63 protein-coding genes (2 of these 63 running past the window's edge) are annotated in these 53,880 nt (G+C 60.4%); 32 read left to right on the top strand and 31 right to left on the bottom strand.

Annotation, left to right across the window (positions count from 1 at the left end):
- The 3 genes from ACMGFM_RS03685 to ACMGFM_RS03675 form a co-directional block, all read left to right on the top strand.
- Positions 1–75, top strand: the 3' portion of a protein-coding gene (locus ACMGFM_RS03685) for a dihydroneopterin aldolase family protein (protein ID WP_436901090.1). It extends 288 nt beyond the left edge of the window; the window shows 75 of its 363 coding nt (coding positions 289–363); its start codon lies off the left edge, out of view; its stop codon occupies positions 73–75.
- Between the two features lie 67 nt (positions 76–142).
- Positions 143–481 (top strand): 2Fe-2S iron-sulfur cluster-binding protein, encoded by a 339-nt coding sequence (locus ACMGFM_RS03680; RefSeq protein ID WP_436901089.1) that lies wholly within the window; start codon positions 143–145, stop codon positions 479–481.
- Positions 482–664: 183 nt separating this feature from the next.
- Positions 665–1,249: a DUF7110 family protein gene (locus ACMGFM_RS03675; protein WP_436901087.1), complete on the top strand. Its 585-nt coding sequence runs from the start codon at positions 665–667 to the stop codon at positions 1,247–1,249.
- Positions 1,250–1,282: 33 nt separating this feature from the next.
- Here ACMGFM_RS03675 and ACMGFM_RS03670 read toward each other — a convergent pair whose 3' ends face one another.
- From ACMGFM_RS03670 to ACMGFM_RS03640, 7 genes are all read right to left on the bottom strand, one after another.
- The gene (locus ACMGFM_RS03670; protein ID WP_436901085.1) at positions 1,283–2,044 is read right to left on the bottom strand and encodes an SDR family NAD(P)-dependent oxidoreductase; all 762 of its coding nucleotides are present in this window, start codon (positions 2,042–2,044) and stop codon (positions 1,283–1,285) included.
- A gap of 108 nt (positions 2,045–2,152) precedes the next feature.
- Complete coding sequence (locus ACMGFM_RS03665; RefSeq protein ID WP_436901084.1) at positions 2,153–3,745, bottom strand: CocE/NonD family hydrolase; 1,593 nt, start codon at positions 3,743–3,745, stop codon at positions 2,153–2,155.
- A gap of 167 nt (positions 3,746–3,912) precedes the next feature.
- On the bottom strand, positions 3,913–4,995 hold the full coding sequence (locus ACMGFM_RS03660; RefSeq protein WP_436901082.1) for an NAD(P)/FAD-dependent oxidoreductase: 1,083 nt from the start codon (positions 4,993–4,995) through the stop codon (positions 3,913–3,915).
- A gap of 2 nt (positions 4,996–4,997) precedes the next feature.
- Entirely contained in the window at positions 4,998–5,780 is a 783-nt protein-coding gene (locus tag ACMGFM_RS03655) for a DUF7388 family protein (protein WP_436901081.1), read from the bottom strand.
- Between the two features lie 44 nt (positions 5,781–5,824).
- Complete coding sequence (locus ACMGFM_RS03650; RefSeq protein WP_436901079.1) at positions 5,825–6,424, bottom strand: NUDIX hydrolase; 600 nt, start codon at positions 6,422–6,424, stop codon at positions 5,825–5,827.
- A 48-nt stretch (positions 6,425–6,472) separates the two neighbouring features.
- Positions 6,473–6,934 (bottom strand): DUF7109 family protein, encoded by a 462-nt coding sequence (locus ACMGFM_RS03645; protein ID WP_436901077.1) that lies wholly within the window; start codon positions 6,932–6,934, stop codon positions 6,473–6,475.
- A gap of 24 nt (positions 6,935–6,958) precedes the next feature.
- Positions 6,959–8,059: a glycosyltransferase family protein gene (locus tag ACMGFM_RS03640; protein WP_436901075.1), complete on the bottom strand. Its 1,101-nt coding sequence runs from the start codon at positions 8,057–8,059 to the stop codon at positions 6,959–6,961.
- A 179-nt stretch (positions 8,060–8,238) separates the two neighbouring features.
- Between ACMGFM_RS03640 and ACMGFM_RS03635 the strand changes: the two genes are divergently transcribed.
- Together ACMGFM_RS03635 and ACMGFM_RS03630 are read left to right on the top strand one after the other, a co-directional pair.
- Positions 8,239–10,557 carry an amino acid permease gene (locus ACMGFM_RS03635; RefSeq protein WP_436901074.1) on the top strand — a complete coding sequence of 773 codons (2,319 nt, stop codon included), beginning with the start codon at positions 8,239–8,241 and terminating at the stop codon, positions 10,555–10,557.
- Positions 10,558–10,636: 79 nt separating this feature from the next.
- Positions 10,637–10,843, top strand: coding sequence for a multidrug transporter (locus ACMGFM_RS03630; protein WP_436901072.1), 207 nt, complete (start codon positions 10,637–10,639; stop codon positions 10,841–10,843).
- Between the two features lie 43 nt (positions 10,844–10,886).
- Here ACMGFM_RS03630 and ACMGFM_RS03625 read toward each other — a convergent pair whose 3' ends face one another.
- A complete protein-coding gene (locus tag ACMGFM_RS03625) occupies positions 10,887–11,258 on the bottom strand; it encodes an ArsR/SmtB family transcription factor (RefSeq protein ID WP_436901070.1) in 372 nt (123 codons plus the stop codon).
- 142 nt (positions 11,259–11,400) lie between these two features.
- On the opposite strand from ACMGFM_RS03625, the gene ACMGFM_RS03620 reads away from it, so the two are divergent.
- From ACMGFM_RS03620 to ACMGFM_RS03610, 3 genes are all read left to right on the top strand, one after another.
- The gene (locus tag ACMGFM_RS03620) at positions 11,401–12,177 is read left to right on the top strand and encodes a nucleotide exchange factor GrpE (protein WP_436901069.1); all 777 of its coding nucleotides are present in this window, start codon (positions 11,401–11,403) and stop codon (positions 12,175–12,177) included.
- A gap of 154 nt (positions 12,178–12,331) precedes the next feature.
- Positions 12,332–14,257 (top strand): molecular chaperone DnaK, encoded by a 1,926-nt coding sequence (gene dnaK / locus ACMGFM_RS03615; protein ID WP_436901067.1) that lies wholly within the window; start codon positions 12,332–12,334, stop codon positions 14,255–14,257.
- Between the two features lie 161 nt (positions 14,258–14,418).
- Complete coding sequence (locus tag ACMGFM_RS03610) at positions 14,419–15,261, top strand: DUF6159 family protein (RefSeq protein WP_436901066.1); 843 nt, start codon at positions 14,419–14,421, stop codon at positions 15,259–15,261.
- Between the two features lie 41 nt (positions 15,262–15,302).
- Here the strand turns inward: ACMGFM_RS03610 and ACMGFM_RS03605 are convergent, their stop codons facing one another.
- Both ACMGFM_RS03605 and ACMGFM_RS03600 read right to left on the bottom strand, forming a co-directional pair.
- A complete protein-coding gene (locus ACMGFM_RS03605) occupies positions 15,303–16,466 on the bottom strand; it encodes an MBL fold metallo-hydrolase (RefSeq protein WP_436901064.1) in 1,164 nt (387 codons plus the stop codon).
- A gap of 40 nt (positions 16,467–16,506) precedes the next feature.
- The gene (locus ACMGFM_RS03600; RefSeq protein WP_436901063.1) at positions 16,507–17,280 is read right to left on the bottom strand and encodes a DUF7260 family protein; all 774 of its coding nucleotides are present in this window, start codon (positions 17,278–17,280) and stop codon (positions 16,507–16,509) included.
- An 85-nt stretch (positions 17,281–17,365) separates the two neighbouring features.
- Here ACMGFM_RS03600 and ACMGFM_RS03595 point away from each other — a divergent pair, with 85 nt between their 5' ends.
- Positions 17,366–18,082 carry an HAD family hydrolase gene (locus ACMGFM_RS03595; RefSeq protein WP_436901061.1) on the top strand — a complete coding sequence of 239 codons (717 nt, stop codon included), beginning with the start codon at positions 17,366–17,368 and terminating at the stop codon, positions 18,080–18,082.
- On the opposite strand, the gene ACMGFM_RS03590 is transcribed toward ACMGFM_RS03595, so the two are convergent.
- On the bottom strand, positions 18,076–18,915 hold the full coding sequence (locus tag ACMGFM_RS03590; RefSeq protein ID WP_436901059.1) for an endonuclease/exonuclease/phosphatase family protein: 840 nt from the start codon (positions 18,913–18,915) through the stop codon (positions 18,076–18,078). The genes ACMGFM_RS03595 and ACMGFM_RS03590 overlap by 7 nt on opposite strands.
- Positions 18,916–19,076: 161 nt before the next feature.
- Positions 19,077–19,739 carry a glycerophosphodiester phosphodiesterase gene (locus ACMGFM_RS03585; RefSeq protein WP_436901057.1) on the bottom strand — a complete coding sequence of 221 codons (663 nt, stop codon included), beginning with the start codon at positions 19,737–19,739 and terminating at the stop codon, positions 19,077–19,079.
- A 200-nt stretch (positions 19,740–19,939) separates the two neighbouring features.
- Between ACMGFM_RS03585 and ACMGFM_RS03580 the strand changes: the two genes are divergently transcribed.
- Genes ACMGFM_RS03580 through ACMGFM_RS03565 form a run of 4 tightly spaced genes read left to right on the top strand, consistent with a single transcriptional unit; the run spans position 19,940 to position 24,296 of the window.
- A complete protein-coding gene (locus ACMGFM_RS03580; protein ID WP_436901056.1) occupies positions 19,940–21,373 on the top strand; it encodes an extracellular solute-binding protein in 1,434 nt (477 codons plus the stop codon).
- A gap of 4 nt (positions 21,374–21,377) precedes the next feature.
- Positions 21,378–22,247, top strand: a complete 870-nt coding sequence (locus ACMGFM_RS03575) for a carbohydrate ABC transporter permease (protein ID WP_436901054.1) — start codon at positions 21,378–21,380, stop codon at positions 22,245–22,247.
- Position 22,248: 1 nt separating this feature from the next.
- Positions 22,249–23,166: a carbohydrate ABC transporter permease gene (locus tag ACMGFM_RS03570; protein ID WP_436901052.1), complete on the top strand. Its 918-nt coding sequence runs from the start codon at positions 22,249–22,251 to the stop codon at positions 23,164–23,166.
- Positions 23,166–24,296, top strand: a complete 1,131-nt coding sequence (locus ACMGFM_RS03565; protein ID WP_436901051.1) for an ABC transporter ATP-binding protein — start codon at positions 23,166–23,168, stop codon at positions 24,294–24,296. The genes ACMGFM_RS03570 and ACMGFM_RS03565 overlap by 1 nt, the downstream gene beginning before the upstream one ends.
- Here the strand turns inward: ACMGFM_RS03565 and ACMGFM_RS03560 are convergent.
- The gene (locus ACMGFM_RS03560; RefSeq protein WP_436901049.1) at positions 24,293–24,709 is read right to left on the bottom strand and encodes a YbfB/YjiJ family MFS transporter; all 417 of its coding nucleotides are present in this window, start codon (positions 24,707–24,709) and stop codon (positions 24,293–24,295) included. The genes ACMGFM_RS03565 and ACMGFM_RS03560 overlap by 4 nt on opposite strands.
- Positions 24,710–24,736: 27 nt before the next feature.
- Positions 24,737–24,931: a hypothetical protein gene (locus ACMGFM_RS03555; RefSeq protein ID WP_436901047.1), complete on the bottom strand. Its 195-nt coding sequence runs from the start codon at positions 24,929–24,931 to the stop codon at positions 24,737–24,739.
- 92 nt (positions 24,932–25,023) lie between these two features.
- Here ACMGFM_RS03555 and ACMGFM_RS03550 point away from each other — a divergent pair, with 92 nt between their 5' ends.
- The 4 genes from ACMGFM_RS03550 (at position 25,024) to mce (ending at position 28,259) form a co-directional block, all read left to right on the top strand.
- Positions 25,024–25,602: a GNAT family N-acetyltransferase gene (locus ACMGFM_RS03550; protein WP_436901045.1), complete on the top strand. Its 579-nt coding sequence runs from the start codon at positions 25,024–25,026 to the stop codon at positions 25,600–25,602.
- Positions 25,603–25,656: 54 nt separating this feature from the next.
- Complete coding sequence (locus ACMGFM_RS03545) at positions 25,657–26,085, top strand: type IV pilin domain-containing protein (RefSeq protein ID WP_436901044.1); 429 nt, start codon at positions 25,657–25,659, stop codon at positions 26,083–26,085.
- Between the two features lie 111 nt (positions 26,086–26,196).
- The gene (locus ACMGFM_RS03540) at positions 26,197–27,879 is read left to right on the top strand and encodes an acyl-CoA mutase large subunit family protein (protein WP_436901042.1); all 1,683 of its coding nucleotides are present in this window, start codon (positions 26,197–26,199) and stop codon (positions 27,877–27,879) included.
- On the top strand, positions 27,876–28,259 hold the full coding sequence (gene mce / locus ACMGFM_RS03535; protein WP_436901040.1) for a methylmalonyl-CoA epimerase: 384 nt from the start codon (positions 27,876–27,878) through the stop codon (positions 28,257–28,259). Before ACMGFM_RS03540 ends, mce begins: the two co-directional genes overlap by 4 nt.
- Positions 28,260–28,274: 15 nt before the next feature.
- Here mce and ACMGFM_RS03530 read toward each other — a convergent pair whose 3' ends face one another.
- Positions 28,275–29,270, bottom strand: coding sequence for a cation diffusion facilitator family transporter (locus ACMGFM_RS03530; RefSeq protein WP_436901038.1), 996 nt, complete (start codon positions 29,268–29,270; stop codon positions 28,275–28,277).
- A 69-nt stretch (positions 29,271–29,339) separates the two neighbouring features.
- Positions 29,340–29,654: a glutathione S-transferase N-terminal domain-containing protein gene (locus tag ACMGFM_RS03525; RefSeq protein ID WP_436901035.1), complete on the bottom strand. Its 315-nt coding sequence runs from the start codon at positions 29,652–29,654 to the stop codon at positions 29,340–29,342.
- Between the two features lie 144 nt (positions 29,655–29,798).
- Here ACMGFM_RS03525 and ACMGFM_RS03520 point away from each other — a divergent pair, with 144 nt between their 5' ends.
- Positions 29,799–30,884 carry an NADH:flavin oxidoreductase/NADH oxidase gene (locus ACMGFM_RS03520; protein WP_436901033.1) on the top strand — a complete coding sequence of 362 codons (1,086 nt, stop codon included), beginning with the start codon at positions 29,799–29,801 and terminating at the stop codon, positions 30,882–30,884.
- Here ACMGFM_RS03520 and ACMGFM_RS03515 read toward each other — a convergent pair.
- Positions 30,877–31,410, bottom strand: coding sequence for a hypothetical protein (locus ACMGFM_RS03515; protein WP_436901031.1), 534 nt, complete (start codon positions 31,408–31,410; stop codon positions 30,877–30,879). The genes ACMGFM_RS03520 and ACMGFM_RS03515 overlap by 8 nt on opposite strands.
- Positions 31,411–31,519: 109 nt before the next feature.
- Between ACMGFM_RS03515 and ACMGFM_RS03510 the strand changes: the two genes are divergently transcribed.
- A complete protein-coding gene (locus tag ACMGFM_RS03510) occupies positions 31,520–32,716 on the top strand; it encodes a 3-hydroxyacyl-CoA dehydrogenase (protein WP_436901030.1) in 1,197 nt (398 codons plus the stop codon).
- 42 nt (positions 32,717–32,758) lie between these two features.
- Positions 32,759–33,505, top strand: coding sequence for an NAD(+)/NADH kinase (locus ACMGFM_RS03505; protein WP_436901028.1), 747 nt, complete (start codon positions 32,759–32,761; stop codon positions 33,503–33,505).
- On the opposite strand, the gene ACMGFM_RS03500 is transcribed toward ACMGFM_RS03505, so the two are convergent.
- The 6 genes from ACMGFM_RS03500 to ACMGFM_RS03475 all read right to left on the bottom strand — a co-directional run bounded on the left by ACMGFM_RS03500 (position 33,502) and on the right by ACMGFM_RS03475 (position 39,315).
- Positions 33,502–34,260: a hypothetical protein gene (locus tag ACMGFM_RS03500; protein ID WP_436901025.1), complete on the bottom strand. Its 759-nt coding sequence runs from the start codon at positions 34,258–34,260 to the stop codon at positions 33,502–33,504. The two genes, ACMGFM_RS03505 and ACMGFM_RS03500, sit on opposite strands and share 4 nt — an antisense overlap.
- Positions 34,261–34,340: 80 nt before the next feature.
- Positions 34,341–34,556, bottom strand: a complete 216-nt coding sequence (locus tag ACMGFM_RS03495; protein ID WP_436901022.1) for a hypothetical protein — start codon at positions 34,554–34,556, stop codon at positions 34,341–34,343.
- 45 nt (positions 34,557–34,601) lie between these two features.
- On the bottom strand, positions 34,602–36,212 hold the full coding sequence (locus tag ACMGFM_RS03490) for a preprotein translocase subunit SecD family protein (protein ID WP_436901021.1): 1,611 nt from the start codon (positions 36,210–36,212) through the stop codon (positions 34,602–34,604).
- Entirely contained in the window at positions 36,209–37,090 is an 882-nt protein-coding gene (locus tag ACMGFM_RS03485; RefSeq protein WP_436901018.1) for a protein translocase subunit SecF, read from the bottom strand. Before ACMGFM_RS03485 ends, ACMGFM_RS03490 begins: the two co-directional genes overlap by 4 nt.
- A 77-nt stretch (positions 37,091–37,167) precedes the next feature.
- Positions 37,168–38,619: an amidase gene (locus tag ACMGFM_RS03480; protein ID WP_436901015.1), complete on the bottom strand. Its 1,452-nt coding sequence runs from the start codon at positions 38,617–38,619 to the stop codon at positions 37,168–37,170.
- A 42-nt stretch (positions 38,620–38,661) separates the two neighbouring features.
- The gene (locus tag ACMGFM_RS03475; RefSeq protein WP_436901013.1) at positions 38,662–39,315 is read right to left on the bottom strand and encodes a DUF5812 family protein; all 654 of its coding nucleotides are present in this window, start codon (positions 39,313–39,315) and stop codon (positions 38,662–38,664) included.
- Between the two features lie 87 nt (positions 39,316–39,402).
- On the opposite strand from ACMGFM_RS03475, the gene ACMGFM_RS03470 reads away from it, so the two are divergent.
- Genes ACMGFM_RS03470 through ACMGFM_RS03460 form a run of 3 tightly spaced genes read left to right on the top strand, consistent with a single transcriptional unit; the run spans position 39,403 to position 41,709 of the window.
- Positions 39,403–40,689: a phosphoglucose isomerase-related protein gene (locus tag ACMGFM_RS03470; RefSeq protein WP_436901012.1), complete on the top strand. Its 1,287-nt coding sequence runs from the start codon at positions 39,403–39,405 to the stop codon at positions 40,687–40,689.
- A 38-nt stretch (positions 40,690–40,727) separates the two neighbouring features.
- Positions 40,728–41,510, top strand: coding sequence for a CPBP family intramembrane glutamic endopeptidase (locus ACMGFM_RS03465; RefSeq protein ID WP_436901010.1), 783 nt, complete (start codon positions 40,728–40,730; stop codon positions 41,508–41,510).
- A gap of 49 nt (positions 41,511–41,559) precedes the next feature.
- Positions 41,560–41,709, top strand: a complete 150-nt coding sequence (locus tag ACMGFM_RS03460) for a CopG family transcriptional regulator (RefSeq protein ID WP_436901008.1) — start codon at positions 41,560–41,562, stop codon at positions 41,707–41,709.
- A gap of 1 nt (position 41,710) precedes the next feature.
- On the opposite strand, the gene ACMGFM_RS03455 is transcribed toward ACMGFM_RS03460, so the two are convergent.
- Entirely contained in the window at positions 41,711–42,169 is a 459-nt protein-coding gene (locus tag ACMGFM_RS03455; RefSeq protein ID WP_436901007.1) for an NOB1 family endonuclease, read from the bottom strand.
- A gap of 3 nt (positions 42,170–42,172) precedes the next feature.
- Positions 42,173–42,415, bottom strand: a complete 243-nt coding sequence (locus ACMGFM_RS03450) for a PRC-barrel domain-containing protein (protein WP_436901005.1) — start codon at positions 42,413–42,415, stop codon at positions 42,173–42,175.
- A 108-nt stretch (positions 42,416–42,523) separates the two neighbouring features.
- On the opposite strand from ACMGFM_RS03450, the gene ACMGFM_RS03445 reads away from it, so the two are divergent.
- The 3 genes from ACMGFM_RS03445 (at position 42,524) to ACMGFM_RS03435 (ending at position 44,348) form a co-directional block, all read left to right on the top strand.
- Positions 42,524–42,682: a DUF7559 family protein gene (locus tag ACMGFM_RS03445; RefSeq protein ID WP_436901003.1), complete on the top strand. Its 159-nt coding sequence runs from the start codon at positions 42,524–42,526 to the stop codon at positions 42,680–42,682.
- On the top strand, positions 42,682–43,098 hold the full coding sequence (locus ACMGFM_RS03440) for an Hsp20/alpha crystallin family protein (protein ID WP_436901001.1): 417 nt from the start codon (positions 42,682–42,684) through the stop codon (positions 43,096–43,098). The genes ACMGFM_RS03445 and ACMGFM_RS03440 overlap by 1 nt, the downstream gene beginning before the upstream one ends.
- A 68-nt stretch (positions 43,099–43,166) precedes the next feature.
- A complete protein-coding gene (locus tag ACMGFM_RS03435; protein WP_436900999.1) occupies positions 43,167–44,348 on the top strand; it encodes a thiolase family protein in 1,182 nt (393 codons plus the stop codon).
- 190 nt (positions 44,349–44,538) lie between these two features.
- Here the strand turns inward: ACMGFM_RS03435 and ACMGFM_RS03430 are convergent, their stop codons facing one another.
- Both ACMGFM_RS03430 and ACMGFM_RS03425 read right to left on the bottom strand, forming a co-directional pair.
- Entirely contained in the window at positions 44,539–44,895 is a 357-nt protein-coding gene (locus ACMGFM_RS03430; RefSeq protein ID WP_436900998.1) for a VOC family protein, read from the bottom strand.
- Position 44,896: 1 nt separating this feature from the next.
- Entirely contained in the window at positions 44,897–45,199 is a 303-nt protein-coding gene (locus tag ACMGFM_RS03425; protein ID WP_436900996.1) for a DUF5779 family protein, read from the bottom strand.
- Positions 45,200–45,282: 83 nt separating this feature from the next.
- Here ACMGFM_RS03425 and ACMGFM_RS03420 point away from each other — a divergent pair, with 83 nt between their 5' ends.
- Positions 45,283–46,428 carry a 5-(carboxyamino)imidazole ribonucleotide synthase gene (locus ACMGFM_RS03420; protein WP_436900995.1) on the top strand — a complete coding sequence of 382 codons (1,146 nt, stop codon included), beginning with the start codon at positions 45,283–45,285 and terminating at the stop codon, positions 46,426–46,428.
- 1 nt (position 46,429) lies between these two features.
- On the opposite strand, the gene ACMGFM_RS03415 is transcribed toward ACMGFM_RS03420, so the two are convergent.
- Positions 46,430–46,648 carry a hypothetical protein gene (locus ACMGFM_RS03415; protein ID WP_436900992.1) on the bottom strand — a complete coding sequence of 73 codons (219 nt, stop codon included), beginning with the start codon at positions 46,646–46,648 and terminating at the stop codon, positions 46,430–46,432.
- Positions 46,649–46,799: 151 nt separating this feature from the next.
- Between ACMGFM_RS03415 and pdhA the strand changes: the two genes are divergently transcribed.
- Positions 46,800–47,933 (top strand): pyruvate dehydrogenase (acetyl-transferring) E1 component subunit alpha, encoded by a 1,134-nt coding sequence (gene pdhA / locus ACMGFM_RS03410; protein WP_436900990.1) that lies wholly within the window; start codon positions 46,800–46,802, stop codon positions 47,931–47,933.
- Here pdhA and ACMGFM_RS03405 read toward each other — a convergent pair whose 3' ends face one another.
- Both ACMGFM_RS03405 and ACMGFM_RS03400 read right to left on the bottom strand, forming a co-directional pair.
- Positions 47,934–48,842 (bottom strand): HD domain-containing protein, encoded by a 909-nt coding sequence (locus ACMGFM_RS03405; protein WP_436900988.1) that lies wholly within the window; start codon positions 48,840–48,842, stop codon positions 47,934–47,936. It lies immediately after the preceding gene.
- A gap of 39 nt (positions 48,843–48,881) precedes the next feature.
- Complete coding sequence (locus tag ACMGFM_RS03400) at positions 48,882–49,361, bottom strand: redoxin domain-containing protein (protein WP_436900987.1); 480 nt, start codon at positions 49,359–49,361, stop codon at positions 48,882–48,884.
- A 130-nt stretch (positions 49,362–49,491) separates the two neighbouring features.
- Here ACMGFM_RS03400 and ACMGFM_RS03395 point away from each other — a divergent pair, with 130 nt between their 5' ends.
- Positions 49,492–49,794, top strand: a complete 303-nt coding sequence (locus ACMGFM_RS03395) for a Sec-independent protein translocase subunit TatA/TatB (RefSeq protein ID WP_436900986.1) — start codon at positions 49,492–49,494, stop codon at positions 49,792–49,794.
- Positions 49,795–49,860: 66 nt separating this feature from the next.
- Here the strand turns inward: ACMGFM_RS03395 and msrB are convergent, their stop codons facing one another.
- The gene (msrB, locus tag ACMGFM_RS03390; RefSeq protein ID WP_436900983.1) at positions 49,861–50,265 is read right to left on the bottom strand and encodes a peptide-methionine (R)-S-oxide reductase MsrB; all 405 of its coding nucleotides are present in this window, start codon (positions 50,263–50,265) and stop codon (positions 49,861–49,863) included.
- Between the two features lie 131 nt (positions 50,266–50,396).
- On the opposite strand from msrB, the gene ACMGFM_RS03385 reads away from it, so the two are divergent.
- The 3 genes from ACMGFM_RS03385 to ACMGFM_RS03375 all read left to right on the top strand — a co-directional run.
- On the top strand, positions 50,397–51,506 hold the full coding sequence (locus ACMGFM_RS03385) for a mandelate racemase/muconate lactonizing enzyme family protein (RefSeq protein WP_436900982.1): 1,110 nt from the start codon (positions 50,397–50,399) through the stop codon (positions 51,504–51,506).
- Positions 51,507–51,536: 30 nt separating this feature from the next.
- Positions 51,537–53,102, top strand: coding sequence for an aldehyde dehydrogenase family protein (locus ACMGFM_RS03380; protein ID WP_436900980.1), 1,566 nt, complete (start codon positions 51,537–51,539; stop codon positions 53,100–53,102).
- Between the two features lie 104 nt (positions 53,103–53,206).
- Positions 53,207–53,880, top strand: partial view of a zinc-dependent alcohol dehydrogenase family protein gene (locus ACMGFM_RS03375; RefSeq protein WP_436900978.1) — the 5' portion only. Its footprint extends 394 nt past the window's final position; the window shows 674 of its 1,068 coding nt (coding positions 1–674); it begins with the start codon at positions 53,207–53,209; its stop codon lies off the right edge, out of view.

Below are 53,880 nucleotides of genomic sequence, written 5' to 3'. Positions count from 1 at the left end.
ATCGTCACGACGGCGATGCATCTCGAAGAGGGCTACCCACTTATGGAGGTCACTGGCGTAACTGAAGGGGCGTGATTCTGTCGGCCGCGTCTGGTCACCGTATTGATAAAGAATTTAGTCACCGACCGCCGAAGCAGTGGATATGACAGAGTACACCGTCGAGTTCGTCGGGACAGGCGAGTCCATCACAGTCTCGGACAAAGAGACGATTCTCAGCCGCTGTATCGAGGAAGGAATCGCACAGGAGTACTCCTGCCGTGTCGGGATGTGTCTGGCCTGTTCGGCGAAAATCGAGTCCGGCGATGTGACCCAACCCGCCGCCCGTGGGCTGACCGAGGAGGAGCGCGAGAACTATGCACTGACCTGCATGGCCCGACCCCAGTCTGACCTCGAACTCGACCGTGGACAGTACCCACCGAGCATCGAATCGGACCATCTGGCGAGCGACGACGGCACTGCCCCGGCAGACGCCGACGACTGACTGGTTTTTGCGTTACGAAACAACACGGGACGCGTCAATTACGGTATTTTTTCTCCCAAGCCACGACGAGGGGACGGATTCCCCGCGCTCGAAGAGTAGGTCCTATATGGGTGGGGTCCGTAGAGGCGAGTGAACAGTCGGCGCCAGTGCAGGGCTGACGACCGAACTCGAACTCCTCAAACTATGACCAGCCGCGTATACAGACTTCACTCGACACTGGAACTCCCGCTCGAGGACGTCCACGAGTATTTCGAGGACCCGGAGTTGCCGGACGGAATCGAGGATGTTGACATCACACGACGGAATAATACACTCATCATCAGCGCGGTGCCAGATGATGATAGTATTAGCAAGTACACCCCAACGGCCCAGCTGAAGGCCAGCGTAACCGAAAACCGCGTCTACGAGGAAGACCCGGAGGCAGGGCCCGGCGGCCCCTCGCCCGGCGGCGGTCCGCAGTGGGGTGCACTCGAAGAGGAAGAAGAAATAGAATCTGAACTCGTCGAATACGCCTGTTTCAAAGGCGACCGCGAGACGGTACTCCAGAACACGGCACTCCAGTACGAGATGTTCCTGGTACTCTGTCAGATCGCGAGCCGAGCAGAGAAAGGAACGCTCACTGCCGTTGCCGCAACTGAGGACGACATCGAAGCCGTCCAGATTGTCGATGGCGAACGACGCCCAGCGTCGGTCACTGTCGTCGAGGACCCCGGCGACGCAGACGAAGAGGACGCGGTCGACTGGCGAAACAACGAGTTCATTAGCTAATTTCTCCGCAGACATTTCGAGCGGCGGGCGCCCTTAACTCGTCCGATATCCACCATCGACGACGAGCCCGTGGCCCGTCACCCACGACGCTTCGTCACTGGCGAGAAACAGGATACAGTTCGCAATTTCCTCGGGTTCGCCGAGTCGGCCAAGCGGGTAGTCTTGACGGAGTTTCTCGCGTGCTTGTTCTGGGTCGTCGGCTGCCGCGAGGAACTGGTCGAGTAACGGCGTGTCGGTGAAGCCCGGACAGACCGTATTTGCACGGACACCTTTCGGTCCTGCCTCGGACGCGACCGCTCGGGTGAAGTTCAGCACTGCGCCCTTGCTCAGCGAGTAGGCGGCCTGTTTGGGGAGGCCAAAAATACTGGCGAGCGAGCCAACGTTGACAATCGAGCCCGACTCCTGCTCTTTCATGTGTGGCAGCGCTGCGTGACAGCCGTTCCAGACGCCCTTGATGTTGACATCCATCACGAAATCACGCATCGAGGTATCGGTATCTTCGACGTAGGCAGAGGGGTGGCCCGTTCCGGCGTTATTGACCAGAATATCGAGACCGTGGTTCTCGTAGACTTCTTCGGCGAGTTCGTCGAACCGCTGTTCGTCGGTTACGTCCAGTTCGTAAAAGGTCGCGTCACCGCCGGCCTCGTTGATTTCGTTGGCAATCTTTGGGCCTTCCTCGCTGTTGATGTCGGTTACGATGACCTCGGCACCTTCTTCTGCGAATCGTAGTGCCGTTGCTTCGCCGATTCCCGATGCTGCACCCGTGATAAGCGCTGTCTTGTCTTCGAGTCGCATGCTACAGAGGGAGCCACCCTCGGCAAAATAGCTGTCCCTTTCCAGCGGAAATTCCAGTTCGGATTCGCATTGATTGCGGTGGCCAATTCGGGAGTAGAGATTACGTTGTTAACAGAACCACCAACAGTCGTCGTCTTCTTCGTCCTCATCTTCTTCCGGCGCGTTTCCGTCAGGTCGCTGTGGAAGGTGTAGTCGCGAGTTGGTCGCGTCGATAGTCGTACCGTCGGAGGTGCGTGAGTCGAGGTACCACGTGTTCGTGACGCTGACTTCCAGTCCAATTGAGTCGCCCTCATTCACGAACTCTTGGATGGCCGGGTAGGTAACGCTGACCTCGTGTCGCCCAGAGCCATCGAGCAGCATCGGCTGGTCCATCCCGTTGATGTTGTCGCCGTCGTGGAATAGCTCGAAGAATAGCCGTGCTTCCGGGCCCTCCACGTCGACACTCAGTTCGATTTCGGGTTCGCCAATCAGTTCGATATCTTCGTCGGCGCTCCACTCGTAGGTGACTGCCTCGTCAGTGAACCAGGCCCAGCCTTGTTCAATCTCTGCGCTCGCCCCCTCGCCACCGTTCGCGAGTTCGTATGTTTCGAAAGAGGTGTCGGCTGGCGGGAACTGCTCGTCCTCGCGCCAGCGGTCACGCTGGTCGAGGTAGTTCGAGACCTGCGCTACCTCGGTGTTCTGCCCGCGGACGTGCTGGTCCATCCACCGGACAGCGTGGTCGTTCATCCGGCCACGGTCGGAGAACTCGACGGTGAGCTCGCTCAGGTCGTGGCCCCCCTCGTAGAACAGCAGTCGGCTCTCGGTGCCGGCGTCCTGCAGCTGGCGGTAGGTTCGGAGTGCCTCGGTCGGGTTGAACAGCGAGTCGGTCCAGCCCTGCATCAAAAACGTCGGGGTGTCGATGTTGGACTTGTCCGCGACAGAGCGTTGCTCGAAGGCCCGCAGTGCGTCGTCCGGAACCTCGTTGTCTGCAATGGCGTCGGTATACCACTCGGTAAGTTTGTCGGTCACCTGTGCGTCGCCGTCGAATAGCGTGTTCACCTCACCGAGTCCCAGAAGCGCGGTGAGCCAGCCAGATTTGACGACGCCGTTGGGAGCCAGCGAGTATTCGAGGTCATTCCACGTTATTCGCGGCACCATCGCATTGAGTCGGTCGTCGGCAGCGGCGACCTGAAACTGGATCCCGCCCGCGTAGGAGATGCCGTCCATCCCGACACGCGGGTTGTCTGGCCCGTCCAGCGCCACATCGACACCGTACTGCCCAGTCTCGTTGGCAAGAAAGTCGATCAGTCGCTGGGCGTCTTTGGTTTCTCGCGGCCCATTCAACCCGACAGTTCCCTCGGAGGAGCTGAATCCTCGCGAGTCGTAGGTTAGCACGGCGTAGCCGTCTTTCGCGTACTCCATCGCTTTCGGCACAGTGATTGGACTCTGCCGGAACGCACCCCAGCCGTGAGTCATCAGCACGGATGGGCGCGGGCCGGACTCGGCAGGCACGTACAGCGTCGCGCCCAGTTCCGTCCCGTCGTAGGACTCGATAGTCATCCGCTCGAAAGAGACGCTCGTGGTCGTACTAGCACTCGCAGTGCCAGAGACGCCAACGCCGCCGGCCGCAACGGCAGCAGCCGTTGCTGTCGACTGTAGCACAGTTCGTCGGTCGATTTCACTCCCTGATACCCCAGACTGGTTGCTGGTTTGCTCTGTCATTGCGTGCACACCCCCCCACAGGCTCCCCGGCCCGTGAGTAGCGTTGTCACTATACGCACTCTACCAGCACTTAGTGACTGTCAAATTCATAGCAGGTTTATCCCCGTTCCCTGGTGCAGTTATCGATACTGATAGCCCTTCAGAGAGAGTTTGAGGGTTAACTGGACTTACTCAGTAACGCCTACTGGGAGTGAAGCGGATTCCGTGCCGTCGAAACGAGTCGGGTCGAATCCCTCGACTGGGTCACCGCCCAGTATCTGTTCGGCGATTGCTCGGCCCAGTGCAGGCGAGCGCATCAACCCGTGACCGCACATCCCCGTCGCGACATACACCTCGGAGTGGAGGTGACCAAGGAGCGGGTCACGGTCAGGCGTCGCCGTGCAGAGCCCAGACCACGACCGGTCCAGTTCAACGTCTGTTTTCAGCCGTTCCCCGAGCCCCGCCAACCGAGTCGTCAGAAACTGCTCGTCCGTGGTTCCATCGTACGTGTCGGGGTCGCCGTCGTACATCTCGGAGCCGTCACCGGCAAGGACACCGCCCTCCAGTGGTCGGGCATACCGCTCGGTAGAGGCGTCGTAGTACATCGGAATATCGTCGTCGACGGGGCCGGCGACCAGCGCCTGCGTCCGGTAGAGTCCGAGCGCGAGGTCACGGGTCGGGAGCGCCGCCGCCGTGCCCGCGCCGGCAGCGACGAGTACGGCGTCGTACTCTCGGACCGACCCTCCAGCCCGGACGGCACCAGCGTCGGTCACCGTCGCTCCCACGTCGGTGCGAACATCGACCCTTGCGGTTCGCACACGGTCCGCCAGATGGTCGACGTACGCCTCGGGGTCGATGTAGCCAGCGTTGTGTGCGACGGCCGCAGTTTCGATATCGTCGGCGACCAAACCCGGAAATCGCTCCCCGACTGCCGGGCCATCGAGGCGCTCGACATCGCGGCCGTGGTCGGCCATCCGCCGGGCCTGGGTCTCGATAGCGTCGGCAGTCTCGCCGTCCTCGCGGGCGAACCACAGGTACGGACAGTCGGTTAGCAGGTCCTGCTCACGGAAATACGTCAGAGACTCCGCAGCAATCCTCGCGTCTCGCGGGTCGGCGTAGGCGTCGTAACACAGCCCTGCGGCCCGGCCCGAAGCGCGCCCACCGAGTTCGTCTGCCTCGAACAGCGTGACGGAAATCTCCTGTTCTGCGAGGGTGCGGGCCGCCTCGAGTCCAATCACGCCGCCACCGATGACCGCAACACGGTCGGCCATGTTCACACGAGCGGGTCGAGTCCACGGGCAGGATAGCCGACAATCCGGTCGACACCCGCGGCGTCCAGTTCGGAGACCTGTTCAGTAACGTCATCGGCACCACCGACGAGGGCGTAGGCCCGCGAGCCCCGGAGCAGTTCCCTTCTGGCCTGGCCCGTAGCAGAGCTATCCCGTGGTGCTCTCTCGGGCAGTCGCTCTCGAACCCGGTTTCGGCGAGCGGCGTATTCGCCGACAGCGTCGAGGATTGTGTCCTCGTCAGTTGAGAGGACGACCGGCGCGTAGACGGCAATCGACTCCGTGACGCCGGCCGCGCGGAGCGCGCGGACAGTGGGGACGGTGTTGGGCCCGAGCAGTTCGTACTGTGTGTGGCCGACGGCGAGCGCGAGCCGTTCGATGCTCTCGGTGCCCACCCAGGGGTCGGTCGCCGCCTCGGCGGCCGCAGAGAGTCGCGGTGCAACCGCCCGGCGCTGCTCGTCTTCGTCGAGGTAGGCCGGGTGCCCGGCGACCAGCACTTCACCGACTGATTCCGGGAGTGTCTTCCGGAGATGGTCGTCGCCGCGGGGGTCGAAGCCGTCCGCCCGGACAGGAGCGGTGACGCGAACGTCGAACGACGCTGTCAACTCTCGAAGTAGGTCCGAATCGGGCACTGACCCACGGCCCTCGTAATCGACGGTCACAGTCTCGACGCCAAGGTCGCATGCGCGCTCAACGGCAACTTCGGTCGGTTTAATCGCGACGGCATCGATACCGACGTCGGTCAGCGAACTCCCAGTGAGCGCGGTCATTGTGGCTGTACTGGTCCTTCGACGGGTTTAGCCCTGTCGTTTGCCTACACAGGATAGTCGGCGTCAGGCCCAACTTCCCGGTCTGGCTCGGGGGGCACAGTCCACTCCGTTGTGAGTTCGAGCAACTGGACGAACATCCGCGCCGTTGCCCCCCAGACAGTGTAGCCGTCGACGTAGAAGTAGTGCAGGCGAATCTCCCCGTAATGGGGGTGTTCGCGGCGCTCGCTCTGGTAGTTCTCGAAGTCGGTCAGGTCCGAAACGGCGAGTACTGCCACCTCTGCCACCTCGCCGTCACCGGGAACGTATGTTCGGTCGGGAATCTCGGCAACGAAGGGCCGGACGGAATATCGGGTAATCGTCCGGATGTCATCGAGTCGACCGACGAGAGAGACCTCCGTAGGTTTGAGGCCAATCTCCTCGTTGGCCTCGCGTTTTGCCGTCGCCTCGAGGGAATCATCTTCCGGTTCGCGTCCCCCGCCGGGGAAACTCATCTGTCCCGGATGGTCCGAGAGGTGGTCGGCGCGTTTGGTAAACAGGATGTGCGGGCCGCTCTCGCGGTCGACAATCGGGGCGATAACCGCGGCTTCGCGCTCCTGGTCGTCGACAACTGCTGGTTCGTGGCTGCGCAGGCCCGCGAAATCCATCTACCCTGTATCGAAGTCGCCGAGAAGCTTAATTTGTCGGTCTCGCGCTCACCGACTCTCGTCGAGGTGGCTCCGAACGCCGGACAGGTCGGCCGAGGACCACGTTTCGATGTCGTAACTCAGGTCGATTAGCTCCTCGACGCGGTCGGTCTCTCCTGCCTGAATAGCGAGCGTTGCCTCTTCTCTGAGGCGGTCGGTAGCGGCGTCACCCGCACGTTCGCGGTCGATATCCCGTGGCTCGGCATCGAGGATATGGCGAAGGTCTGTCGTCCCCTCGGGGCGCGTTGGGAACGCAGTCGGTCCCACAGCCAGCAGTGGTTCCCCGGAATCAGTGAGTCGAATTAGTTGGTAGGCGTCGATAGCGTCGTCAATAACACTCTCGAAGCGGTCGGGGTCGGCTGATTCGCCCCGCTTGAAGGCGAGTTCGGCCAGTGCCCTGGCGAGTTCGTCGCGGGTCAGCGCGCCGAAGGTGTCGACGACACCGGCCAGATCGTCGCCCGAGAGTTCCATATCTCTCGCTTGCTCGGCCACCTCTTAGAAGTTGCGTCCCCGCTCGGCCAGCGCGTCTGCCGACCGCTGTGCGACAGTGTCCGGTTCGATTGGGGCCGCCTCCCATGACGGCAGTCGCGTATCTCGACCGGGCGCTTTGATCGAATTCGCGTAGGTGTCGACCTGCTCGCGTTCGGCCTGCGCGTCGTACTCGAACCCGTTGAATGCCGCGTCGCCAGCGTACTGCTGGACGAGACGGTCTGCGTGTGTCCGATAGACCTCACGTAGTCGGTCGTACTCTGGGTCGACGCCGTGTTCTTCGGCGACGTGAAACAGCGTTTCGGCCACCTCGTCGCACATTTCGCCGAGGCCGCCGGAGCCTTCGACTGAGCGGTGTTCGTGCTCGTGAATACCCAGGTCAACCTGCGCACTCGCGTCGAATCCGGCCTCCTCGAAGGTGTTGCCCAGCGTGCCGAGTTCCAGTCCCCAGCCCCGGGGTGCGCGAATCGACCGGGCCAGTTCGCTAGTCATCCCGAATTCACCGGCGAGCGCGTACCGAAAGCTGCCGAGATAGTCGACGAACTCCGCGTCTGACTGGGTATCGAGTGCTTCGACCAGTGGTTCGTAAAAGAGCCGGAAGAGCCGTCCATAGAGCTGTTTGTCCTCGACGCGAGCGTAGTACCCTTTCGTGAAGTCGTAGCCGTCCGCCAGCGGCGAGAGCAGTTTCGGGACGTGGCGCTCGTCGTAGGTGAGCGCGTCAGCGTCGTGAACGACGACGTACGGAGAGCTACTGGCGACACCGAGGCCAAGCCAGACATCCCGGCCCTTGCCGGCAGTGCCGTCGAGTCCGTGGTCCCTGAGCAGTGACTCGACTTCCGGTGCGGTACACCACAGGACTGTCAGGTCGAGTGCGAACGACTCCAGCCACGCTGTCACCTCCTCGACGCCGGATTCACTGGCTCGAAGCGCAACCAGCACCCGTCCAGGGTCGACAGATTCGAGCGTCCGGAGGACTTGGGCTGTCGCCTGACTGCCGTGGTCGCGTTCGGCCAGCGGCACCACGACCGTTGCCTGCTCGACCGGTGCAGACGGGTTGGCACTGCCATAATCGTGGAGAGTGCTGATCCGCTCCTGTACGTATTCCATTGCATTTTTAGTAGGGAACCAGAGCAAAAAGCACCGCGATTACCGGGGTATCCTGCCGCCGACCCCAGGGATTTCCCGGTCAACGAACTTAAATAGAGGCCGGATAATCCAGTGTGTATGACTGCGTACGTCGGCTGTCGGCGAATGGACAGTCGTTGGGTACGAGGGGTGAACTGAACATGGTCGAACACACCCGGACGCTCGATTTCAAGACTGCCTTTGCAATCGGACTGGGGACGATGATCGCCGCGGGCATTTTCTCGCTTTCGGGAACCGCGGTGGCTGAGATTGGGTCGAGCGCCGTCATCGCCTTCGTGATCGCTGCTGTCATCGCCGGGATCACGGCAGCGGCGTACTCGGAGTTCGCGTCTATCTACTCCGAGAACGGTGGCGGCTACCTGTTCACGTCTCGGACCTTCGAGGACCGACAACTCCTGACCTACGGTATCGGAATGTCTCTGTTTCTTGGCTACACTGGGACAACGGCATTTTACCTGTCGACGATGGACGAGTGGTTCTTCAGATTCATCATTCCTGAGGGGCTACACTGGCTGCCACACGGAACAACTGCGGTTGCAGCAGCGGTGCTTCTTGGCACACTGAACGCCCGCGGGACCGAAGAGTCGGGTAACTTCCAGTTACTTGTCTCTGGCGCGAAAGTTGCGGTGTTGTTTGCGTTTATCGGCGGCGCATTCGCTTTCCGCGGTCCATCGACGGCAGTCAGTAACTTCACAGCACAATTTTCGACAGACCTGTTCGGTATTCTCGAAATCTCGGCGCTCGCGTTCATTACCTTCTTCGGCTTCTCTGCAATCGCCGCTAGCGCCGGTGAAATTATCGAGCCACGAAAGACTGTCCCGCGGGCCATCGCAGCGAGTATCGTCTCAGTTACCATCCTGTACGCACTGGTCATTGTCGCGATGACTAATTCGACAGTTCCGCCAGAAATCATCGCCAGAGAGGGTGAAACGGCGATGGGTGAGGTTGCAGCCGGATTTCTCGGTCCCTTTGGCCGGTCACTCATCGTTGCAGGTGCGATTTTCTCGATGGTCTCCGCGTCGAATGCGTCGATACTGGCTGCCTCCAGCATCGGTTCACTGATGGGCCGACAGGGTCAGGCACCGCGTGCGTTCTCACGGATTCACACCCGGTTTAATACGCCGTTCTGGAGTGTCACTGCCGCGACTGCGACCATCGTTGCGCTCATTGTGAGTTTCATCATGCTCTTCCCCGCCGAGGGTGGGTTCCTGCCAATCAACCTCGGCCTGACCGTCCTCACTGGCTTCGCCACGTTCAATCTGCTTTTGCCACTGGCAGTCGTCAACGCAGCACTCATCTATCACCGCCGGCTCTATCCCGACATCGAACGCGGCTTCCGTGTTCCGGGTGTGCCAGTCGTCCCGGTGTTCGGAATAATCGCAAACATCGGTCTCATCACCAACCTCCCGATGGTCGGCGTTGGGACGGGAATCGGACTGACAGCTATCTTGCTGGTTGTCTACGTCGTCTGGGGAGGCGGCAAGGACATCGACGAACTCGTCCAACGAGTCGACACACAAGAGCCAACAGCCAGCGGACAGGGCACGGAGAACGGGTCGGATGATGACGACGACCAGTTCCGGATTCTCGTCCCAGTTGCCCGTCCGAGTAACGCCCCCGAGTACATCCGACTGGCCGAGGTTCTCGGGACCGGCCACAACGGGTCACCGCTGATCGAGGTCCTAACTGTCACCGAAGTTCCCGAGCAGACACCCCACGAGACAATGGCTGAGATCGCCACCGAGCGGGTCGAAAGTATCGAATCGGCACTCACCGAAGAGGACCTTTCGGCCGACTACACTGTCGAGGGACGGACCTGTCGGGATGTGGCATTCGCAATTCTGCAGGCTGCCCGTGAGGACAGCGCAGACCTGATTGTGATGGGATATCCCGAAGAGAACGAAGAGATCACCACGAAAGTCGAGTACACTGCACCCTGTGATGTCGTCTTCGCGAGTGGGCTGACCGAGGACCCAATTAGCCAGATCAATATCGGCGCTGGCGGTGGACCTCACCACCTCGCCGCTGCGAATCTCGTCCGAAACATGGGCGAACAGGGATACAGTGTCAACGTCATCTCGGTTGACCCGACGGGCGAAGGGACCACCGAGGACCCGGCGACGACAGTTTCGGAACTCGGCGGCGTGCCGGACTTACACGTCTACAACGTCTCTGCGGCGAGTATCGCCGAAGGGCTGGTCTCGAAATCCAAGGAGGAAGGTGGTATCTTGATGATCGGTGCCTCTCGGGACCGCCGACTCCGCCGGTGGGTATTCGGCAGCACGCCGGATTCCGTCATCGAGCGCGCGAAACTCGATGGAGTGCCCGTGCTCGTCTACGCCAGTTCGACCAGCGTGCCCGAACGAATCGAGGACTACCTGTTCCCGATCTACCGGTATCTGCTCAAGCTGCGAAATCGCTCCCAGACATCGACAGACCAGTCTTCGGTCGAGAGCTAAGCCCTGCATCAGCCGGCTGTGTTTCACGTCCTGAAACGTCACGTCCCTATTTATTCCTCTGCAGTATAAATCTAAAACTATGGCACGTCAGTTATTCCTCGGAAAGAACCAATCTCCGGCGATTACGGTGGTTGGAGTCCTTGTCGCTGCTGTTGCAGTTGTCGGAACCCAGCTACTCGGTTGGGAGTGGGGGTCGGGTCAGTTGATTCCGACGATGATTGGCGTCGCTGTTGCTGCCTTCGCCATCGTTACGGTCGTTAGCAAACGAGTAGGCCTGTCCGAGTGAGTTCGAGTATTGCAGAGAAGTCCCGCCGGATCTGCTTCGGTGCTCACACGCCGTGGGGGATGGCAGTCGAGTCCTCGTCGTCGATTTCGACGGCAATTTTGACTCCGTCGTCACCGAAGGTAATATCGATAGACCCGACGACGACGTGGAACCGTTCGTGGTGGTGGCCGTCGGGGTCGAACACCATCTCTGAGTCGACCAGTCCGGCGTCTTCGAGGGCGTCTAGCCGGCGATAAGCGGTTGCTTTCGATACCTCAGCAGCATCGACGACTTCGCTACCGCTGCGGGGCTGTTCGGTCACCGCTGCCAGCACCTGCCGGGTGTACTCGTCGCCGAGCAGTTCGAGCAACGTCAGGTCCGTCTCGACACTGTCTTCGGCACGGTCCTGCTCGGTGGCAGAGAGCTTCATTGCCATATCTATACACTGGCTCCGTTCCTCGATGGAATGGTATGCTAGCTATACAGGCACTGTCGCCGGAACTATCTAGCTATGCTGACTGTCTCGGCTACTGGCTGATGTCGCGTGCTTTTTACCCGCGAACGGGCATACTACGGATATGAGCAGGCAGGACGCAGACGACGAGACGCCCGACACGGCGGACCAAGAGAGCGACGAGGCGGGCAACGGGGACGCTACCCAGACAGCCCCCGACGCCGAAGCTGCTGGTGAAACGCTCGAGGATATTGCCGAAGAACCCACAGAAGACGTCGATACGCTCCTCGAAGAGATTACGACAGCGGAGGTGTCGGAGTCAGAAGCGACTGCAACGGATAGCAAGCCTGAGGGCGACCTCATCGAGTTTATCGAGGAGACTCCCTCGGATCAGGTCGCGGCAGTCATCCGGACGCTGACAGCCGAGCGAGCGGAACTGCGTGAGGAGTTGGAAGCCGAGCGTGAACGAGCCGACGACCTGAAATCACGGCTCTCGCGCAAGCAGGCTGATTTTCAGAACTATAAGAAGCGCCAGGAGAAGCAACTCGAAGAGGAGAAACAGCGCGCCACCGAGAACCTCGTCACGCGATTGCTCGAAGTGAGAGACAATCTCGCTCGCGCACTCGACCAGGGCGAAGACACCGACATTCGAGGCGGCGTCGAGTCGACGCTCGACCAGTTCGACGAGGAACTCGAGAGAGAAAACGTCGAGGTAATCGAACCTGACCTCGGGAGTGAGGTCGACCCACAACGCCACGAGGTGCTGATTACAGTCGAGAGCGACCAGCCCGAAGATACGGTCGCTCAGTTGCACCGCTCTGGCTACGAGATGGCCGGAAAGGTGCTTCGTCCGGCACAGGTGGCAGTCAGCGATGGGTCCGGAACAGAAGACGAGGAGTAAGTCGCCACTAAGCGGCTGATTTGCGGTCGGATATAAATCCCAAGCTTCGCGTTATCCCGAGAGCTGAAAGTCCGTTGCTTGCGGTGTGATGGGCCGGTTCGGTGATGCGTGTCTAGCAACTTTTAACCGACAGAATCGGGTATGTGCTGATAACATGGCAAGCAACAAAATTCTTGGAATCGACCTCGGGACGACGAACAGCGCGTTCGCGGTCATGGAAGGTGGAGACCCAGAGATTATTGTCAACAGCGAAGGCGACCGAACGACACCGTCGGTTGTCGCGTTCTCTGACGGCGAACAGCTGGTTGGGAAACCAGCCAAAAATCAGGCTGTACAGAACCCCGACAACACAATCGAGTCCATCAAGCGCCACATGGGAGAGGAGGACTACACTGTGGAGCTCGAAGGCGAAGAGTACACGCCTGAACAGGTGTCGGCGATGACCCTGCAGAAGATCAAACGCGACGCCGAAGATTATCTCGGCGAAGAGCTCGAGCGCGCGGTCATTACCGTCCCCGCGTACTTCTCGGACCGCCAGCGACAGGCGACCAAAGACGCCGGCGAGATTGCCGGCTTCGAGGTCGAACGAATCATCAACGAGCCGACCGCAGCGGCGATGGCCTACGGACTCGACGACGAGTCCGACCAGACGGTGCTCGTCTACGACCTCGGAGGCGGAACCTTCGATGTCTCGATTCTGGACCTTGGCGGCGGCGTCTACGAAGTCGTCGCAACGAACGGGGACAACGACCTCGGTGGCGACGACTGGGACCAGGCCATCATCGACTGGCTCGCCGAGGACTTCGAGGACGAACACGGTATCGACCTCCGCGAGGACCGACAGGCACTGCAGCGACTGTACGAGGCCGCCGAAGAGGCGAAGGTCGAACTCTCGAACCGCAAAGAGACGACCATCAACCTGCCGTTCATCGCCGCTGACGACGACGGCCCGAAAGACCTCGAAACCTCGCTCACCCGCGCGAAATTCGAGTCTCTCACCGCTGGTCTGGTCGACCGAACCGTCGACCCGACCGAACAGGCACTCGCCGACGCTGGCCTGAGCAAGGACGACATCGACGAAGTGATTCTCGTCGGGGGGTCGACGCGAATGCCAATGATTCAGGACCGGGTCGAAGAGATGACCGACCAGGAGCCGAAAAAGAACGTCAACCCCGACGAGGCCGTTGCGCTGGGCGCAGCTATCCAAGCCGGTGTGCTCTCGGGCGACGTTGACGACATCGTGCTCGTCGACGTGACGCCGCTGTCGCTGGGTGTCGAGGTCAAAGGTGGCCTCTTCGAGCGTCTCATCGAGAAGAACACGACAATCCCGACAGAGGAGTCGAAAGTGTTCACGACAGCGCAGGCCAACCAGACCCAGGTCCAGATTCGCGTCTTCCAGGGCGAACGCGAGATTGCAGACGAGAACGAACTCCTCGGTGAGTTCATGCTCTCGGGTATTCCGCCGTCACCGGCCGGCGTGCCCCAGATCGAAGTGACCTTCGAGCTGGACGAAAACGGTATCGTCAATGTCAGCGCCGAAGACCGCGAGTCCGGGAACAAAGAAGACATCACTATCGAGGGTGGTGTCGGCCTCTCGGACGAAGAAATCGAAGAGATGCAGGCGGAAGCCGAAGAGCACGCCGAGGAAGACGAGGAACGCCGGAAACGGATCGAAGCGCGCAACGAAGCCGAGTCGGCAACTCAGCGTGCGCGGACAGTACTCGAAGAGAACGAAGACGCTGTCGACGACGAACTCCGTGAGACCATCGAAGGTCACATCGAGGATGTCGAAGCCGTCCTCGAGGACGAGGACGCAGAGCGCGAGGAAATCGAAGACGCGACCGAAACGCTGACCGAAGAGCTGCAGGAAATCGGCAAGCAGATGTACCAGCAACAGGCCGGCGCGGCCGGCGCTGGTGGGCCGGGTGCAGCTGGGGCCGGTGGACCGGGTGCTGGCGCAGGCGCTGGCCCAGCAGGCGGTCCAGGTGCTGGCGCGGCCGGCGCGGGTGAGGACGAAGAGTACGTCGACGCAGACTTCGAGGACGTCGACGAGGACGAGGACGACGAAGAAGCGGCCTAACTGACTGGCTGCGTTCGAGTTCGCGGCAGATTTGCTGATTGCTTCGGAATAAAAATGCGCGGTGAGCGTTGCTGAGTCAGCAGCTAAACGAACGTTTAAATATCAATGCGAGGGAGAGTTTTCGCATGGGTATTTTCAGTCGATTGAAAATCGGATTCGGTATGGCACGGCGGAGCGGCCGCGTGCTCCGCGCACACCCGACGTTGTTGGTCTTTCCGCTGGTCGGTGGCGTTGCAGGTATTGCCTTCTTCCTGACACTGTTCGGGAGTCTGTACTTCGCAGAGGCGCTTGTCGGACAGCCAGGCGCATTGGTGTACGGCGCACTGTTTCTGGCCTATCTGGTCGAAACATTCATCGCCTCGTTCTTCACCGCGGCGCTGGTCGCGGCGACACGAACAGTTTTCCACGGGGAAGAACCCTCAGTCCGCGAGGCACTGGCGACGGCGTGGGAGCACAAATGGCCACTACTCGCGTGGTCGGTGATTGCCGCAATTGTCGGTGTTCTCATCCGAGCAATCGAGTCACAGGATAATCTCGTCGCCCGACTGCTCGCAGGGTTGTTCGCCGTCGCGTGGTCCGTCATGACCTACTTCGTCGTCCCAGTTATCGTCTTCCGCGACCCATCGGTCACGGGGATGTTCAAAGAGAGCGCAAGCACGTTCAAGAACACATGGGGCGAGTCCATCGGCGCGATGGGTGCCATCGATATCGTCACGTTGCTGCTGGTGCTCGGTGCCCTCGCGCTTGGTGTGCTCACCTTCGTCGTCACGGCAGGCCTCGGAACTGTCGGATTCGCGCTAACCGTGTTGGTCGCTGGCATAGCAGTCATGCTCGCACTGCTCATCGGCAAGGCCCTGAGTGGCATCGCGAAGACCGCGCTGTACGTCTACGCCACCGAGCAGGACTCACCGGAGTTTTTCGAGGATATGGATTTCAGCCGACTCGGCGGTGACGACGACTCGACGTCGAGTGGTCGGTTCAGTCAGACTGGCGGTCGAATCTGACCGGCTTGAGGGGAGTACTAACTGGGAAACGGATTGCAGTCTCACTCCGAGACAGCACAGTTGTTTGGCCCGAGTTCGAGCTCGAAGGCTTCTTCGTCTTCTGCCGCCTGCTGGCCGAGATTGAGAGCGATGATGTCGCGGTAGTTGGCTGGCTGAGGTGGCAAGTCAGCCGTCACGCGCCTGATGAACTCGTCTCGAGGTTCGTCGAACGCACGGAGTTGTCGCAAGTCACCCAGCGGTGCAGTGAACGACCCGTCTGCTCGCGGGGCTGTCGTCGGGGAAACGTGGCCCGGTGCAACTGTGGTGTCTTCGGAGAGCTCGTTCAGCGATTGCAGACTGTCCCAGAGTTGGCCGGCAGCTGCTTCGGCCGCGTCGCCGTCTTCGAGGTCAGGCCGCCCGACGCCGTCGAGAAAGAGTGTATCACCACAGGCGAGAAGGCCATCGAACAGGTAACCCACCATCTCTGACGTGTGGCCGGGAAGTGACCGGACGACAATCTCCTGCCCGCCAAGGGCGAGCGTATCACCGTCATCGACGAGGTGAGGGTCGAATTCGAGGCCACGGTCGACGCTGCCGGCCGGACAGACGGCAGTCCCACCAGTCTGTTTTGCAACTGCCCGGACACCGCTGACGTGGTCAGCGTGGACGTGGGTATCGAGCGCGAATTTGATCGTTGCGTCGTGGGAGCGCGCAATCTCCTGATAGCGGTCAGCGAACGTGCGTAACGGGTCCACGACGGCAGCCTCGTCACCCGCAACAAGGAGATACCCGAGACAGCCACTCGATGGTCGGTGGAGTTGAACGACAGTCGTCGCTACCGAACCAGTGTCCACTGGATGCTGTTCGTAGATGGTCGCCCAGCCCTCCATCCCATCTTCGAGAATCGTGGCTTCCTGTCCCACTTCGCGGAGATACTCGGCAACGTATTTTGACGCGAGTCCAACAGCGCAGGTGGTGACCAGCGGACCCGGCGGAATGCCCTCTGGCAGCTCCTCAGCTTGTTCGACGCCCGCGTCGTCGAGAAATTCGCTGAAGGGAATATTCGTGACCTGAGCGTTTGGGTGTGTAATCTGCCAGCGCTCGAACGCCGGTTGCTTGCGTGTGTCGAGAATCGTAATCTGCTCGCCGCTGTCGAGTCGCTCTTTGAGTCGTCTCGGACTAACCGTCTGGATGGACTCCGGGAGATCCGAGAATTCGCGGGTCATACCAGTCGTATGTGCGGGGCGAGCAAAAGTCTCCCGAGATTCAGGAACTGATAGAGTGGTCGGACTGGGTCGTCGGGTCGAATCCAGCGGCCAGTTCGAGAATAGCAGTCAGCGGGGCGACGACAGGGTAGGTGACGGGGAGCTCCGCGTAGAGGTAGGAGGGGAGGTCGGGGCCGCTAATCGGGAGGGAAAGTGCTCGTCTGTCCCCAACAATCTCAGACTGGCGCTTGTCGACGAGTTCGTGACATCGCCGTTCGATGGTATCCATCCGTTTGCGGTAGCCATCGCTCAGTGCTGGCGACTCGACGGCCGAGTCGACCCGCTCGAAGGATTCGACGGCGTCGAGCACCGACAGAACCGGGTCGCGGAACCGTTCGAGAGAATCCTGTTCGGTTTCCAGCGCCGTGAGTAGCTGTTTCCGGTCCTCGACGAGTTCTTTCGTTTTGCAGGTGATGACCTGCTTGTGGTGGTCGCCGAAGGGACCGTCACTGGCCAACATCGCCGCGACGTCGGCCCCGAACTCGCACTCGACGTTCGTCGCCAGCGACTCACCGTACTCCCCGTCGAAGTGTGGGACGGACATGACCGTCTCGCGGTAACTCTCTCGCAACGACGCGAACCCGTCCGTCGACGACTTACGGTCCTGTGTGGCGACAGGAAGCTCGGTTGGTGAGTGTGGCGTCGTTGACTCGACGGCCGAACAGAAGTCCTGGAAGGCTTCGAGTTCAGCGGCAATAATCTGCTGTTCATTCTCGACAATCGTCACCGCGTCTTCGATGAACAGTTCGGGGGTATCACGAGTCAATCGGGCCATACGCGCTGTTCGGCAGAGTTGGTTTTAATCGCTTATATGAGTTGTATAGCCGGCTTCGGCGGCGTATAGAGGTCTATATAGGCTCATGACGACAGCCTTTCCCGGCGATGGGACGAACACGGTACCGATGAGCCAGTACGAGGCGGTGCTGTTCGACATGGACGGCGTCACAGTCGAGACAGCGACCGTGTGGCGCGACCTCGAACAGAACGAGATTCTCCCGGCAGCCGTCGCTGGTGAGCCACCAATCGAGAAGGTGCGAGGCCTCAGCGTGACCGACGCGTACGACCGCCTCAGCACTCTCGATGGCACCGAGGTGACAGTCTCCGCCGAAGAGTTCGACGCGCTGTACGACGACAACGCAGCAGCGGTCTACCGTGAGCGGGCGACGTTGATGGACGGCTGTGTCGAGCTACTCGAAGATTTGCAGGCGGAGAAGTACGCAACCGGTCTCGTGTCGGCGTCTCGTCGTGAGTGGGTCGAGATGGTGCTCGATCGATTCGACCTCGACGGCCTGTACGATGTTGTCGTCTCGTCGTCCGACTTCGAGGGACCGTCGAAACCGGATCCGACGACCTATCGCGTCGCTGCCGAGAAACTGGGCGTCGAACCGGAGGAGTGTATGGTCATCGAGGATTCACCACACGGGATCGACGCCGCAGCCGAGGCCGGGATGTACTGTATCGCGCTCCGCGGCGCGGGCAACGCCGATAGCGACCTGTCGCGGGCGAACCGGATCGTCATGTCGACGTCGGAGCTACGGGCAGTGCTCGCGGAGATGTGGGTGCTCGGTGATCAGTAGGACAGATCGACGAGCACCGGCCGGTGGTCGGACGGGCGCTGGTCGGGGCCGGTCGGCGGCAGACAGGTCAGAACCCGATCGATCGCAACCCCGTCAGAGACGAAGACGTGATCGATGTTATCCGGTTGGTACTCCTCTTCTGGAAAGCCGGTGTACGTCTCCGTTGGCCCGCCCGTTCGCTCGGCGATACCGGCAGCCGAAGACAGCGAGTGCCAAGTCTCGCGATCAACCGTCGCACGCTCGTACGCGGGATCGCCGGGCTGACAGTTGAAATCCCCCGCGAGCACAATCTCACCCTCGACACCAATGTCGGCGAGTCGGTCGCGGGTGAGCGCGACTCCCTTGCGGCGCGCCCGTGACCCCTCGTGGTCGAGATGGAGGTTCATCACCGTCACCGACCGGCCGGTATCGCGGTCGTCGAGGACCGCGTACGTCGCCAATCGCTGGTAGGTCGCGTCCCACGCCGGCATCCCTGGCTCGCCATCCGGCGGCGAGAGCCAGAACGTCCCCGAGGTGGCGAGATCGAACCGGTCGGTCCGGTAGGCGATCGGTGTGTGTGCCGGCGTCTCCGTTGCCGAAACCCAGGAAAACCCCGACAGTGAGTCGCGCAACTCGGTGTACTGACCCCGCCAGACTTCTTGGAACGCGACGACGTCTGGACGCAGTCGGCGCAGTTCGGCGACCACTGCGTCGGATCGCTCGTTCCAGCCGTGTCCGTCCGGTGCGACACCCTCGTAGAGCACGTTATACGAGACAATACGACACCCCTGTGGTTCCGGGACGGGATCGGGAAACGGTCGAGATACCCCGTCTCCGAGCCGTGTGTCGTCCATGCCAACGAACTGTGTGGGCGTGAGGAAGTATGCGTCGAAACGAGCAGCGACACGTCCGTCTGAGGAGTTCTCGACGGTCTCAGACAGGCGCGTAGAGACGGGTCCCGGAGGCTGAGGGTGAGCCAGAGAGGGGTCGTTCGGCTCCTCACTGGACGGGTTCGTCAGAAACTGTCGGGAACGATCCGCCAGGAATCGACGATCGCGCCGTCGACACCCTCCTCTATCAGTCGGGTCAGTGCTGCCGTCGTCGGCACCGTCCAGACGTTGACAGCCAATCCCTGATCGTGCGCGTGGCGGATCGAATCGGCATCGACCAGTTCGTACTGTGGGTGGATATACTGGCAGCCGAGATCGAGCGCTGTCGAGATCGACGTCTCGAACGACTCGGCGCAGAGCAGCGCTGTTGGATTGTCGTCACCGTCGAAGGAAGCGAGGGCCTCCCGGTCGAACGACGAGACAATTACCTCAGACGGGAACCGATCGGCCAGCGCCAGTAGCTCCGAGCGCAACCCGTGCTCTTTGAGTTCGATATTGAGTCCAACACCAGCAGGAACTGCGTCTAGCACGGCGGCGAGCGTCGGGATCGACTCGTCGCTGTCGCCGACCGTCAGTTCGGCCAACTCATCGAACTCCGTCTCACTGACTCGACCGACCGATTCCGTGAGTCGGTCGAGATGTTCGTCGTGAAAGACGACAAGTTCGCCGGACTGACAGCGCCGAACGTCGATTTCGATCAGATCGACGTGCGGAGCGGCGCCCCGGACTGCCGCAAGCGTGTTCTCGGGAAACTCAGCCGCACAACCTCGGTGGCCGATGATCCTCACACCGGTTGCTGTGACGGGGCGGCTACAAAATGTTGTGGTATGTTCCCGACCGGACAGCTCTGATCGATATGGACGGATCAGAGAGACATATAGAACTCTTCCAAGCGCTTTTGTGTGTCGAGAAAGGCCTACTTTCTGTGCGATCGGGAGATTGCATCCGTCAGATTGTGCGGCAACTACCAGGTAGACACACCTAACGTATGCATGGACACACCGATTCAGATGAGACAGCAGAGCATCGAGCCGAAACAGAAACGGCTGGCGGACACCGCAGCAGGCGGGCGGTTCTCGCGGCCGGCGGGGCCGCGATGGCGGCCTCAGCTGGCTGTTTGGGCCTGATCGGCAACGATAGCGGGCCCGGAGAGGACGGTTTCGGCGAACCCGGGCAGATGACGGCTGACGACGGCACGATTACGATCAACTTCTGGCCGGCCTGGGGCGGCTACTACGAAGAGACTGTCCGGAGCATGGTCTCGGAGTTCGAGGAGAACAACAGTAACATCAAGATCAACCTCAATCTGCTGACGAATTATCGGGACTCTCGGACGACTGCGTTCACCAACATCGAGGGCGGGAATCCGGCCGATATGCCTGATATCACACACTTCAATACGGCCGACTCCATTCTGGCGCGGGACACGGGCTGGTTCCAGCCGATAGAGGGACTCATGAGCGATGTCAGCCCCGACGACATCATCGAACCAGCGGCGGCAACCTCGACCATCGAGGGAACGATGTGGGGTGCACCCTTTTACATCTCGAACATCGTCATGCACTACAACGCGGATATGCTCGCCGAGGCAGGCTATGACCCGGCGAATCCGCCCCAGTCACTCGCCGAGGTCCGAGAGATGGGCGAAGCCGCGGTCAACCAAACCGGCGCCGAGTACGGTGTCACGATTCCCAACGCTGCGTGGTTCTTGACGTGCTGGATCGCCGAGCAGAACGAGTTCTGGATGGACGAGGAAAACGGCCACGCAGGTGAACCGACGACAGTCTACGCCTCGGAGGATTACACCCTCGAACCCGTCCAATGGTGGGCCGACATGGCCGCCGACGGTCTGTACTTCAACGGCGGTATCGAGAACTGGTCCGAACCGACCAGCGTCTTCCGACAGGGACGAGTGCCGTTCAACCTCAACTCGAGTACCTCTGTCGCCTATGTCAACAGCGACAGTTTCGATATGCGGACGGCGATGTTCCCGACACTAAGCGGTGACCGCATCGGCCACCACCGTGGCGGGGCCGAAATCTGGGCGGTCAACAAGGCCCGCTCCGACGAGGAACGGGAAGCAATGCAGAAGTTCGTCGACTTCGCTCTCAGTCCCGAACAGCAGGCAGCGTTCCACAAAGCAAGCGGCTACTACCCGGCACATCAGGGGTCGTGGGACGTGCTCGAATCCGAGGGCTGGTTCGAGGACAACCCGCGGTACCAAGTCGCCCGCGAGCAGATTCAAAACTGGGAGCGTCACCCGACGAACATCGGCACCCAGACCGGCGAGAGTCCGGCTATCTCCGCAGCAGTCGCCAGTGAGATGAACGAAGTGTTCGGCGGGAAAGACCCACAGGCGGCGATGAAGACGGTCAAGGAAGAGGCTGAGGCTGCACTCGCTCGCTACCAGCGCCAAGCTTGAACACATGTCGACACAGTATCAGAAGTCTTGGCAGGCAATCCTCCTGCTCGTACCGACGCTCGTGGCCTGTGGGTACTTCCTGTATCTACCCGCAATCGAGACGTTTCGGCTGAGCATGTACATCACACAACCGGGTGGCGTCGAGACGTTCGTCGGTCTCGAGAACTTCCGCGCCCTGTTCACCTCCGAGGGGTACCGGACGACTGCGTTCTGGTCGTTTGCCTTCGCAGGCGTCATCGTCGTCGGTGCGATGGGTTCCTCGCTGTTGCTGGGCTTTCTCATCTACCGGGTGTCGGTTGGCTCATCGGCGTATCTCATCGTCGGGATGCTCTCCTACGGCTTTTCGTTTGCGGTCGCCGCGGTGGCCCTGCAGTTCATCCTCCAGCCAGAGTCGGGACTATTGCACTCCCTGACGGGCTGGAGTTTCAACTGGCTCACAAGCGGTCCGCTGGCCTTTCTGGTCATCTGTCTGGCGACAATCTGGAAGATGATCGGGTTCAACCTCATCTTCATCCTCGGTGCCTTCAGCGGCATCCCAGAGAGTATCGACGACGCCGCGAAACTCGACGGCATCGGCGGCCTCCAGATGCTCGTCCGGGTATACGTGCCGCTGATTGCGCCGACGCTGGCCTTTCTGGTCGTCATGAATACGGTCTACTCGTTTTTCCTCCCGTACCCGATTATCGACATCATGACCAGTGGCTCACCGGAGACGACACATCTGCTGATTTACGAACTCTACGAGACCGGCATCGCGCAGCGAGATACTGGACTGGCCGCCGCGCAGTCGATTGTGCTGTTCGTAATCGTCGGCGCGCTGATGGTCGGTCAGCTTGTACTCTCGGAACAGAGTTCCTACGTGGGGGGTGCCTGAGATGGCCGGCGCAACTAGTGATGAAGTCGACGTTGGCTCTGGCGAGGAATTCGGTCAGGACTGGCGTGAACGCTACCGGGTCGCCTTCGAGCAATTCCGCGCAGAGTGGCACATCCACGTCTCGCTGCTCGCGATGTTGGCGCTGATTTCTTTCCCGCTGGTGATGATGATCATGATGAGCACGCAGTCGCTGGCCCAGATTCAGACCAACGAAATCGCACTCGGTGGGCAGGTCATCGACAACTACAGCACGGCACTGTTCGAGCGCAACTTCCTGTCGTACATGACGACGTCGTTCATCATGGCGACACTCATCGCCACCGGGAAGGTGTTGCTCGCGCTGCTGGCGGCGATGGCGCTGGTCTACTACGAGTTCCCCTTCCAGCGGTTGTTGTTGATCGGCATCTTGCTGACGCTGCTGTTGCCGATTCCGGTGCTCATCGTCCCGCTGTTCCAGATGATGAGTGACCTGAGTGCAATCCACCCGCTGTTGGGGCCGGGAACACTGTTCGCGCTGGTGGTCCCGTTTCTGGCGAGTCCGACCGCACTGTTACTGTTGTACCAGCACTTCCGGGCAATTCCGGACTCGTACCTCGAAACGGCCCGACTGGACGACATCGGCCCGCTGCGGTTTCTCGTCTTCGTGCTCGTCCCGATGTCGAAGAACATGCTGGTCGGACTCTTTGTCATCTCGTTCATCTGGGCGTGGAACCAGTATCTCTGGCCGCTTGTCGTCGACGCCAGCGGCGGCGATACGGTCATCCAGATTGGATTGCAGGGGCTGATGGGCAACGCTGCCGGCGAGACGCCGTGGGGCATCATCACCGCGGGAACCGTCCTCGCGCTCGTGCCGCCGGTGGTCCTGCTGGTCATGCTTCGCAAACAACTACTGACGACGTTCAATCTCCAGACAAAATAATGAGTAACGCGATAGACCCGACGACAGTTCAGCTAGACGGATTGACGAAGGAGTACGCATCGTTGCGAGCAGTCGAGGATGTCACACTCGACGTGACGCCCGGCGAGTTTCTGGTTATCGTCGGTCCATCAGGCTGTGGAAAGTCGACGACACTGCGGATGATTGCTGGTCTCGAAACAGTTAGCGATGGTGAACTGTTCTTCGACGACAGGAGAGTGACCGATATCGACGCCAGCGAGCGAAACGTCGCGATGGTCTTCCAGAACTACGCGCTGTACCCGCACATGTCCGCGCGGCGGAATATCACCTTCGGGATGAGCGAGTTCGACGACGAGGAGACGACCCGCCGCGTCGAGGAGGCCGCCGAAATTCTTGATATCGAGGATCTGCTCGACCGCAAACCGAAAGAACTCTCGGGCGGTGAACGCCAACGTGTCGCACTCGGGCGCGCCATCTGTCGCGACCCTGACGTCTTCCTGATGGACGAGCCGCTGTCGAATCTCGACGCCAAGCTCCGGGTACAGATGCGAAGCGAACTCGCGCGCCTACACGAGGAACTGGAGACGACGACTATCTACGTGACACACGACCAGACCGAAGCGATGACGCTCGGCGACCGGGTTGCAGTGCTCGACGATGGCCGTCTCCAGCAGGTCGACCCGCCACAGCACCTCTATGACTTCCCAGAGAACCGCTTCGTTGCCGAGTTTATCGGCGACCCTGCGATGAACATACTCTCGGTGTCAGTCACCGACCAGACGGCCGAACACGAGGCCTTCGAGGTTCCGTTGCCAGAGTACGACGGTATCGAGGGGTCGGCACACCTCGGGCTGCGGCCGGAAGACATCGAGTACATCGACGATGAGGAACCGTCCCGTGAGACCTTCGAGGCGACGGTGACGGTTACAGAGCCGCTCGGAGACACTGTGTTGCTGTACTGCCGGATAGCGGGCGGCAAGGAACTCAAAGTACAGACTGACCCACGTATCGGCGTCCAGAGCGGCGACGAGATTACGCTCTCTTACGACCCGGACCGACTGCACATCTTCGACCCGGAATCTGGAGCGGCCATGTACCACTCGGCTACAGAAGCGAAGTCCAGAGCGTCGGCACAGAGGGCCAACGATTAATTCTCGAAGCGAGCGAGACCAGCGAAGGCCAACACGCCGACCATTCCGACGCCGGCAGCGAGGGTAAACGGAATTGTGAAGCTCTCGTACTGCTCGAATCGGGCACCGACGGCGAGAGGAGTGAGTCTGCCGACGACGCCGAAAGTAGGTGTTACCGCGCCATACACGGAACTGAGGTGGTCGGCACCGAACAGCGAGCGGACTAGCGGCGCGAGTAGTGCGTCGACACCGCCGTAGCCCACACCGAGCGCGACTGCGGCCGCCAGCAGACCGATCTCAGTTGGAACGGCGACGACCGCAACCGTGGCCAGACGCATGAGCGCGACGAACCCGGCCATCATAGGCGCGACGCCCGCGCGGTTCGAGAGCGGCCCGGTGAGAAACTTCACGCCGTTACCGGCAAACCCGAACACGCCGATGCTACAGAACGCGACGAACGTCTACAGACTGAACAGGAGCGTGAAGGTCGCGTAATTGCTGCCAAAGCGTCCCTGTAGCGACTCGAAGAACACTGGATAGGAGTATATTGTCCCGAAGACCATCGCCGACAGGGCGAACGAACAGGCGACGACGAACCAGCCGTAGGCGATGCCCGTCCGGGCCGCAAGGGCGCCGACCGGGTTTCGAAACCCCACTATCTTGACATACGAACAGAACCCGAATAAACAGTCCGGATTGGCCGTCGACCCAGAAATGTTTTTGATTGGGTAGTGTCTTAGATAGTATCATGTACGTCCGGGATGCGAAAAACCGCGATGAGGTCTGGTTACTCGACCAGATCGAGGCACTGGAACTGGACGAGACTGCGTTTCGGTCCCGGGATTACGTCATTGCTGTCGACGAGCACACCGGTGACCGGGCTGGGTTCGGTCGCATCAGGGTGCACAAGACCGACGAAGAGGTCTGTGAACTCACGAGTATCGGGGTGCTTCCCGAGTGGCGTGAGCAGGGTGTCGGCGCGCATGTTGTCGAGCGGTTGGTGACGACGGCGCGCGATACAGAGTTCGAGACAGTCTACGCCCTGACGAGTGAGACAGACTACCTCGCGCAGTTTGGGTTCAGTCCCGTCGAACCGACACAGCTACCGGACGCGCTGGGGCGCAGACTCGAGGCCAAACAGGAGGGAATCGACCCCGGAGCTGTGCCGATGCGTATCGACACCGACCGGTTCAGAATGCCCGAACGACTGCGCGAGGCGTTCAAAGACGCCCGGTCCGAACCAGAGGAAGACCCAGAACCCGAAGAAGGTCCGGAAGACTTCGGTATCGACCCAGAAGAAACAACCTACAAATACGACACCGGATGAGCCAGTGCGGTAGAAACGCATATTTCAGTCGACTGCGAACGAACAGAGAGACACGTGGTACGGCTCCCGAATCGAGCACAGTCGGAGACAATCGGCATCGTCCTGCTGACTGCAGTCATCGTCGTCGTGACCACAACTGCAGGGTTTTTCATTTTGACTGATCTGAACGAGCAGACGGAGGGCGAGAGTCGTGCAGACATCGAAATCACCGCAAATTCAACTGCGGTTGTGATTAAACACCAGGGCGGAGACGGCTTCAACGCGAACAAAATAACAGTTATTGTTCGAACAGGCGGGACAGAACAGCAGTTTGTCCTTGCTGATAGATTCAGGACAGACAACGGGAACGGTGACCGCTTCGCGCCCGGCCAGCGGTGGGAGCAAACTCCTCCGAACAGCTACAGTGGTGATATCGAAGTGCTGGTCGTCGATACAGCGGGAGGCCAAGTTCTGGAACAGTCCACCGTCACCGTCACAAACTGAATCGAGTATCCTGTGGAATCCCGCTACGATGTGTCCACAGTGATGCCGTCACTTTCGCCCAGCGGACCCCAGAGTGGAACTGTTAAGGCCGCGGCAGTGCAGTTTTGATCTATGTTCGATCCCGAGGAACTGGAAGAGATCAGGTCGGCCAGAACGGAGTGGGAGACCGACCAAGTCGAACCAACACTCGAACGGTTCGGGGAACGAAAAGACCAGTTCGAGACAGATACGGGCGGGCGGCCGGTCAAGCGCCTGTACACACCCAACGACGTGTCCGACCTCGAGTACGACGAGGATCTGGGATTTCCGGGCGAAGAACCGTACACCCGCGGCGTCTATCCGACTGGCCACCGGGGCCGACTCTGGACGATGCGCCAGTACGCCGGGATGGGGACCGCCGCGGAAACCAACGAGCGCTTTCACTATCTGCTTGACGAGGGCCAGACTGGCCTCTCGATGGCGTTCGACCTGCCGACGCAGATGGGCTACGACTCCGACGACAAGATGGCAGCCGGCGAAGTCGGAAAGTCTGGCGTCGCAATCGACTCCCTGAACGATATGGAACGCGTCTTTCAGGGCATCCCGCTGGACGAAGTCTCGACCAGCATGACAATCAACGCCCCCGCCTCGGTCCTGCTGGCGATGTACATCGCTGTGGGTGACAAGCAGGATGTCGACCGCTCTGAACTACGCGGCACAATTCAAAATGACGTGCTCAAAGAATACATCGCCCGCAACACCTACATCTACCCGCCGGAGCCGTCGATGCGGATCATCACCGACATCTTCGAGTTTTGTGCCGACGAGACGCCTAACTTCAACACCATCTCTATCTCTGGGTATCACATCCGTGAGGCGGGTGCAACCGCCGCACAGGAACTTGCCTTCACGCTCGGCGACGGCATCGATTACGTGCAGGCTGCCGTGGACGCCGGACTGGACGTCGACGAGTTCGCACCACAGCTTTCGTTCTTTTTCGCTGCCCACAACAATATCCTCGAAGAAGCGGCGAAGTTCCGGGCCGCCCGGCGAATGTGGGCCAAAATCATGGAGGAGCAGTTCGACGCCGAGAAACCAGCCTCCAAGCAACTGAAATTCCACACACAGACCGCGGGGTCGACGCTGACCGCCCAGCAGGTTGAGAACAACGTCGTCCGGGTCGCCTATCAGGCGCTGGCGGCCGTCCTCGGTGGGACACAGAGCCTCCACACCAACGGGAAAGACGAGGCGCTTTCCCTGCCGACTGAGCAGTCCGTGCGGACGGCGCTGCGGACACAGCAGATTCTCGCTCACGAGTCCGGTGCAGCAGACACAATCGACCCGCTGGCTGGCAGTTACTACGTCGAATCGCTGACCGACGAACTCGAAGCCGAGGCGCTCGACATCATCGACACCGTCGACGAACGAGGTGGCATGACGCAGGCAATCGACGCTGGCTGGGTCCAGCGCCAGATTCAGGACACCGCCTTCGAGCGCCAGCAGGAAATCGAAGACGGTGACCGTATTATCGTCGGTGTCAACGAGTTCACCGTCGAAGAAGAGGAAGAGGTCGATATCGAGGAAGTCTCGAAGGAACAGCAGGAGGGCCAGAAAGAGCGCGTTGCTGAACTGCGCGATGAACGCGACGACGCGCGTGTCGACGAGAAGCTGACAGCGCTGGAAGAGGCCGCACGTGGCGACGAGAACCTGATGCCGTACATCATCGACGCAGTCAAGGCGTACGCCACGACGGGCGAAATCTGTGACGCGATGCGCAACGTCTTCGGCGAGCACCAGCAGGGTGGTGCAATGTGAGAGTCGACCACGCTGGCCTCGCGACCGAGGACGCGACGACAATGGTCGAGCAGTACACGGGCCTGTTCGACTGCTCAGTTGCGCACGAAGAGAGCTTCGACGGAATGGAAATCGCGTTTCTCGACCTCGGAAACTGCTATTTCGAGGTAATCGAACCACGAGAAGATGGCGCAATTTCGGCCTATCTTGACCGCAACGGCCCGGGAATTCACCATCTCGCTGTCGAGACGGACGATATCGAAGCCAGTCTTGAGACCGCTCGGGACCTCGATATCGACCGCATCGACGAAGAGCCCAGACCGGGCGCGTGGGGCCACGATGTCGCGTTTCTCCACCCGGGGTCGACCGGTGGCGTGCTCTTGGAGTTTGTCGAGCACTGAAGCGGCAGCCACTTCCTACTCCTCTGTACTGTTCTCGCCGACCGTCGACTGCGATGAGTCGCCCGCAACATCGAACTCACTTGGCGTGACATCCGACACGACCGGCGTACTCGGTATTTCCTGAGTTGTTTTCCACTCGCCGACACCGGAGGGGTCGAGGTGAACGTGAACGTCCTCGATCTGGTCTAACTCACCGACACTCGTGACGAGCGCTGTTTCGAGGTCGTGGGCCTCCCGCAGTGTCAGGTCACCGTCGACCTCGACGTGGGCTTCGACTTCGAGTACTGGCCCGTCCCAGAACACGGCTAGGTCGTGCACGCCGTAGACCGACTCGTGGGCCAACAACGTGTTCCGAACGTCCTCGTTTCTGTCCGCTGGGGCTGCTTTTCCGGAGAGATACGAGAGATTCTCGCGGCCTATCGCGATACCCTGATAGATAACGAGCAGGCTGACGACACCACCTGCAACGGCGTCGAGAACCGGATACCCGAAGGCGATGCCAGCGATACCGACCAGCGCGGCGACAGAGGTGTACAGATCGTTCAGACAGTCTGCGGCCAGTGCGTCGAGCGCCGTCGAATCGAGCCCCACGTTCATCCGCTCAGTGTACCAGTACAGGGCGTACATATCGGCCATCGCGAACAGCAGCGCGCCGACCATCAGCGGGCTAAAGGTGAGGTCTGGAGACTCGATCAGGCTCTGTACTGATTCGTAGAGCAGGTTTCCGCCAAGAAGGACGATGATTGCGCCGACGAACAGCGCGGTGAGTGGTTCGATTCTGGCATGGCCGTGCGGGTGGTCACTGTCAGCACCATCAAATCGGCTGCTCCCCCAGACCAGAACGACGAGACTGGCCACCAGGTCCGCCACCGAGTGTGCGGCGTCAGCCAGCAGTGCCACGCTGCCGAACAGCAAGCCAACGCTTCCTTCGGCGACAATCTTGGCAGTATTCCCGAGGACGTTCACCCATGCCGCGCGGGTAAACCGGCGTCGACCGGCCGCCTCGCTCATACCCGAATTAGATTCAGTCAAAACTTCAACGTTGTGATTAGGCGGCTCGAATCTCCCAGTAAGACCGCTTCAAAACAGCGCAGACAGCACTCTTCCAACAATCCCCGACGGCGGTGGAGATTCGCCGTTGCCGTACTCCTCGTAGAGATACGCGACGATGTCGTCGCTCTCGGGCATCCCCTCGACGCCGTTGGTTCTGTCAACGAGAACCGGAACACCAGACTGCCCGCTTACTTCCTGCACTTCAGAGCGTTGGCTTCGAGCGCTCGGAACAGACCGGGACTCGTAGCTCAGGTCTAGCTCAGACAGTGCCCGACGAACCTTCGCGCAGTAGGGACAGCCCTGTAGCTCGTACAGCACGAGGTCGGAGTTCTGTGTGCTCATACACATTCGGAGGGCTGGCAGATACAAAAGTTGCTGGCGGACGTGTTTGTCTACAGCACAGACAGAACCAGTGAAACGAGCCAAAGAGGCGGTCAGCGCGCCGAAAGCAACAGAACTTATCCTTAGCGGAGACTACTATCGCCTGTGACCGATTCGCTGTTTAGTTCGTTTTCACTCCGAGGGACCGAGTTCAGAAACCGGGTGACGCTCTCGCCGATGTGTCAGTACTCAGCCGAGGATGGACTGGCCAACGAGTGGCACCGAGTGCATCTCGGGACACGGGCAGTCGGCGGCGCAGGACTGGTGATGATGGAGGCGACCGCCGTCGACCCCGATGGCCGAATTACGCCACATTGTCACGGAATCTGGTCTGACGACCACGCCGAGCGACTGGCACCAATTACCGATTTCATGCGCTCACAGGGTGCGATGCCGGGCATCCAGCTCGCTCACGCAGGACGGAAGGCGTCGACGAGTCGGCCGTGGGACGGCAACGAACCACTCCAGCCCGACGAAGGAGGGTGGGAAGTCGTCGGACCGTCTGCGGAGCCGTACCCACACAGTGAGGGAACTGTTCCGACCCAAAAGATGGATGCTGGAGATATTGACGCACTGATCGAGCAGTTCGGGGCTGGGGCCGAGCGTGCGCTCGCGGCTGGCTTCGAGGTGGCGGAGGTCCACGCTGCCCACGGCTATCTCCTCCATGAATTTCTCTCACCAGTCACCAACGACCGCGACGACGAGTACGGCGGCAGTTTCGAGAACCGGAGTCGGCTCGTCCGGGAGGTAACCGAGCGGGTGCGGTCAGTCTGGCCCGACGAGAAGCCGGTGTTCGTCCGCATTTCTGCGAGTGACTGGCTCCCGGACCGACCCTCGTGGGATATCGAGCAGTCTGTTCGGCTTGCTGCAGAGTTGGACGAACTCGGCGCGGACCTGATCGACGTCTCTGGGGGTGGACTCCACCCCGACCAACAGATCCCGAATACCGGACCGGGCTATCAGGTGCCCTACGCCGAGCAGATTCGCGCTGAGACAGATATCGGTGTCGCAACCGTTGGCGGAATCACAGAGCCGAAACACGCTGACGCGCTCGTCCGAAACGAGCGCGCCGACATGGTTGCGCTCGGCCGTGAGATGCTTCGGAATCCCTACTGGCCACTGCAGGCCGCACACGAACTCGGCGAAGATATCGACTGGCCGCCGCAGTATCGCCGCGGGCAGTTCAGCTAGTCTGGTTCCACGAACCGTCGGGTGGTTCTGTCGTTGCGGCACTGGTATCTAACTCGTACCACTCGCGAGCGCATTCGACACCCTCACGAACTGACTGGCCCACACCGCCGAAGTGTCTCGGGCCACAGAGCGGGTGTACGCTCGACAGTTCTGCGTGTGCGTACACAGCAGTTGTCCCGTCATCGTTCTCGAACAGCATGAAGTGTATCTGTCGAGGCGCGAGCGGGGAGTCGCGGTAGACCCACGAACCGTCTTCGGGGATGTCGTCGCGGGTTTTCAGTCGCGCCATCGGATTCCGAATGAATCCATCTGCGTACAGCCGATTCTCGACGGTATCGAGGTCAGCGTCGAACCGCCCGGCGTACTCCCCGTCGGTAATCGGTCGCGGGCCGCCATCCTCGTCGAACCGGCCAAATATTCGAGAACTGACCCGCCGAGCGCGTTCCCACCACCGGGCTTCCGGACCGCGGTTGTACCGCGACGGGACAGCATAGGAGAGTACGAAACCAACTGCCGCCCCAAACATCAACAGACCCACCCGTAGCCAGCGGCGAAACACAGCCGCTGTTTGACACGCGAGAACATAAGGATTGACCGACTATATCTTTAACCGACCCGGGAGTGAACTACCAAGTATGGTTGTTGACATCGACGACATCCAGACGATCACAGTAATCGGTGCGGGACAGATGGGACGGGGGATCGGTGCTGTTGCTGCCTTGGCTGGGTACGACGTGTATATACAGGATATCGACGAGGGACAACTCGAAGCAGCCCAGGAGAACATCGAGTGGTCCTACGGAAAAGCAGTCGAGAAGGGCGCGGCCACAGACGAAGACACTGCCGCTGCTCTCGACCGGATCAGTTTCACGACCGACCAGGAGTCAGCAGTCAGTGAGTCCGAGTTCGTGACGGAGGCTGCCGTCGAACAACAGGGCGTCAAAGAGGATATTTTTGAAACGCTGGACGAAGTTGCGCCAGCGGAGGCCATTTTGGCGACGAACACCTCCGGGCTGAATATCACCCGACTCGCGGAAGTTACCGAGCGACCTGAGCAGGTTATCGGCACACACTGGTTCAACCCGCCGATGCTGATGGACCTCGTGGAGGTCATTATGACCGAGCATGCGCCAGCGGCAGTGGGAGACACCGCAGAGGACCTCATCGACTCGTTCGGAAAGACGCCGATTCGCTGTAAGATGGATGTGCCGTCGTTTATCGTAAACCGGCTGATGCGGCCCTTCGGCGAGGGGCCAGCGTGGATGGTTTACCGCGGCGAGTACTCGATGCGCGAAATCGATTCGGCGATGAAGTACAAAGAAGGATTCCCGATGGGGCCGTTCGAGTTGGCAGATTACACCGGCGCGATTCAACTCCGCGTGGAGGGCGAACAGGACCATCTCGAAGATGACCGACCGCTCTCTTACGATACCGAGGTCTGTCCGATGCTCCACCAACTGTACGACAAGGGGCGATACGGGAAGAAGACCGACGCGGGCTATTACGAGTACGAGCAGCGCGACGAACCAGACATCCCCGTCGACGCCGGGCAGGGATTCGACACACTGCTGGTCTGGGCACCCATCGTCAACGAAGCCGCGAAGATGGTGCAACACGGCGTCGCGACGCCGGATGACATCGACACGGGTGCGAAACTCGGCGGTAACTGGCCACAGGGACCCCTCGAAAAGGCCGACGAAGTTGGCGCAGATGTCATCTTGCAGAAACTGACTGAAGTTGCCGCGAAACACGAGGACACGAACAAACTCGCCGAGACGCTGCCCTGTGACCTGCTCGTCGAGAAGGCGAAAACGGGCGAGACGTTCTACTGAACGCCGAAGCACATTTTATCCAGGCCGCTGTCGTCTCTGAACGTGCAGTACTTCCTCGTCTCGAACGATCCAGACCGCAGAGCACGCTGGCACGACCGACTGAAAGCGGCTGGACTGAACGTGACAGGGGAGTACGACCCGTCGGCAGTTATCGTCACGATTGGTGGGGACGGGACAATTCTCTACGCAGCGCGCAACTACCTGGAACCGCGAATTCTCCCGGTGCGTGCTGGGAGCTCGAAGGGCAACCGGGCAGCCTTCGATGTCGACCAACTGGTCGAAACGTTGCAGGCGCTCGAAGACGGCCATGCGGAGTCGAGTTCCCGAACGTTCTCGACGCTGACGGCCGAGGCTGATGGAAAAGAGCTCGAGGGAGGCTTTCAGGCGCTCAACGAGATCAGCCTCCACCACAGCTCTCCAGTGTTGGCGGCGACGTTCGCGGCCCGTATCGAAGATGACACGACCTGGGAGTTCCCCGAACTCATCGGCGATGGCGTGCTCGTCGCGACGCCGTTCGGCTCCACAGGTTACTTCACAGCGATTACCGGTGAAACGTTCACGGACGGCTTCGGTGTCGCGTTCAACAACATTCACACACCAGCCGATACGCCCGAGATGGTCCTCTGCAGTGAATCTGTTGTCGTCGAAGTTGAACTTCTCTCGACGAAGCGGTCCTCTGGTGCAGTGTTGACGCGTGATGACGACGACACGCCATACGAACTCAGCGAAGGGGAAACAATCACCATTCGGGCTGGAGACCGGACCGTCGAATTGCTGGACGTCATCTAATCGGACCGCTCCATCGGTCGTGAGCAGCGCATGCAGAGCGTGCTGTCTCCGGTCCAGTTCACGTCGCTGCTGTTGCAGGCTGGACAGCGGTACTGAGCATTGTTGTACTCCGTCGTGCCCCGCGGCGCGGCCAGATACCCCTCTGAGCAAACCGTCTCGATGAGACTCGGAAACCGAGAGCGCTTGTACCGGGCGCGGTGGGCCAGAAATGCGCCGGGCTGGCTTGGGTCCGAGCCGTGGAGGTCCTCCCACTTGATTGCGATTTCGCCGTTAGCGGTGCTACGGGCGAGTTGTTTGATTGGTTCCGCGGCCGCCTCGAACAACGGCGTTGTGCCCCATCTCTGGGGCTCCTCGATATCGCCATCGCGGTAGGCTGTCTCTGCGTCGTCGTAGGCGTCCTCAACGCCACTCATTGCGCCAATAGCGTGAAAGTCAGCAGCGAATTCGAGCAAGCACGCCCGCTGTGCTGGCTCTGAGAGGCCAGTGCGGAGGTCCTTCGCCACGGCAACGCCCTCGACACAGCGCCGGGTGGCCCGGGTCTGCTTGCCGGCAACACGGTAGGCCACAGCGCCGACTGCGAGCGAGCGAAGCGCCCGCCCAACCCAGCCGTGTTCGTCCGCCTCGAACGGACTCAAGCCATCCCTGGGCTCGGCCAGCGTCGACCAGCCAGAGCGGCTGTATGCGTCGCCAGCCTGTTCGTACTCCCTGTTCGCCAGCGCCGTCACCGCACGCTCGATATACTCGTCACCTGTCATCGTCTCTCCAGCAGTTATGCACGCACTCTAGTTGGCTGGGAGGACTGAAAAGCCTGCGAAGCGTGTCACCGGTCAGTAACTCACGCCTCAGAGTTTGTCCGCTCCGTTTCGGATAACGAACCCAAGTCGCGTTTCAACCGCTCGATGTGCGCTTCCAGCCGTGAGAACGCTACGTCCCGGTCTGGGACGTACGCGAGTCGCTCAGTGTACTCGGGCACTGCTGTCGCTTCCTCGATTCGCGTGCGAGCGGGGCGGGCGGCGAATAGTTCTGCTTCGAGATAGCGCTGTTCCGTCACAACTGCGTTCCTCGAATACCACTACGGCAGGAGAGAATATAGCGGTTAGTTCCGCTTGACGTCGTCGAGCATCAGCTTGCGGAGCACGTCACCGTAGGCCGGTCGGGTGATGAGCACCCCGATCAGGACGCCGACAATCGTGATAATTGCAAAGCCACGGAGGTCACCGAGACTGAGCACTGCAAGTGGGCTCATCGCCACGATGGTTGTCCCAGCAGCCATCCCGATAATCCAGAACGCCTTGCGGAACCGGCTCTGGAAGACCCGGCCTGTCTTGACCTTTTCACGGCGTTGTAAGATTTCATCAGCCATGATTATCAGGTCGTCCAACCCTGTTCCGATGACGGCTATCAGTCCCGCGATGTGTGATAGGTCCAGTGCCAGCCCGATTGCGGCAGCAAAGCCAAGCAACAGGAACACCTCACTGGCCGCGGTGAGAAGCATCGGCACCGCGACACGGAGATCGCGGTAGAAGATGTAGACAACCATACTCACGGCCAGCCACGCCAGGAGTGCCGTCAGCAGCGCCAGTGGCTTGAATGCCTGTGCCTGACTGGGTGAAATGTAGCTTGTCGACTCGATGCTGAGCTCAGTTGGGAGCGACCCGGACTTGAGGTCCACTTCGAGTTCCTGTGCTTCCTCGAAGGAACCGGGTGTCTGGATCGCGTATCCGCCGTCGAAATTGCCGGCTTCGAGTTGGTCTGCAAAGCCTGCTGTGAGCCCCGACCCGCTTGTAATATTACCGTTCACAACCGTGTACAGGCAGTATTGGTTCGGGTCTGGCTCCGTGCCTTCCTCGTAGCGACAGGCCTGCGCACCGGTCACACCGTTCTGTGTGAAGCCGCTTTCGACCAGCCGTTGCTGGAACCGCTCTGCGGCGGATTCGGTGAGTTGGACCGAAACCCGCGATGGGTCTGTGGGGTCATCAGGATTACCACGCTGTGCACCGGGGATCCGAAGGAAGTCATCCTGCTCCAGCAGAATCTCGGTGTTCGGGCTGGTGGCATTTTCCGTGCCGTTCGGTGTCGCCAGCAGCACCTGCACACTGCCAGTGTCGCCGATCAGGTCTCTGACCTCCTGTTGGTCCGCACCAGGCACTTCAACGACGATAAAGTAGTTGCCGCCCGGTGTCTGTGTTGTGGTAACACTCGACCCGCCAAGCCCGGTCTCGTCGATTCGGCGGTTGAGCACATCGACCGCCTCCGAACGGGAACTTTCTGTGACACCACTGCTGATATCACTCTCACTGGCCTCGACTCCCGCCGCGCTCAGTGCCGCCGCAAACTCCGACGGCGGAACATCCTCTGTACTCCGGTACAGTTCAATAGCGCCATCCTCCGGGCGCAGTTGCACCTCACTTGTTTCGACTCCGTATTCGCCCTGGAGTTCGCTTGCGATAGTCGTTCGAATTTCGCTTCCGCGGTCTATGTTGTATTCAACGTCAGCCGTCTGACCAACAAGTTCACCCCGGACGCGTGTCCCGCCAGCGAGGTCCAGTCCGTACTGCAGGTTGGTTGGGTCACTGGCCTGCTGTGTCTGGTTGCCGACATCCTGTCCGCTGGCCCCGGACCCAAGCGGTCCGAACAGCGCTAGGGCGGCAAGCAAACAAAGCACCACGAGCGCAATGATGCGGAGGTTGTCTCGGACGTCGATCATAGATCATCACCTGCGTACCAGCGTAGGAGACTCATATTGAGCAAGTAGGTGTTCATGATGTCTGCACAGAGCCCGAAGACGAGAATCAGGCCAATTTCGCCGAGCAGCGGGACCCCGAACAGCGTCGCCACGACAACCATCGTCACCATCGCCCCGATAGAGGTCAACGTCATCGAAATACCGGTGCGCATCGCGGCGTAGGCGTTCTCGTAGAAGCCACCACGTCGCCTGAGTATGTGGTTGTTCAGCAGAATGTCCGAGTCCACGCTATAACCGATAATCATCAGGAGAGCGGCAACGGCACCGAGCGTGAGTTCGATTCCGAAGATGTTCATTAGCGCCAGCGGAATTATGATATCGGAAAAGGCCGACAGAACGACGGCGATACTTGGCACGAACGTCCGGAACATAAGCGCGACGAGAATGCTCATGCCGGTGAATGCAACTAGCAGCCCGATCAGGGCCTGCCCCTGTGTACTCCCACCGAAGGAGGCTGAGCGCTGTTCGACGCGGTCAATCACGTCCCCATCCCCGCTGCCATACGCCGCGTTGAGTTCCTCTTGGATCGGTACGGCCTCCTCGCCGGTCAACTGCGTCTGGACGCTGTAGGTGTCGCCGTCAACGCCGACCGACCGGACAGTCTCGATACTGTAGTCGGAGAGCGTTTCTTCAATTTCGGCAGTCGAAGTATCCTCCGCCGTGAATTGGATCTCTGTACCCCCAGTGAACTCGAAGCCGAGCGCGACGGGTGTCCCCGTCATCAGATATGCGCCGGCGATAATCGCGAGAGAGATGCCGAGCACAGCGAGAGGAATGACCGCCAACTGGCGGTCTGTGTAGTCCTCATAGGGCACGCGCTCGACGTCGATACGTCCCATAGGGACGATTCCGAGACGGGGTTGAATAAGCCTTTTTGTACGCTCCGGCGCCGGTCTCCCAGACGGAAGGCAGGTCGCTACGAGCCCCGCTCCAGCGCCCGCCCCAGTGTCACTGCCGTCGCCTCGTCGAAATGGTCAGTCACGACCTGACAGCCAACTGGCTCGCCCCCTGACTCGGAGCGAGAGGGGACCGACAGCGCCGGATGTCCTGTCAGGTTGAACGGACTCGTCAGCGCGATGGTATCGAGCAGGTCGGCGTCCGTCTCGACGCTGCCGAATTCGGGCGCTGTTGTCGGCGTCGTGGGCAGGATGAGCGCGTCGTATTCGGTCAGCCTGTCGTCGACAACCTCCCTGAACTGCTGGCGGGTGTTCTGTGCGGCAACGTAACCCGCGCTGTCGTCGCTCGTCGCAAGTGTCCGGCCCACGACGAGCCGTGCTCGAATGTTTTCGCCCAGTTGTTCCGCGTCCATCGTCGCGACTGCCTCGCGCCACTGTTCGCTGTACCCTGTGCCGACACCGATGTCCTGCCCGGCCTGTGCAACGAGGGCCGTAAACTCGACTGCTGTGACTGCAGAGTTGACCAGCGGTTGCATATCAAGCCCCGGCAGCGACACCTCCTCGACGGTCACACCTGCTGATTCCAGCCTCTCAGCTTCTGCTTCGATTCGCTCCGCAACGGCGTCGTCTGACCGACGTTGAGCGTTCGTAACGACGCCAGCACGGAGTCCGTCTGGGTCAGTGTCGAGTCCAGCAGTCGGGTCAGGGGTTGGGACGCCATCTGTCGACGGGTCGCGAACATCGGGGCCGTTGATTGCAGCGAGGACAGTCGCCGCTGTCTCCACATCCGGGGCGAGTGAGCCGATATGGTCGAGCGAACTCGCCAGGTCAGCGAATCCGAACCGCGGGACAGAGCGAAAGGTTGGCTTGAACCCGACGACACCGCAGTACGAGGCCGGAATACGGACAGAGCCGCCGGTATCAGTCCCGAGCGCAGCGTCGACGAGGCCAGCGGCGACAGCCGCACCACTCCCGCTGGACGAGCCGCCGGGAACGCCGTCGCTGTTCGGATTTGTCACCGGGCCGTGTGCGCACGTCTCGCTGGTCGTGAAGTAGGCAAACTCGTCCATGTTGGTCGTGCCGACCACCCGGCTACCAGAATCGAGCAGTCGCTCGGTGACGGCAGCGTGATACGAGGGCTCGAAGTCGACGGCCGCCGATCCACAGGTCATCGGCACGCCTGCGACTGCGATATTGTCCTTGACGGCAACCTCCATCCCGTCGAGTGCTCCAGAGTCCGGGCCCGACAGCTCGCAGGTGTACAGAAAGGCGTTGTACTCGTCGTCGCCCTCGGACACGTTCTCGGCCGGGGCAGACTCGAAGGCAGTTGGTTCGAGCCCTGCAAGCAGTGCCTCTGTATTCTGGATTTCTGTCTCGTAGGCCTCGCGTTCGCCCGTCGAGAGTGTCAGTCCGTACGTCTCCGCGGCGCGGTCCAGTAGCTCCGCTAGTTGGGGTGTGCTGTCGTCTGTCATCACGATTACTGCGACCAACAGCCACTTACTCGTTTCCCCGTCTCAGGGGAGATACCGAATCGCGATGACGCCGGCGTCCTCGTCGCTGCGAATTTCGACGTTGTCGACATCGTTACGGGCCGCATTTTTGTACGGTTGCTCGTCTTCGTCGAGAACGTCGACAGTCGGCTCGACACGGTCTGGCTCGATTTTGAGGACGTGGACTTCACCATCGCCCTCGCGCTCGAAGGCGATTACTTCGTCTTCGTCCATCTCGTCCGCAATTTTCAGAGTCTGTGTCGTCGGCGACAGCGAACTAATCTCCACGTCGACTTTCCACTGGTCGTGCAGTTCCTTGACCAGATACGAGACTTCCATCGGCGGCTGGGCAATCAGCGTTACCTCGACAATTTCGTGGTCCACAAAGCCGGGATTCTCGGAGAGAGTGACAATTTCTGCCGTCTCCACATTGTGTAGTGTGACTGCGCCGTCTTCAGCGTACTTGACGTAATATGTCCCGTACTTTGTCTCTGGTTCTTCAGGCTCCTCTGCGAGCGGGCCGGAAAGTCCACCCTCCTCGTCGTCGCCGCCAGTCGGGTCGGTGGGAACCACCGGCTCGTCGCTGTCAGTGTCGTCGTACATCCCTGCAATGGGGTCGTTCTCGCGCACATCCCCGTTATCGCCCGCTGAGTCGTCGCCCTCGTCCTCCTGAGTCATGGCTATCTGTAGGCTGCAGAGACTCTTTGCGGTTTCGACTCTCTCCGTACCGTGACCACTATACGACCGCCCGCCGAGGAAAGCAGTATGCAGATCGATATCGGAAATCTCCTCGCGGCTGACGCGCTCGACCGCGCGGACCTCGATGACCTCGACGGGGCTGTCGAATCGGCCCACCAGCGGATCGACGACGGCCGCGCGGACGACGAATTTGGCTACGCCTCGCTCAACCTCCCCGCGACCACCGACCCGGCCACAATCGAATCCGCAGTCGAACCAGTTGCCGACAGCGAAGCCGTGCTCACTGTCGGGATCGGCGGCAGCGCGCTCGGTGCGGCCACCATCTCCCAGGCGCTCGGCCCCAGCGAAACTGACCACTACGTCCTGGACAATGTCGACCCCAAAAATGTCCAGACGACGCTCTCCACCCTCGACTTCTCCACGACGGCGGTGAACGTTGTCTCGCGGTCCGGAACGACTGCGGAGACGCTTGCCAACTTCCTCGTCGTTCGGGAAGCGATGGACGACGCTGGCGTCGACTGGACCGAGCGGACGGTCGTAACGACTGGCGAAGAAGGGCCGCTGAGGGACCTCGCGGACGGACACGGCCTCCCCTCGTTGACTGTTCCGACGGGCGTCCCCGGGCGGTTTTCGGCACTATCTGCGGTTGGTCTGGTCCCGGCCGCAATTCAGGGCCACGACATCGAGGGACTGGTCGCTGGCGGGCAGGCGGGAGCAGACTCGCTCGCGCCGTCGCTGTTCGAGTGTCCTGCCTACGCTTACGGCGCAACAGCCTACGCACTCGACCAGCGCGACTACTCGACGAACGTGATGATGCCCTACGCCGAGGGGTTAGAGGCCTTTTCGGAGTGGTTCGCGCAGCTCTGGGCAGAAAGCCTCGGCAAAGACGGCGGCGGTCAGACGCCCGTGCGAGCACTGGGCGCGACAGACCAGCACTCACAACTGCAGTTGTACCGCGCCGGCCCGAAAGACAAACTCGTCTCGCTTGTCCGGGTGACTGACGGCCCCGAGCAACCGATTCCCGAAACGGGCATTCCAGACCTCGCCTATCTGGGCGGCAAAGGCCTTGGCGAGTTGCTCGACGCCGAATTCGAGGCGACGGAAGCGAGTCTCGCGGCCGCAGAGTGTCCAAACGTCCGTGTCGAAATCGACAGACTCGACGCCGAGAGTGTCGGGCAACTGTTGTACGAGATGGAAGCGGCCTGTATTCTGGCTGGCGAACTCTACGATGTGGAGACGTTCACCCAGCCAGCCGTCGAGTGGGGGAAAAAGGCTGCCCGTGGGCTGTTGGGGGCTGGCGACGCCGAGGAGGCTGAGGCTGTCGCCTCGAAGGAACAGCTCCGCATCGAGTAATCACAGCGAATTTGACTACGCGACGCGTAACGGTTTCAATGGCAGACGATTCCGGCAGCCACACCTCGATTCGGCTGCCCGGCGGCCGGCCGCTGTTCGAGTTTGGCAACGCCGAACAGCGCCGCGTCGGCCTCATCCACTCGATTCTGCTCGTTCTCGGCTCATTTGTCTGTGGGGGCCTGTTCGTCAGCGTTGGCGCCGGCGCGCTCGAAGTTGCTGACGTCGGTCCCAACACACCGACGGCGCGGGTTGTCGAGACGGCAACGAACTTTCTCGGGCTGGCTGTCCTCCCGCTTGCGTATTTAGCGTGGCGTGAAGAGTGGTCGCTCGTCGGCTTTTCTGGTCCCAGCCGTCGTGACATCGGGACCATGCTCGTCGGTGCTGTCGCCCTAGTCGCATTCATGCTGGCTGGCGAGCGTCTGGTGACGGCGCTTGGCTACGAGCCGGCGGCCAACGCGGCCGTCGAAACTGGTCGAGAGAACCCTGAGTTGTTCCTCTACTATATTCCGATTGTCTTGCTGCTCAACTCGCCAGCCGAAGAACTGCTGTTCCGCGGCGTCGTACAGAACTTACTCCGTCGCGCCTACGGCGTTATTCCGGGTATTCTCGGTGCAAGTGCTATTTTCGGACTGGTGCATTACTCCGCGCTGGTCGCGGCCGGAAGCGCGGGTGCCTACGTCGTGCTGGCGATCGGGTCGGGAATCATCCTCGGTGTCCTCTACGAGTATACAGAGAATCTGCTTGTCCCGATTATTGTCCACGCCGTCTGGAACTGTCTGGTGTACCTCTCGCTGTATGCCGAGACGACAGGCGTATTGTGAGACGCCCGTCTGACGCCGTTTTAAACCGATAGAGTCCTTTTATACAGTCATGCCTGTTTCGTACAGCGTCGTGGTGTCAGATGACCGCGCCAACGAACTCCGACGGCTGGCCCGAAAAAACGACCTCAGAGAGGAGGAAGTACTCCGCCAACTCGTCGACATCGGGCTGGCAGAACTCGACGAAAGCGTCCGGATCTGACTCAGGCAGGGTTCTTTCGGGAGAGTTCGCTGCCACAGACCGGGCAGCGGTCGTGATTGTCGTCGAACTCACGACCACAGCCCTGGCACTGGTAAATCCAACTGCGCTGGTCGTCAATTCCCTCGCGGGCGATAACCTCGACAGTGACGTTGAGTTTTTCTGCGACGTTTTGCATCGCGTAATCGTCGGTGACGAGTGTCCCGTCGAGTTCGAAGCTCGCAGCAACAAGTCGAATGTCAGTCCGTGAGAGTTCGTCGAAATCGCCCGTCTCTCGGGCAGCGCGCTCGATTTGCTCGACAGTTTCGGCGTCGGGGATATGCATGTGCATCCCCGAGCCTTCCAGTGCGTCGAAGCGGTAGGCACTCTCGTCTTCGAGTTCCTCACGCACCAGTGGAATCGAAGCAATCTGCTCGTCGGTGTGATACTCGTTGATAAAGGCTGAGGAGTCGAGAATGTACATTCCTTACCGCTGGATGATCATGTGGTCTTTGACCGCCTGGACACGGCTGACTGGAACAAGAAGCCGACCATGAGGGTCTGTCTCGAAGTCGTCACCGCCGGAGTAGGTGTCGTCTGGGTCGATAACGAGATTCGCCAGTCGACCGGTGTCGAGGTCCATCGTAATGTTGTACAGCATTCCGAGTTCTGCTCCGTCCGAACCCATGACGGCTTTTCCGGAGAGATTCTCGGCGAGTATCTCTGGCATATATGTTGGTATTGGTAGCCCCACATTTAAAAGTACATATAGATTCCCCGCGGGGGACCCCGGGAGTGAGCCACGGCATTGATTACGGGCCCGCCCCAATGTAGGTGTATGCCAAAAACGCTAGAGGTCGTCTGTACCGACGACGACTGCGAGATGGATATGTTCGAGCTTCACTACACCTACGACATGCCTGACAGCGTCGGCGTGAGCGATTTCGTCTGCCCGTACTGTCAGGAGAGCTCGTGTCTCGCGGAGGTTGAGCTGTAATGCGTGGCGTGGGCGAGTCGGTTGGGTCGGCAGTGTTCGGGACGCTCGGCCGAGTACTGGCCCGCACGCAGGAAAAGCGTGGGCTCCCTGTCGATTTGCTCGAAAGTGACGAGGCCTTTCTCGCAATCTTCGACGCGCCGGGTGCCCACAGCAGCGACGTTCACGTCCGATTCGAGGACGACACGATTTTCGTCCGACTGGACCGCTTCCGGTCGGAATACGACGAGTACGAAATGACCTATCCCGGCCGCGGACTCGCTCTCGATGGGCACGCAGCGTTGCCCGACGATGCGATGGTCGACCCCACCGGCGCGACGGCGACGCTCAAGGAGGACGGCACGCTGCAGGTTCGCCTGCCGAAAACCGACGGCGAAATCGACGAGAGTGCCGATATCGAGACCGAGCACGAAGAGTAACAATTCGCTTCGTATCGGTCTCTGGTGGCGGGACAAGGACTAAGCGGGATGCTTGCGAATACACGAGTATGCCAGAGGCATACATTGTCGACGCGGTCAGGACACCGTTCGGAAAAGATGGCGGGATGTTCAGCGACACACACCCGCAGGACCTCGCCGCCGAACCACTGCTCGCGCTCGAAGAGCGCAACGGGTTCGAGGGCAGCGAAGACATCGAAGATGTCGTCTACGGCTGTGTCTCGCCCACCGACGAGCAAGGACTGAACATCGGTCGCGTCGCGCCGATGGTCGCAGGCTGGGACGACGACGTGCCCGGTGTGCAACTCAACCGGATGTGTGGGTCCGGTCAGCAGGCCATCAACTTCGCCGCCGGCCAGGTCCGCGGGGGAATGCAGGATGTCGTCGTCGCTGGCGGTGTCGAGCATATGACTCGCGTGCCGATGGGCAGCGACAACCCGGCACAGAATCCGGACCTCGACGGCCAAGCCCTGACAGATACGTACTTCCAGTACTTCGACGAACTGACCACGCAGGGCGAGGGGGCAGAGCGAATTGCCGAGCAGTGGGGCTTCTCGCGAGAGGAAGTCGACGAGATAGCCGCTGACTCGCAGAGACGGTGGGCAGAGGCAGCCGAAAACGGTGCATACGACGAACAGGTTGTCCCGGTCGAGACAGAACTCGATGGCGAGGAGATTACCGTCGAAGAGGACGAACACCCACGACCCGGGACCGACATGGACACGCTCGGGAACCTCCCGCTCGTGTTCCGAGAGGAGGGCAACGGCGTGATCCATCCGGGTAACTCCTCAGGTATCGTCGACGGCTCTGCAGCGACACTCATCGCGTCGGGCGAGGCCTGTGAAGAACACGGCTGGGAGCCCAAGGCTCGAATCGTCGACTCGAAGGTTGTCGGCGTCGACCCGCTAACGATGCTGACGGGTCCGATTCCAGCGACGAAAGAACTGCTCGAAGAGAACGACATGACCGTCGACGACATCGACCGTTTCGAGGTCAACGAGGCATTCGCGTCCGTGCTCACTGCGTGGCTCGAAGAAACCGGTGCAAGCTGGGAGAACACCAACGTCTGGGGCGGCGCAATCGCCCACGGCCACCCGCTGGGTGCGACGGGCGCGGCACTGCTGGGCAAACTGCCGTACCAGCTCGAAGAGTGTGATGGGCAGTACGGTCTCTGTGCGATGTGCATTGGCTTCGGACAGGGAATCGCGACGATTATCGAACGCGTCGAGTAACGGGGTTTTCCAGTAACAGGCAGGGACAGCTACCGACTAACCATTCCAGATCGACCACCTTTTTTCGGAACCCATTGCTCGCTCAGCCGTGCAGTGCATCACCGATAGCACTGCCAGGGGCGCTTTCGAGTGCTGCAGCCATCGACGGGGCAACGGAGACGAAGAAGCTGCCGAGCCCAGGAATAACAAGTTACTCGACTGGTGGTGTCTCGTGCAGGAACGTCTGCACCTCGACAGCGCGGCCGTCAGGGTCATCGGCAAAGAACTGGTAAATATCGAACTCGTCGTTTTCTTCGGGCGGGTGGCGTGCGTGTTTCGTCAGGTCATCGTACAGCGTATCGACGGCCGCTCGGTCCTTGACAGCCACCGTCACAATCCCCTCTGTCTCGGAGTTGTCGGCGTCACAGAAGCCAATCAGAAGATTGTCTCGCTGGAGAATCGTACACCCGCCGTCCTGTTCGAGCCACTGCTGGAACCCGAGCGACTCCGTATAAAACTGGACAACATCGGCTCGGTGGGCGGTCCGGAAGAAGACGATGCCGGTCATCTCAGTCGAGACGGTCGGTGTCGATGCTGACGCCGGGCGGTGTGACGATGAGAAAGCCCCGGAAGTGAACGAGATTGCCGCCGCCTTCGCTCACCTCACGAGCGAATCCAGAGCCGAGGTCGTTCAAGTCGCCGTCGACGTTGAGCACGAGAACGGCACCATCCTCGATAAGGTCAACCCACTGCTCACCGGGCGTCGTACCGTCCAGGACACCGAGGACGATTCGGCCGCCGCCGTCGGGACTCTCTTCGTCGTTGAGTTGGTCTTCGACAGAGTGTAAGTCGAGACCGTCGAAATTTCCCATATCCGCTACTGTCGTGCAACTGGCAAAAGTCTGCTGGATGCAGGAACACAACGGTTTTGCGGGTTGGTTCGGAACCTGCAGGTATGACAATACAATCGCCAGCGACTACAGTCGGCGTCGTCGGGGGCGGCCAACTCGGCCGGATGCTCGGAGAGGCCGGCTCACCGCTGGGCGTCGAGTTGCTCGTCTCGGACCCGACGCCGGAGTGTCCCGCCTCACTCGTGGCCCGCGACCAGGTGGAGGGGGCCTTCGACGACGAAGAGACCATCCGCGAACTCGGCGAGCGAGCCGATTACCTCACCTTCGAGATCGAACTCGCAGACCCTGACGTACTCGAAGCAGTCGAAGAAGAGACCGGGACGCCAGTCCACCCAAAGCCTGAGACGCTGGAACTGATTCAGGATAAACTGGTGCAGAAGCGACGCCTCCAAGCGGCCGGGATTCCCGTTCCGGCGTTCGAGGCTGTCGACTCGGCTGCGGAGCTTCGAGCCGTGCTCGATGAGTTGGACTATCCGGCGATGCTCAAGGCCCGCGAAGGCGGGTACGATGGCCGCGGCACCGTGGCCGTCGAGTCGCCGGACGATATCGAAGAGTCCTTCGCGGCAATCGAGGGGCCGGCGATGGTCGAGGAGTTCGTCGATTACGACCGCGAACTCGCAGTGATGGGCTGTCAGGGTGACGGCGAGACGGATACGTTTCCTGTGACCGAAACAATTCACCGCGAGGAGATTCTACGAGAAACAATCTCGCCGGCTCGGACTGACGAACAGACGCGCAAACGCGCTCGTGGCGTGGCTGAGGACATTCTCGAAGTGATGTCGGGACGCGGCGTCTACGGCATCGAACTCTTCGAGCGTGCTGACGGAGAGATTCTGCTGAATGAAATCGCGCCTCGTCCACATAATTCGGGTCACTGGACTATCGAAGGCTGTCACACTTCGCAGTTCGAGCAACACCTACGAGCGGTCACCGGTCGGCCGCTGGGGGCAACCGAGCGACGCGACCCGACAGCACTGTCAAATCTTCTTGGCGACGTAGAAAAACGGCAGGACGCAGTGCTCTCGGGCGTCAACGCGGCACTCCGGAATGACGCGCTCTCGCTTCACTGGTACGGCAAGCGTGAGGTCTACAATCTCCGGAAAATGGGCCACATCACGACAGTTGACGACGACCCAGAAGACGCGCTCAGTCAGGTTCGAGCAGTCAGAGACGGTCTCACATTCCGGTGAGCTAGCTGTCGAGCAAGTCGTCAATTGTCTCTGAAACGTCACCGTCTTGCTCGATTCCAAAGACTTCGCTGAGTCCGGCGTCTTCGATGGCGTCTTCGAGTTCCCAGCGTGTCACACCGCCCATTTTCGCCGCTTCTGGCAGACTCGTCTCTGTCAGCGCGAAAATTCCAAATGCTTTCGCGACCCCCTCGTCGATATCATCGGCCCCGTCTCTCCCCATACACGGCCCTAACAAGACCGGCCTGTATGTACTTTTTCGTGCATTTGCGGGAACTGATATCCAGGCTTTCGAGACGGTCAGCAGCGAAAGACGCGTTCATATCACGAGGTTTGCAAAAAGGGTTTAGGAACTGTGCGGCGAGAGACAGAGTATGACAACAACCGGGAGTCTGCCGGGGGAATCCGATCTCGTGCAGGTGCTGGACCAGGATGGACAGGTCCACGACGACGCGACGGTGCCAGACCTGTCCGACGAGCAACTTGTCGAAATATACGAACAGATGCGGTTTGCCCGTCACCTCGACGAGCGAGCAGTCACGATGCACCGGCAGGGCCGAATCGGAACGTACCCGCCGCTGGCGGGGCAGGAGGCCGCACAGGTCGCCTCGACGCACGCGCTGGCTGATGATGACTGGATATCGTACCAGTACCGCGAGCACGGCGCGGCGGGTGTTCGCGGGATGTCCTACAAGTATCTGCTCTACTGGATGGGCTACGAGGAGGGCAACGGCCATCTCGCTGAGGATTACATCTTCCCGATGAACATCTCGATTGGCAGTCAGATGCCCCACGCGACGGGGATGGCGTGGGCGTCGAAACTGAAGGGTGACGACACGGTCGTGATGTGCCACTTCGGCGAAGGCTCAACCTCGGAAGGTGACTTCCACGAGGGACTGAATTTCGCGGGCGTCTACAACGTGCCGGCGGTGTTTTTCTGTAACAACAACCAGTACGCTATCTCGATCGAGCGTCAGAACCAGACAGCGAGCGCGACAATCGCACAGAAAGCCAACGCCTACGGTTTCGAGGGCATGCGGGTCGACGGGATGGACCCGCTGGCGGTGTACGCAGTGACAAAAGCCGCCGTCGAGAAGGCCCGCGACCCGGACGCAGAAGCACCCGAAGATATTGGTCGGGCCGGTCGGCCGACACTGATCGAGGCAGTGATGTATCGACTCGGCGCGCACACGACTGTCGACGACCCAGACGCCTACCGCGAGGAAAGCGAAGTCGAGCGCTGGGCCGAATTCGACCCAGTAGAGCGCTACGAAACGTTCCTCCGGGACCGCGGGCTACTCACCGACGACCAGATAGCGTCGATTCAGGAGCGAGTGGAGGACGAAATCGCTGCGATGATCGACGAAGCAGAAGAAATCGAACCAGACCCGATGGAGATGTTCGAGCGGCCCTACGACTCCCCGACGCCGCGCGTGCAAGAACAGAAGGAATATCTGGCGGACCTCCGTGAGCGACACGGTGACGACGCTCTGACCCGAGACGAGTAACTAGAGTTCGATCCGTTCGACAATCTGTTCGTCGTCTTCGTGAGAGTTGATCGCCACGATGCGGAGATACTCCTGCAAGCCTGAGTCGTTGATTTTCGCTTTCAGGAGGTTGTCAACCTGGAAGACGCCGGCAGCGTTGGTCATCGCAATTTCCACGAGCACGGTTGGACCGGGAGTATCGCGGAGCATCACCCGCTCGATAGCCTGACTGGAGACGGTGTTGATTCCTCGTCCACCGCGTTCGTATGGCTGTCGCGACCGGCCACGTTCCATATCCAGGGCGTCAGAGACCCGAACGACGCCTGCTTCGAGTGTGAGTGGGTCTTCTTCGGTGTGGTGACAGATAATCGCGTGCAGAATCTCACCTTTCATCCGAACCCGCTCGCGGAGGTCGTAGAACTCCTCGAGAATTCGGTCGAGCATATCTGCCGCCAGCGGGATGGAATAGTAGGGGTGGTCGTCGCGGTGGACGACGTGACCAATGTCGTGCAGCGTCGCAGCCAGTGCGATGATAACTGGTTCGTCGGCCTCGTCAAGCCCCTGCTGGCGGGCACCGTTGAACGTGACACCGCCGCGTTTGAGCAGTTCATACAGACACAGCGCCCGGTTGCGAACAATCTCAATGTGTTTTGGTCCGTGGTCGTTGTACTGTTTGCGCGCCACTGGGTTGACGTTTTGAGCTTCGAGATACACTTCGATCTCTTCGTCAGAGTGGATAAACGACAGCACCTCGTTGAGACGGTGGTCAGGGAAGGCGTGGTCGTTCTCTGGGTCGTACGCTCGAAGTTCGTCGCTGCCGTCGATTTCATCGGACTGGTCTGCACTGCTAATCTCGTCACTCAAATTCTGGATGGGCGGGTCAGTGTCCTCAGCAGGGTCCGAGTCACTGGATTCGGAATCATCGCTCATGGGAATCGCTACGGCAGGCCGATAAAAAAGACCGAGGGATCAGTTAGCGGCCGCGGCGGCAGCCTCTTCGACTTCGTCGTAGTCTGGTTCGACGCCGGCATTATCGCCAACCCACGCGTAGCTGACGGTGCCGGACTCGTCGATGACGAAGACGGCTCGCTGTGCGAGTTCTTCGATGCCGAACTGGTCGAAGCTTGTGATGATGTCGTACAGTTCGATTACGTCGTGGTTTGCGTCGCTGATCAGGTCGAACTCCAGTCCAAGTTTGTCACGGAACTCGTTGAGCGTAAACGGAGAGTCGACGCTGACGCCGTACAGCGTTGCGCCGGTGTCCTCCATCGCTGCCAGTCGGTCCTGGAACGTGTTCATTTCGTGACTGCAGACGCTCGTGAACGCGCCGGGGAAAAAGGCGAGGACGACCGGGCCGTCTTCGAGTGCCTCCGACAGTTCGAAGGTTTCGACGTCGCCGTTTGCGAGCGGTGCTGTGAATGCTGGAGCCTCGTCGCCTTCAGATACCATACCCACCGGTTTGACGGCGATTCGTATCATGGTTTGGATAACGAATGATAACATATTACATGCGAGCACTCCAAGTTGGCCGTATCGAGCAAAAAGACTATAATCGGCACTCGGTAAGAACTCAATAGAAATGGCTTCAACACTCGTGCCCCTCTTCGGGCCGATCCCAGGTGGAATGGAGATGTTCGTCATTCTCCTGATCGCAGTCCTACTGTTCGGTGCAAACAAAATCCCAAAGCTCGCACGCTCGACCGGTCAAGCAATGGGCGAGTTCCAGAAGGGTCGACAGGAGGTCGAACAAGAACTGGAACAGATGGAAGAGTCGATGGACCCCAACGCTGAGGTCGAGTCCGACGACTCGACGGTTGACCTCGACGATGAACAACCAGACGAAGAGTTCGAACTCGACGACGAGAACCAGAGTTCGAACTAACCGCATTCTCAACTCATTTTCGACGGTCTCAGCGGCGCGTATCTGAACAAAATACAGACGGGGTCGTTACTCGTCAGGCTCGAATTCGAGCGAGACAGAATTGATGCAGTAGCGTTTGCCGGTCGGCTCTGGTCCGTCGTCGAAGATGTGGCCGAGGTGGCCGCCACACTCCGCACAGACGGCTTCTGTTCGACGCATCCCGTGGCTCGTGTCGACGCTGGTCTCGATGTTACCCTCCTGATAGGCGTCGTAGAAACTCGGCCAGCCCGAGCCTGAGTCGTACTTTTGCTCGGAGTGGAACAGCTCTGCACCGCAGCCGCTGCAGTGGAACGTTCCAGCTTCTTTGGTGTCGAGTAGTTCGCCGCTGAACCGTGGCTCTGTCCCCGCTTCGCGGAGGATTTCGTACTCCTCGTCCGTGAGAATCTCTCGCCACTCCTCTTCTGACTGTGGCGTTTCTTCCTGCTTACTCATAGGCAGCCATTGGGGCTGGATACCTATAAATTCAGCTTGCCGTTGCTGAGAGTGAGCCGCGTCGATGTGACGCCACTTATAAATGACCGGCCCAGTCCGTCCAAATCGTTAGGCAGACAGCCCGGCCACGTATGAGTGAAATGCAGATAACAGGCGTTACCCAGCATCACGTCAGTTATCCACTCGAAGAGAGCTTCGCGCCAACGTGGATTCCGGACTACGCACAGCACACCCACGAGGCCGAGGTGTTCGAGGTGGAAACTGACGCTGGCATTACCGGTGTGACCGCCAGCCCGAGTTTCGCAGGAGGGCTAGAGTACGAGACGCCGCTGAGCCTGTTTCTTGCGGGAGAGGACCCACACGATATCGAGTCGATCATGAGTAAACTGGCGAGTATCGACCTCGTCGGCCCGCGGCCGTGGCATATCGAACTCGCGCTGTGGGACATTATCGGCAAAGACGCCGGGAAACCGGTCTACGAACTGCTCGGTGGCTCAGACGAGCCAATCCCTGCGTACGCGAGCACTGGGCAGATGCTCCCTGCAGCGGAGCGAATCGAGTACGTCGAGGACCGAGTTGACGAGGGATTCGAGGCCGTGAAGTTGCGAATCACTGAGCCAGCGGACCTCGACATCGTCCGTGACGTTCGAGACGCGTTTCCCGAACTGACGCTGATGGTCGACGCCAACAAGGGCTGGGCTGTCAGAGTGATGGATGACGAGCAGACGTGGACCGTCAAGGAGGCGACAGCGGTCGCAAAAGAACTGGAAGAGATCGGCGGCGTCGAGTGGTTCGAGGAGCCACTGCCCCGGCACAACTACGACGGGTACGCACGCTTGCGCGAGATGACTACCGTACCGATAGCTGGCGGAGAGTTCAACGAACGCGCTGGGGAACTCCACCAGTTCCTCGACCGAGACGCAGTCGACGTGTTGCAGCCTGACGCGGCACTCGTGACAGGCATCAAGCGGGCTGTCGAGGTGGCAGGGCGAGCCAGAGAAGAGGGCGTCAACTTTGTCCCCCATACGTGGACCAACGCAATTGGTTTTGCCGCCAATCTGCACGTCATCGCCGCCATCGACGGCGCGTGGTGTGAGTTCCCGCACGACCCGCCGTGGACACCTGACGCGTGGGGTGCAATTGTGTCGGAACCGTTTGAAGCGACAGACGGGCTGGTGCGACCACGCGAGAAACCAGGACTGGGTATCGAACTCGACAGAGATGTAGTCGGCGGAGCGTAATACAGGAGAGAGCAGGCAGATTTCACAACGATGCAAGAGACATACTACGACGACAATTACAATGTGGCACAGTCAGTGCGGGACAGACATCGAGAGGCGGCCGAAGAGTCGCTCACGCGCGAGGAGTACGGCCTGCTGATCGACAGCGAATGGGTCGATTCCGAAGATGGGTCGGAAGGCGTGGCAATCGACCCGACGACGGGTGAGGAACTCGCAAAAATACAGTCCGGAACCAGCACCGACGTCGACCGAGCAGTCGAAGCCGCACAGGGCGCGCTCGACGGCGCGTGGGGCCAACTCTCGCCAAAACAGCGTGGCGAGAAACTCGACGAAATCGCCGACAGACTCGAAGATATGCAGACAGAGCTTGCGAAACTGGAGAGTCTCGAGGCCGGCAAGCCGAACATGCACTCGCGGTTTGTCGATGTTGAAATTGTCGTCGAACAGTTCCGGCACTTTGCTGCAATCGCCCGAACCGCCGACACGGGCCGAGTCGTCCCGTCAGAGGACCAGAAACAGATTGTCACCAAACGTGAACCGTACGGCGTCGTCGGTGCCATCTCGGCGTGGAACTTCCCGGCGATGTTCGTTGCGTGGAAACTTGGTCCGGCGCTTGCCGCTGGCAACGCGGTTGTCTTCAAGCCCGCCTCCAAGGCGGTGCTCTCCTCGCTCGTGATTGCCCGCGTCTGTGACCGAGTTTTGCCGTCCGGGACAGTCAACGTCGTGACCGGGCCGGGAAGTGAGGTTGGTTCGGCTATCTCGTCACACGAGGGAATCAGCAAAGTCACACTGACTGGCTCGAAGTTCGCTGGCGTGCAGACGCTGAAGGGCGCAGCGGACACCATCACCCCTGTCTCGGTCGAACTCGGCGGCAAGAGCCCGAACATCGTCTTCCCCGACGCAGACCTCGACAAGGCAATCGAGGGGACGATGGTGAGTATCTTCTTCAATTCCGGCCAGCAGTGTACCGCCGGGTCGCGGCTGTTCGTCCACGAGGATATCCGCGAGGAGTTCCTCGACCGCTTGCAGGAACGCATCGCCGACCTGCAGGTTGGCGACCCACTCTCGCCGCGGACCGACATCGGACCGATGATCGACCACGAGCACGCTCGCGAGGTCGAGGAGTACATTTCGGGTGCTATCGAGGACGGCACGACAGTATTGGTCGGCAACGACGCCACAGAAACTGACGCTGGCGGCGCAGACAGTGACACCGCGGGCGCGCCCTTCGTCCACCCAACGGTCCTGACGGATGTTGACGACGACGCGACAGTCTCCTGTGAAGAGGTGTTTGGCCCGGTGTTGTCGGTCTTCGAGTTCAGCGAGCGCGACGAGGTTATCGAGCGAGCCAACGACACGAAATTCGGGCTTGCGGCGGGCGTCTGGACCGAGGACCTGGAAACGGCACACGTCGTCTCCAGCGAACTCGAAGCGGGCACAGTCTGGGTGAACACCTACAACGACCTGCTCGACCCGGCCCCGCACGGCGGTTTCAAAGAGAGCGGGATGGGCCGCGAACTCGCCGAGGAAGCACTCGACGATTACTCTCAGATCAAGACGGTCAAGATGAACTTCGGTGGTGTGCCCAAGTTCTGAGGGCATCTCGCTGTCGGTGCAAAGGAACAGACAGCGCCACGCTCGCCCAATTATGACAGATTTTTGAGGTAAATTTTTACGTATGGAGGGCGAGGAGGTTAGATATGGACGCAGTAGTATTCCAAGGTGTGGGAGAACCGCTCCAGTTAGAGCAAGTCGACCGGCCAGACTGTGGGCCGAGTGAAGTCGTCGTCGAGACAGAGGCCTGTGGCATCTGTCGGAGCGACTGGCACGCCTGGCAGGGTGACTGGGACTGGATTGGACTTGTCCCCCAGCCCGGGCTGATATTCGGTCACGAACCCGTGGGCCGGGTTGTACAGGTCGGTGAAAACGTCACACGCTTCTCGGAGGGCGACCGGGTCACCAACCCGTTCAACCTCAGCGACGGCACCTGTCCGTACTGTCGAGCAGGGAAAGCGAATATCTGTGAATCGTCGGTCCCGATGGGCTTCGTCGGCTTCCAGAAGGGCGCATTCGCCGAGGAGTACTCGGTCCGCAACGCCGACCAGAACCTCGTCGAAGTGCCCGAAGATATCGCCGCACACGAGATTGCTGGACTGGGCTGTCGGTTCGCAACAGCCTTCCACGGCGTGAGCAAACGAGTCGATATCCAACCCGGCGACTGGGTTGCGGTCCACGGCTGTGGCGGCGTGGGGATGTCTGCTGTCCACACCGCCAACGCACTGGGTGGCAACGTCATCGCCGTCGATATCGTCGAGGAAAAGCTGGAACTGGCCAAAGAACTCGGTGCCGTCGAGTCCATCAACTCGACGGAGGT

Source organism: Halovenus halobia, assembly GCF_051414135.1.
GTDB lineage: Archaea > Halobacteriota > Halobacteria > Halobacteriales > Haloarculaceae > Halovenus > Halovenus halobia.
This window is presented reverse-complemented; position numbering and strand designations above follow the sequence as displayed.

Coding starts and splice junctions, on each gene's coding strand:
- ACMGFM_RS03475 (WP_436901013.1), bottom strand. CDS start 39,315: ATGACTCAGGAGGACGAGGGCGACGACTCAGCGGGCGATAACGGGGAT.
- ACMGFM_RS03675 (WP_436901087.1), top strand. CDS start 665: ATGACCAGCCGCGTATACAGACTTCACTCGACACTGGAACTCCCGCTC.
- ACMGFM_RS03645 (WP_436901077.1), bottom strand. CDS start 6,934: ATGGAACTCTCGGGCGACGATCTGGCCGGTGTCGTCGACACCTTCGGC.
- ACMGFM_RS03500 (WP_436901025.1), bottom strand. CDS start 34,260: ATGACAGGTGACGAGTATATCGAGCGTGCGGTGACGGCGCTGGCGAAC.
- ACMGFM_RS03665 (WP_436901084.1), bottom strand. CDS start 3,745: ATGACAGAGCAAACCAGCAACCAGTCTGGGGTATCAGGGAGTGAAATC.
- ACMGFM_RS03415 (WP_436900992.1), bottom strand. CDS start 46,648: ATGGGGAGAGACGGGGCCGATGATATCGACGAGGGGGTCGCGAAAGCA.
- ACMGFM_RS03445 (WP_436901003.1), top strand. CDS start 42,524: ATGCCAAAAACGCTAGAGGTCGTCTGTACCGACGACGACTGCGAGATG.
- ACMGFM_RS03455 (WP_436901007.1), bottom strand. CDS start 42,169: ATGTACATTCTCGACTCCTCAGCCTTTATCAACGAGTATCACACCGAC.
- ACMGFM_RS03485 (WP_436901018.1), bottom strand. CDS start 37,090: ATGGGACGTATCGACGTCGAGCGCGTGCCCTATGAGGACTACACAGAC.
- ACMGFM_RS03575 (WP_436901054.1), top strand. CDS start 21,378: ATGTCGACACAGTATCAGAAGTCTTGGCAGGCAATCCTCCTGCTCGTA.
- ACMGFM_RS03540 (WP_436901042.1), top strand. CDS start 26,197: ATGTTCGATCCCGAGGAACTGGAAGAGATCAGGTCGGCCAGAACGGAG.
- ACMGFM_RS03570 (WP_436901052.1), top strand. CDS start 22,249: ATGGCCGGCGCAACTAGTGATGAAGTCGACGTTGGCTCTGGCGAGGAA.
- msrB (WP_436900983.1), bottom strand. CDS start 50,265: ATGAGTAAGCAGGAAGAAACGCCACAGTCAGAAGAGGAGTGGCGAGAG.
- ACMGFM_RS03680 (WP_436901089.1), top strand. CDS start 143: ATGACAGAGTACACCGTCGAGTTCGTCGGGACAGGCGAGTCCATCACA.
- ACMGFM_RS03380 (WP_436900980.1), top strand. CDS start 51,537: ATGCAAGAGACATACTACGACGACAATTACAATGTGGCACAGTCAGTG.
- ACMGFM_RS03480 (WP_436901015.1), bottom strand. CDS start 38,619: ATGACAGACGACAGCACACCCCAACTAGCGGAGCTACTGGACCGCGCC.
- dnaK (WP_436901067.1), top strand. CDS start 12,332: ATGGCAAGCAACAAAATTCTTGGAATCGACCTCGGGACGACGAACAGC.
- ACMGFM_RS03425 (WP_436900996.1), bottom strand. CDS start 45,199: ATGGGAAATTTCGACGGTCTCGACTTACACTCTGTCGAAGACCAACTC.
- ACMGFM_RS03530 (WP_436901038.1), bottom strand. CDS start 29,270: ATGAGCGAGGCGGCCGGTCGACGCCGGTTTACCCGCGCGGCATGGGTG.
- ACMGFM_RS03660 (WP_436901082.1), bottom strand. CDS start 4,995: ATGGCCGACCGTGTTGCGGTCATCGGTGGCGGCGTGATTGGACTCGAG.
- ACMGFM_RS03435 (WP_436900999.1), top strand. CDS start 43,167: ATGCCAGAGGCATACATTGTCGACGCGGTCAGGACACCGTTCGGAAAA.
- ACMGFM_RS03600 (WP_436901063.1), bottom strand. CDS start 17,280: ATGGCCCGATTGACTCGTGATACCCCCGAACTGTTCATCGAAGACGCG.
- ACMGFM_RS03470 (WP_436901012.1), top strand. CDS start 39,403: ATGCAGATCGATATCGGAAATCTCCTCGCGGCTGACGCGCTCGACCGC.
- pdhA (WP_436900990.1), top strand. CDS start 46,800: ATGACAACAACCGGGAGTCTGCCGGGGGAATCCGATCTCGTGCAGGTG.
- ACMGFM_RS03430 (WP_436900998.1), bottom strand. CDS start 44,895: ATGACCGGCATCGTCTTCTTCCGGACCGCCCACCGAGCCGATGTTGTC.
- ACMGFM_RS03590 (WP_436901059.1), bottom strand. CDS start 18,915: ATGGACGACACACGGCTCGGAGACGGGGTATCTCGACCGTTTCCCGAT.
- ACMGFM_RS03620 (WP_436901069.1), top strand. CDS start 11,401: ATGAGCAGGCAGGACGCAGACGACGAGACGCCCGACACGGCGGACCAA.
- ACMGFM_RS03630 (WP_436901072.1), top strand. CDS start 10,637: ATGGCACGTCAGTTATTCCTCGGAAAGAACCAATCTCCGGCGATTACG.
- ACMGFM_RS03450 (WP_436901005.1), bottom strand. CDS start 42,415: ATGCCAGAGATACTCGCCGAGAATCTCTCCGGAAAAGCCGTCATGGGT.
- ACMGFM_RS03655 (WP_436901081.1), bottom strand. CDS start 5,780: ATGACCGCGCTCACTGGGAGTTCGCTGACCGACGTCGGTATCGATGCC.
- ACMGFM_RS03670 (WP_436901085.1), bottom strand. CDS start 2,044: ATGCGACTCGAAGACAAGACAGCGCTTATCACGGGTGCAGCATCGGGA.
- ACMGFM_RS03605 (WP_436901064.1), bottom strand. CDS start 16,466: ATGACCCGCGAATTCTCGGATCTCCCGGAGTCCATCCAGACGGTTAGT.
- ACMGFM_RS03550 (WP_436901045.1), top strand. CDS start 25,024: ATGTACGTCCGGGATGCGAAAAACCGCGATGAGGTCTGGTTACTCGAC.
- ACMGFM_RS03420 (WP_436900995.1), top strand. CDS start 45,283: ATGACAATACAATCGCCAGCGACTACAGTCGGCGTCGTCGGGGGCGGC.
- ACMGFM_RS03635 (WP_436901074.1), top strand. CDS start 8,239: ATGGTCGAACACACCCGGACGCTCGATTTCAAGACTGCCTTTGCAATC.
- ACMGFM_RS03385 (WP_436900982.1), top strand. CDS start 50,397: ATGAGTGAAATGCAGATAACAGGCGTTACCCAGCATCACGTCAGTTAT.
- ACMGFM_RS03595 (WP_436901061.1), top strand. CDS start 17,366: ATGACGACAGCCTTTCCCGGCGATGGGACGAACACGGTACCGATGAGC.
- ACMGFM_RS03405 (WP_436900988.1), bottom strand. CDS start 48,842: ATGAGCGATGATTCCGAATCCAGTGACTCGGACCCTGCTGAGGACACT.
- ACMGFM_RS03525 (WP_436901035.1), bottom strand. CDS start 29,654: ATGAGCACACAGAACTCCGACCTCGTGCTGTACGAGCTACAGGGCTGT.
- ACMGFM_RS03460 (WP_436901008.1), top strand. CDS start 41,560: ATGCCTGTTTCGTACAGCGTCGTGGTGTCAGATGACCGCGCCAACGAA.
- ACMGFM_RS03400 (WP_436900987.1), bottom strand. CDS start 49,361: ATGGTATCTGAAGGCGACGAGGCTCCAGCATTCACAGCACCGCTCGCA.
- ACMGFM_RS03625 (WP_436901070.1), bottom strand. CDS start 11,258: ATGGCAATGAAGCTCTCTGCCACCGAGCAGGACCGTGCCGAAGACAGT.
- ACMGFM_RS03395 (WP_436900986.1), top strand. CDS start 49,492: ATGGCTTCAACACTCGTGCCCCTCTTCGGGCCGATCCCAGGTGGAATG.
- ACMGFM_RS03610 (WP_436901066.1), top strand. CDS start 14,419: ATGGCACGGCGGAGCGGCCGCGTGCTCCGCGCACACCCGACGTTGTTG.
- ACMGFM_RS03510 (WP_436901030.1), top strand. CDS start 31,520: ATGGTTGTTGACATCGACGACATCCAGACGATCACAGTAATCGGTGCG.
- ACMGFM_RS03515 (WP_436901031.1), bottom strand. CDS start 31,410: ATGTTTGGGGCGGCAGTTGGTTTCGTACTCTCCTATGCTGTCCCGTCG.
- ACMGFM_RS03565 (WP_436901051.1), top strand. CDS start 23,166: ATGAGTAACGCGATAGACCCGACGACAGTTCAGCTAGACGGATTGACG.
- ACMGFM_RS03465 (WP_436901010.1), top strand. CDS start 40,728: ATGGCAGACGATTCCGGCAGCCACACCTCGATTCGGCTGCCCGGCGGC.
- ACMGFM_RS03650 (WP_436901079.1), bottom strand. CDS start 6,424: ATGGATTTCGCGGGCCTGCGCAGCCACGAACCAGCAGTTGTCGACGAC.
- ACMGFM_RS03440 (WP_436901001.1), top strand. CDS start 42,682: ATGCGTGGCGTGGGCGAGTCGGTTGGGTCGGCAGTGTTCGGGACGCTC.
- ACMGFM_RS03490 (WP_436901021.1), bottom strand. CDS start 36,212: ATGATCGACGTCCGAGACAACCTCCGCATCATTGCGCTCGTGGTGCTT.
- ACMGFM_RS03640 (WP_436901075.1), bottom strand. CDS start 8,059: ATGGAATACGTACAGGAGCGGATCAGCACTCTCCACGATTATGGCAGT.
- ACMGFM_RS03580 (WP_436901056.1), top strand. CDS start 19,940: ATGCATGGACACACCGATTCAGATGAGACAGCAGAGCATCGAGCCGAA.